This window comes from Corynebacterium sp. HMSC076G08, from assembly GCF_001811515.1.
GTDB lineage: Bacteria > Actinomycetota > Actinomycetes > Mycobacteriales > Mycobacteriaceae > Corynebacterium > Corynebacterium hiratae.
Genome location: NZ_KV805034.1, coordinates 1 through 57,671 on the forward strand (window position 1 = coordinate 1; position 57,671 = coordinate 57,671).

Consider the following 57,671-nt stretch of genomic DNA (forward strand, 5'->3'; position numbering starts at 1 on the left):
ATCAGGTGTCTACCAAACAGGGGTCAGGTCCTATGGGTGAAGGATGGGAGTTACAACGTTGTCCGAAATCAGTCGACCTTAGACCGCTGTCGCCGATAGATGGCCCCTCCGCCCGTCCGAGATGGCAGTTCGCGAGCCCCTTCTGCCGAGGCAGTATCATCCACCAGTGTTCCCCACTTGAGAACATCAACAACCCAGTCCACGTAACCATCCACGTCCGAGGTGTCATTAATTGTGTGCATGCAGTGGAATATATCCGTGACCCCATGTGGGGGGGGGAACAGAATTTGCGTCCATTGGAGTAGGCAGGCCATGCGGCTGTCACGGGAGGTGCGAACTTTTGAGCGATCGGCGGATGAAGTGGCCAGCATGGGCTGGAGTGATGCAAGGTTTTGCAAAACTGCTGGTCAGGGTATAATTATACCATTAGCATTTGCCCGCTCCCTGCGTTTGCGAACTTGTTGAAAGGCATGAGCGGAATGGTTAACGGGTACTGCTCGACATTAATGTCTGACGCGGTCAGTAATGTCGGTATCAACTAGAAGATAAGCCACGCTCTGTGGAGGAGACGAACAGTATATGATCTTAAGAGCCCAAAGTAAGAAGTCAGCGGCGAAGCTGCCGAAGGTGGTGGCTTGGTAGTGGCTCTTAAGAAATCTGATCTTTATAGCTCCCTCTGGAAGAGTGCCGATGAGCTGCGTGGCGGAATGGATGCCAGTCAGTACAAGGATTATGTCCTGACACTGCTGTTCGTGAAGTATGTCTCGGATAAGGCGAAGAGCGATCCTTACAGCCTCATTGAGGTTCCGGAAGGCGGATCATTTGATGACCTGGTTGCGCTAAAGGGTGCGACGGACATCGGCGAGAGGATGAACATCGCCATCCGTCGACTGGCTGAAGCCAATGATCTTCAGGGTGTTATCAACAACGCCGACTTCGATGACCCGAACAAGCTGGGCGAAGGTAAGGCGATGCAGGATCGCCTGACGAACCTTGTCAGTATTTTTCAGGACATCGATTTCACCGGTTCTCGCGCTGAGGGCGACGACCTGCTCGGTGATGCCTACGAATATCTGATGCGCCACTTCGCCACTGAGTCTGGCAAGAGCAAGGGTCAGTTCTACACTCCGGCGGAGGTTTCTCGCATCATGGCTCAGGTGCTGGAGATCCCGAAAGATGCCCCTCGCTCGACGACTGTCTATGACCCGACGTGTGGGTCTGGATCGCTTTTGATTAAGGTGGCTGACGCCGCGCCTAACGGCCTGTCGATTTACGGCCAGGAGAAAGACAACGCCACCTGGGCACTGTCCCGGATGAACATGATCTTGCACGGCAACGAGACGCATGACATCCGTCAGGGCGACACTCTCTCGGATCCGAAATTCCTCAAGGGCGAACAGCTACAGACCTTTGACTACTTCGTCGCCAACCCGCCGTTCTCAGTGAAGACCTGGAAGAACGGCTTCGACAAGGAATACGATCGGTTCGAGGGCTTCTCCGAACCACCAGAGAAGAACGGTGACTATGCCTTCTTGCTTCATATGGTGAAATCCCTGAAGCCTGATGGTCGAGGAGCGGTTATTCTTCCCCACGGCGTGCTTTTTCGTGGCAACACCGAGGCACAGATCCGTGAGGAGCTGATCAGGCGTGGTCTAATTAAGGCGATTATTGGGCTGCCGGCCAACCTGTTTTATGGAACCGGCATCCCGGCCTGCATCATTGTCATCGACAAGAAGAAATCCACCAACCGGACGGGCATCTTCATGATCGATGCCTCCAAGGGCTTCGAGAAAGACGGGCCGAAGAACCGCCTGCGTCCTCGGGATATGCGAAAGATCATCGACACCTATCTTGCCGGCAACGACGTCGAGCGCTTTGCCCGGATGGTGCCGCTGTCGGAAATCTCTGACGCTAAGAACAACTATAATCTCAACATCCCCCGCTACATTGAAACGTCTGAACCTGAAGACATTCAGGACCTGGAGGCTCACCTCAAGGGTGGGATCCCGAACCGAGATTTGGATGCACTGAGTGAATACTGGGATGCTTTCCCGAACCTTCGTGACGAGCTATTCCGACCTCTCCGCGAGGGATATTCAGAGCTGAGAGTACAGCCTGATCAGACCGCCAAGGTGATTGAGGAGTCAAAGGACGTTAAGGCTTTTACCTCGACTGTTTCCAAGGCTGTTGAGGATTGGTGGGGTTCTCACCGATCTCAACTGGAGGCGATTGGCTCGCAGACCAGGCCGCAGCAGCTGATTGAGGATCTTGGTGATGACTTGCTGGAGAAGTTCCGGGGTCGTCCGCTGATCAGCGAGTACAGCATGTACGAGCAGCTGATGAGCTACTGGAATGACACCATGCACGATGACGTCACTCTCATCGTCGGGTCCGGCTGGGTTGATGCTGTTCAACCGCGTGAAGCTCGGATCACTGGCTATGACAACAAGAAGAAGCCGAAGTACGAGGCTGCTGACCTGGTCTTCGGCACGGGTGCCAAAGCCCAGCGTTGGGTAACTGACCTGATTTCGCCGGCACTTATCATCGATCGATATTTCGCTGAAGAGAAGGCCGAGCTTGATCGTCTCACTGCAGAGCAAGAGCGCATCAGTCTGGAGTTACAGGAGTACATCGAAGAGCACGCGGTCGAGGAAGGTCTGCTTTGGGAGGCTGTCAACGACGATGGCGGAGTGAAGTTGGGCGACGTGAGGAAGCGCCTCAGGGAAGCTAAAGCTGAGGGTGCAGAGGGTGAGGAGGTCGCCGCGCTCAATCATGTCGTGAAACTGTTTGCTGCTCAGACAGTGGCAAAGAAGGCCGCGAAAAACGCCGCCTTTGAAGTCGATCAGCAGAGCTTTCAGGCCTACGAAGGTCTGCGGGACACGGACATACGGGTGCTAGTCATCGAGGATAAATGGGGTGATTCTATCCGGGAATCGTCAGATGTTGAAGTCGTAAAGATCATTCGGTCTCTCGCAGTAAGGCTCAGTACACTTGGTGAACGTTACTCCGAAACCCTTGAACAAATTGTTGGTAAGACTGAGGAAGCTAATCGACGAGTTTGCGTTCATTTGCGGGACATGGAGGTCTTGTAATGGTTTCTTGTCATGAAGTTCAGAGGATTTCGGATTTTGCAGAAGTTAAGACTGGGCCCTTTGGATCTGCTCTTCATCAGGCAGACTATAAAGCTACAGGGACTCCGATAGTTACAGTGGAACATCTCGGAGATAGAGGTATTATTCACGAGAATCTTCCTCTTGTGGGAACAGAGGACTTGAAGCGTCTTTCGACTTATAAGTGCCGTGAAGGAGACATCCTTTTCAGTAGGGTCGGGTCAATAGATAGAAACGCGATCGTCAAGAGAGAAGAAGATGGCTGGTTGTTTTCTGGGCGTCTTTTACGTGTGAGGGTGGACCAGACAAAAGTAAACTCTGGATATCTCAGTCAAGTTTTTCATACTGAAAATTTCAAAGATAAGGTGCGGTCCGTAGCAGTAGGCCAAACTATGCCTTCTCTAAATACACAGATTCTCGGCAGTTTGACTGTCGATTTGCCGTCGCTTGATGAACAGAAAATTGTCGCAGGTAGGTTGAGTTCGGCTGATCAACTCATTGAAACTCTTGAACGCCTCATCTCAAAGAAGCAGGCAATCAAGCAGGGCATGATGCAGGAGCTGCTGACTGGTCGCAAACGCTTGCCGGGCTTTACCAAACCTTGGAAGAATATATCAATTGCGAGACACTCCCATTTGAAGGCAAGAATCGGCTGGCAAGGGCTCACGACCGGTGAATATCTCCAGTCGGGCAGCTATAAACTAGTCGGTGGCACTGATTTTAAGAATGCTAAAATAGACTGGAATACAGCCTCTTTTGTGAGTAAGTGGCGATTCGATCAAGATCGCAATATTCAACTTCAACCTGACGATGTCCTTATAACTAAGGACGGAACTATTGGTAAAGTTGCAATTGTTGATAATCTTCCTTTTCCGGCCACATTGAATAGTGGCGTTTTTGTAGTGCGACCGATCCGGGGAACCTACGAATCGAGGTTCTTGTATTGGCTGTTGCGTTCTTCAGTGTTCGAGAACTTCATTTCATCCCTAAGTGCGGGGTCAACCATTAATCATCTTTACCAAAAGGATCTAATTACTCTTACTTTAGATTTTCCAGAGGACTTTTCTGAACAGCGAGAGATTGCGAATGTACTGGATGACGCTGATTCAGAGATCAGAGCCTTGGAGTCTCGTCTCGAATCAGCTCGCAATATAAAGCAGGGCATGATGCAGGAGCTACTCACTGGGAGAATCCGCCTTCCCGTAGGGGGCAAGCACGGTGAATATTGATTGGGCGTTAAAAGAGCTGCACACCTTCATCTATCTGACTGAGCGTGTTCCTCACCCAAGTCCTAGCGTCGTGGGTAGATTTCCGCGGGGTTCTGTAGCCGATATTGCTTCTCAGGCGCAAGTAGCCGAGAAGATTATGGATCGGGCTACTCCTGGCTGGCGCTCTGAGTTGACTGGAAGTAAACCGGGCACTTGGGATCGCCATTACGAGGCTGCAATCAGAGCTCGAGCACAGCTCCAACGGGCTGAAGAAGTCGCTCAGAATCTGGGAGAAAATGCTCCAGAGCTTTCTGCTGCGGAGCTGCACCCTTGGATCTGGGATGGAGCACAGTCGCTCTGGCAGTCAGGTCATTACCGTGAAGCCATCGGTGGTGCGATTCGCAAGCTCAATGCTGAGACGCAGAACAAGATCGGTCGTCGGGATGTTAGCGAAACAAATCTTTTCAAGCAGGCTTTCTCCGCCGATCGACCAAAGAAAGGAGCGTCTCGGCTACGACGAATGAAAGATGACGGCAGTGACACCTATAAGTCGGTTCAGCGTGGTGCTATGACATTTGCTGAAGGGGTCTTTGCTGGTATTCGAAACCCTCTTAGCCATGAAGCTGATCAAGAGCTTACGGAGCAAGAAGCTCTTGAGTATCTCGCCGCCCTCAGCGTTTTGGCACGCTGGGTGGACGAATCCACCGTGGAGGCATCATCATGAGTCTGGTCGGGCAACGTGAGCGTGTCACGCAGAATCGCGTCGTAGACATCCTGTCTAGTCAGCTCGGGTATGAGTATGCCGGGGATTGGAAGAACCGGGCCAACTCCAACGTTGAAAAAGAGCTGTTGCGCCAGAATCTGCTGGCACGTGGCTACGATGCGCACTTGGTTCGACGTGCCATCGAGCAGCTTCGTAAGGCTGCTTCGCTGCCGGCTGGCGGTTCGCTTTACGAGGCCAACCGCAATGTCTACAGCCTGCTTCGCTACGGCGTGAAGGTAAAACGCAACGCCTCGGAAAACTTCGAGACGATCTGGCTTATCGACTGGGACAATTCGGAAGCTAACCACTTCGTGGTGGCCGAAGAGGTGTCGATCAAGGGCAAGAACACCAAGCGTCCAGACGTCGTGCTCTACGTCAATGGCATCGCTCTCGGCGTCATCGAACTCAAGCGTTCCAAGGTCAGCGTTGGGGATGGTATCCGCCAGCACCTCGGCAACCAGAAGGCAGACTTCGTTCGACCCTTCTTCACCACTGTCCAGCTGCTTTTTGCCGGTAATGATGTTGAGGGCCTACGTTACGGAGTGATTGAGACTCCGGAGAAGTATTGGCTGGAGTGGAAAGAACCAAGCGAGGTTGAGAACCATCTCGACCGTGGGTTGCTCCAGATGGCCAGCAAACAGCGCTTCCTCGAGCTGATTCATGATTTCATCGTCTTCGACTCTGGTGTGAAGAAGACAGCCCGACATAACCAATACTTCGGTGTTAAGGCTGCTCAGGAGCGTATTGCTCGTCGCGAGGGTGGTATTATTTGGCACACTCAGGGGTCAGGCAAGAGCTTGACGATGGTGTGGCTGGCGAAGTGGATCCGAGAGAACCAGCGCGAAGCGCGTGTCTTGGTGATCACCGACCGGACTGAGCTTGATGAGCAGATTGAGAAGGTCTTTGCCGGTGTCGATGAGACCATCGAGCGATCGACGTCTGGAGCAGACATGATCGGCATGCTGGACCGGAACAAGCCGTGGCTGATGTGCTCACTGGTGCATAAGTTCCGGGGTGATGACGAGAAGGACCAGGGCGACACCGAAGACTTCGTGCGTCAGCTCAAGAAACCTCTCCTTCAAGGGTTCAACCCCAAGGGCAATATCTTCGTCTTTGTCGATGAAGCTCACCGCACCCAGAGCGGCAAACTCCATAAGGCGATGAAGGAGTTGCTGCCAAACGCGATGTTCATTGGCTTTACTGGCACTCCGCTTCTCAAGAAGGACAAGGCCAAGAGCATCGAGACCTTCGGCTCGTACATCCACACCTACAAGTTCGATGAGGCCGTTGATGACGGCGTGGTGCTGGATCTGCGTTATGAGGCGCGAGATATCGAGCAACGCCTCATGAGCTCAGAACGGGTGGATGAGTGGTTCACGATTCACACTCAGGGCATGACCGACCTGACAAAACACCAGCTGAAGAAGCGCTGGGCGACGCTCAAGGCAGTCGAGTCCGCAGAGCCGCGAGCTCGGCAGATCGCCGCAGACATCCTGATGGATATGGCCAGAATGCCCCGCCTGATGGATGGCCGAGGCAACGCCATGCTGGTGTGCTCAAGCGTCTACCAAGCCTGCAAATTCTACGACATCTTCAGCCATAGCGAACTGGCTGGCAAGGTTGCCATCATCACGAGCTATGAGCCGAACGCTTCCCAGATCTCGAAGGAAGACTCCGGGGCTGGCAAGAATGAGGAGATCGTCAAGTACGACATCTACCGTCGGATGCTTGCGGACTACTTTCAGACCAACGCTGATGATGCCGTCAAGCGGATTGACGAGTTCGAGAAGAGCGTCAAGGAGAAGTTCATCAAGCATCCTGGTCAGATGCGGCTGCTGATCGTGGTCGACAAGCTCCTGACTGGGTTTGATGCTCCGAGTGCAACTTATCTCTACATCGATAAGAACATGCAGGACCACGGCCTATTCCAGGCAATTTGTCGCGTGAACCGGCTTGACGGTGACGATAAGGAGTATGGCTACATCGTCGACTACCGCGACCTGTTCAAATCCCTGGAGGATGCGGTTTCTGACTACACCTCCGAAGCCTTTGCTGACTACGACGAAGAAGACGTGGAAGGTCTGCTCAAGGACCGTATTGAGCAAGAGCGCCAGGACCTGGACGAGGCTCTTGAGATGGTACGAGCCTTGTGTGAGCCGGTGGCTCCGCCGAAGGGCACGCTGCAGTACCAGCACTATTTCTGCGCGAGGGAAAGTGGCAACGCAGAGCAGCTCAAGGCCAACGAACCGAGGCGAGTGGATCTCTACAAGGGCGTGGCCAGTCTGGTCCGTGCCTATGCGAACCTGGCCAACCGGATGAGTGAGGCTGGATACTCGGAAAGTGAAGCTGCATCAATCAAGTCTCAAGTGAAACACTTCGTCGATGTCCGCGACGAAGTGAAGCTCGGTGCTGGCGAGAATGTTGACCTCAAGCAGTTCGAGGCCGGCATGCGCGCGCTTCTCGACACCTACATTCAGGCGGATGCATCCCGGAACCTGGCGACCTTTGACCAGGGGCTCGTCCATCTCATCGTCGAGCATGGGGTCGGAGTTATCGACAAGCTACCGGAGAATATCCGGAAGGATCCAGAGGCTGCTGCCGAGACCATCGTCAACAACGTTCGCAAGACCATCGTTGACGAACAGGCGATGAACCCGAAGTACTACGAGTCGATGTCAACGCTCCTGGATGCCTTGATCGAGCAGCGGCGTGAGGCTGTTATCGACTATGAGGAGTACCTGCTGAAGCTGGTTGAGCTTACCCAGCGGATTGCTCGGGGAGAGTCGGATCAGAAGTACCCAGAATGGGCTGGCACGTCTGCGCGCCGTGCCCTGATTGACTTCGCCTGGCCGGAGGATATCGAGGTCGACTTTGAGCGGGTGTATGGCATAATCCAGCGCAATAAGGAGCACGGCTGGGCTGGCGATAAGACGAAGCAGAAGTCGCTAATGCGTACCGTCGCTCTCAATTTCCCTGGACTTTTGCAACCTGATGAGATGAAGAAGCTGCTTGAGCTCTTGGTGATGCATGATGAATTCCGCTAGTGCTTACCTCACCGTCTCCGGTCTTGATGTAGAGCTGGTCTACAAGGACATCAAGAATATGCACCTGTCGGTGTATCCACCGATGGGTCGCGTGCGCGTGGCTGCGCCCGCCCGCCTGGACGAGGACACTATCCGTCGGGCTATTATCCAGCGACTGCCGTGGATCCGGCGTGAGCGGGAGCGACTGCAGAAGGCGAAGCGCCAGACGGAGCGGCAGATGGTTTCCGGAGAGAGCCATTACGCCTGGGGGAAGCGCTACCGCCTCGACGTCTCAAAACACAGTGGAAATCCCAAGGTGGTATTGGCCGGCGATACTCTGTGGCTCTACTCCCCGGAAGGGTCGACTCGTGATGATCGATTCGGCATTCTCGACCGCTGGTACCGACGGGAGCTCAAGGCCGCACTCCCGCCTCTGCTTGAGAAGTGGGAGGCTGCCATGGGGGTGAAAGCTAACCAGATTACGGTCAAGCGGATGAAGACCAAGTGGGGGTCGTGCAATCCTGATAGCCGTAACATCTGGTTCAACCCGGAGCTAGCAAAGAAGAATCCTCGGAGTCTGGAGTACCTGGTGGTTCATGAGCTGGCGCATCTGATCGAGAGAAGCCACAACTCTAGGTTTGTAGCGGTGATGGATCAGCACTTGCCAGACTGGACTGCTCGGCGAGATGATCTAAATGATGCCCCTCTGGCGGCAGAAGACTGGAGTGAGAGCTTTGACTATTGAAAGCGACGCCGCCGCGGCAATGTGGCTGGAGAGCGTACGGATCAAGGGATTCAGATCATGCGAGGACACGGAAGTAGCGCTTAGCCCTGATCTGACTCTTCTGGTCGGAGAGAACAATGCGGGCAAATCCAACATCATTGATGCCCTTCGCCTAGCAACGACTCCATTGAGTGGACGACGGACGAGGTATTTCGAGATTGATGACCCGTCGATCGGGGCCGACACTAACCCAGATATTGAGCTTGTTTTCGCGGACGGAGACAGCTTCCAGCAGGCATTATTCATCGGTGCGTTGGATCTCAACGCTAAGAAAATTCACCACCATGTCCGCTATTTTCCGCCAACTGATCAGTACCCGCGCGGTCGAACCGAGCGCTTGGCAGGGCCAGTTGCCTCTCCGGATCCAGAAGCTGAGGTGCGGTCGAAGATCAACCACGTTTACCTGGAGCCGCTACGCGATGCGAAGCGGGAGCTGGACTCCGCCAACGGTCGCCGTTTGGGGACGATCTTGCGCTACCTGCTCGACACGGAGGATAGGGAAGCTTTCCTGAACGAGGCTCATGCCGCTACTGAGAAGCTATCCGAAAGTAGTGCGGTCCAGGGAGTTAGCGACAAGATTCAGGGGCATCTATCCTCGCTAACCGATGCGGTGCGTGGACAACAGGTGGCGCTTGGTTTTGAACAGCCCTCGCTCGAGCATCTTGCGCGAGGTCTCCGCCTGAAGATGGCAGAGCATGGGATAGATGCAACTGACCTTGCATCATCCGGATTGGGGTACGCTAATCTCCTGTTTATGTCGACAGTCTTGCTTGAGCTACAGGAGGCTAACCAGTCCGAGCTCACTCTGCTATTGGTCGAAGAGCCAGAAGCGCACTTGCATCCGCAACTCCAAGGTGTCTTGCTCGACTTCCTCCTCGAGCAAGCTGAGAATTCTGTCTCCCAGCCAGAAGAGGGGCAGCCCGCTGGTCGGATCCAGGTTATCGCGACGACACATTCTCCGAACCTGGCCAGCTCGGTTGGACTAGAAAGAACCGTAGTCATCCGATCGACCAAGCGCGAGGGCCGTAGTAATACGGCAGCGCTAGCTCTTAAACAGGTCGAGTTCGACGATGAGAACGACCGAAGGAAAATCGACCAGTACTTGGATGTAACTCGATCTGATCTGCTGTTTACTCAGCGGGTCATCCTGGTCGAGGGAATCTCTGAGGCAGTTCTATTACCAGCACTTGCACGGCACTGTGTGTTCGACCGAAGCGATCCCGATCAGGCGAAACAACTCCGTCGTTTCAATGCCACACCTATCGTCAACCTCGGTTCTGTGGATTTCCGTCCGTACCTCACGCTGCTTCTGTATGACTTTGGTGGGGGTTTGCGGCTCGCTGACAAGGTGATCGCACTTACGGACGAAGACCCACCACTCGAAGATCTGGAAGCCAAGAGCATCAATAGATCTGAAGACCTCGAGGATATCGCTCTCAACTTACGAGCTGACAATGTGTTGAGTGTGGAGACATCAAAGTACACACTAGAGGCAAGCTTGCTGACCAGCTCGGATGCCAACAACAACATCCTTAAGGGGGCGTTCTTGAAGCAGCATCCCCGCTCTGTTAAGAAGTGGGAGGCTATCGAGAATGCACCTGCGCCGGCGCGGGAGATGTACCGGAGACTCCAGGTCAAAAAGGATGCGGAGAATCTGTGTATCAGCAAGGGTCAGTTTGCTCACGACGTCGCAATTGCTATATCCGAGCCAGATGTGACCTTTGCGTGCCCGGATCAACTTCGAGCAGCGATTGAGGCAGCAGCCGAGGACTAGAGGTGAGAAATGACTTTTGAATTCACACCGGCCCAGCGGGCGCTCATCGAGTCGGAGTCTGGCGGCTTCTTTGAGGCCTGCCCGGGCGCTGGGAAGACACAGACCATCGTCGAGCGGTTTGCAACACGTGCGGATACAGAGAACTCGCGGCGCGGCGTCGCCTTGATTACCTTTACCAACGCCGCTGCGGAAGAAGCCCAGAGGAGGTGCTCGCACAAACCAGAACTACTCCAAGCACCGAACTTCGTCGGAACGATTGACAGCTTTATCAATAGGTTTTTCGCGGCACCATTCTATAAGGCAAGGTTCTGCAAGACTCCTACATTCTGGGATTCCTGGAGCAGTCTTGATTCAGCAGTCGTGACGATAAAGGGACAGGCGCCAGCACCGCTGGATGACTTCATTTGTCATAATGACCGGGCGACCCTGCTGGACAAATACAGGTGGAAGTATAAACATTACCCCATCCGGGCATTGGAGTCTGCCGCGCATGCTAAATGGAAAGAACTGACCAAGGCGGGACATCTCGACGCTGACACTTCGAGACTTCTGGCGAGAATTGAGATTGAAGAGAACAGGTACGGAATCGTCGAGCTGTTGGCTACTCGATTCGAGGAGGTTATCGTCGATGAAGTCCAGGACTGTAATACTGTTGACCTTCTCGTCCTACGGACACTTCAGGAATCCGGCATCCGTTTGATCACGGTTGGGGACATTGACCAATCTATCTACGAGTTTCGAGGCACGTCGGTTGCTGAAGTACGCAATTTTGTCGATTCGAGAGACCGCCAGCCGCGAATTAACACGAACTTCCGCAGTTCGCCCGCTATCTGCAAGATCGTGGACAGTCTGCGCGAGGGCACGAGTACAGACACTGCTGGGGGTAGAGCATCCAGCTGTGAGATCCCAGTACATCTTGTCGGCTATAGAGAGACTTCGGATATTGGTCCCTCAGTCAAGGCAGTAATGGACCAGTACCAGGAACTATCTCAGCCGGTATTTCTAGCTCACAAAGGAGATAACGCAGCCCTTGCAGCAGGAGGCCGAGCAAAGAAAAAGACGTCTGCCAACAAGGTTGCAGTTCTTGCAGGGTCTTGTAACGAACTCCTTTACCCCTCCTCGACGACGGCGCAGCGGACCCGAGCACTTATTGATATCGGTCTGTCGCTGCAGAGGTTGCACCCAGATAAAGGCCTAGCTAAGGCTAGTGAAGAGAGGTATCTCGAGAGTCTTGGGCTGACTAAGAGTGCATACCGCGAGTTATGCCTGAGGTTTGCAGTGGCAGCAGGAGATCCAACGGGGCTGTCTCGCGGCGACTTCAGAGAGAAAGTTGTCCAAGTAGCGGACAAGTTTGGAGTCGCTCTCGACCGCGACCGCACCAAGACACCTTTAGCCAATGTCTGGATCTGGGACGGGGTACCGACAGCCGAGAACCAGTATGAGCATTCAACAATTCACGGTTTTAAAGGATTGGAGACAGACTCGGTCGTACTGATAATTCCAGGAGATAATTGGACCGGGGACACGATCCGTGACTGGAGTGAAGACCAAAGTTCAGAGGCAAGAAGAGTCCTCTATGTCGGCGCGTCCAGGGCCGAGCGGCTACTTATACTGGCTGTACACAGTAGATACATAGATGCCGTGAAGGCAATATTAGAAAGAGACGCAGTCCCCCTTGCGCTATCTAGATAGAGGACCGGTCGTCTACGAAAGAAGGTCTACTCTGCTGCCTGAGCTCCAGGAGTCACGCCATAGCAGCCTTTAATCCGACCCACTGCACGCCAGAAGCCGCCATGGGCTGGATTTTACTATAGATTGATTGAGAAACAATAGTATAAAAAGTAAACCTGACGAGTTAGGGGCTTTAAATGTCCAGAGCAGACCATGACCCCGCCGGAGCAGCGGCAGATTTGCAATCTATTGAAGAAGAGGTAGCTAAATATGAGCATGCGAGAGATGAAGCGGAGGCGCTTCACACAGAGTGGCAAGCACGATGAGCTTGCCACTCTTTTTCGTATGATCGGCGACCATGCACTTCTACATTGTTCATGGATACCAAGCCAGCCCTGACAGTCACTGGTTCCCGTGGCTAGAACGCCTGTTGACCTTCGATGGCCACACCGTTCACACCATCGCGCTGCCGGAACCGAACGCACCGAAGCTCGATGAGTGGGTAGAAGCGATACGCAACGATGTTCAGCGTCCAGGCGCTAATACCTGCATCATCACGCATAGCCTGGGCGGCACCGCGCTGCTGCACTATCTCACGTCATTGGAGGGCGTGTGGGAGCTTCATGGGCTTTTCATTGTCTCTGGGTTTGTGGAGAAGCTGCGTGTCATCCCAGAGCTTGATGAGTTCATTGGCCAGGCCCACGTCGACGTGCCTGCTATCAAACACCACATCGTTCACACAGAGGTCCTCGTGTCCACTAACGATGTCCTAGTTGACCCCGTCCTTACGCTGCAGCTTGCCGACGCCCTCTCGGCCATGCTCATCACCATCCACGACGCGGGACATTTCCTTGAAGATGACGGCTATACCGAGTTTCCACAGCTGGGGGATCGCATCACGCAGTGGTTGCACAGTCTATAGTCCCTCAGTCATCGCTTTGAGCGCCTCCACGTGCTGCACGTAAGCCCGTGTGCCCGCCTCGGTGAGCGCGACCCACACGGCATCCTTCGCGCGGGTAGAACCGTACTCTCGGGTGCGGCTAATGTGGCCGTGATCCTCGAGGTACTTTAGCTGTTTGGACAGCGTATCGGCGGGGAGCTCGGTGAACTCGGCGAGCTTGCTGTACCTCATTTGCCGGCCTGCGGTGGCGCCGGCGGAGTAGAGCGCAGCGCAGATTCTGAGGCGGTTAATCGGGTGGATAACTGGGTCCAGCTCAGGGGATTGGTTGGGTGCTTTACTAGGCATTAGCGCCCTTTATGGCCGCGTTGCGGTTCTCGTAGAGCATCCAAGCCGTTGCTGCCGAAACAATGACCCCGCTGGTGATCATCCATGGCCATGTATCAGGCGTCGGCGTGGTGGAGAAAATCATTGCGCCGGGGAGCAGTACGCGTGACCACGTGGCGCGATCGTTCCTCGGTCCCGTGTTGGGGTCGAGCCGCACGAAGGGGTTCGCGATTTTGTCCTTGAGGAGGAAGCCGAGAATGAACGTCGGTATGAGGAGTGCGAGTGTGTACGACCAGGACAGCTTGGTTAGCGCAAGACTGCTGCCGATACCGAGTGCTACAAGTGTTACCGCCCACCAGCTCTGCGTCCAGGCGGTGCGCTGTTGAACTTCGTCAATAACTTTGAGTTCGTCGTTCATAACCTGACTCCCTTGTTTGCATCTAGTGCAAGTCTAACGGTTGCAATAGCGGCAAGTAAAGGGGTGGGGTGCGCGCACGATCTGAGTGGTCTGGTTCTACCCCATACCGGCTTGCATCTTCGGCGAGGTAGCCGGGACGGCCGCAGGAGTACCAGGGGGTGAACCAGTGCTCAATTGGTCTAAGTCCTACCGGTATGCCTTTTCTGGTCATACACTGCAGGTACAACGCATTCCCGACAGAAAGGAGAGCGGATGGCGGAAGCTGAAAATCATCACTATCGCCGACGCGACTCTAGCAGATAGTACTAGGCGGCATCGCCATAATCCACAACTTCTTAAAGCCAACACTCGAGCGAAGTAGGAGCCTTGCACCACATGCTGTTAGCGCACGTGTCCTCCCGAACCTCTAGCGATGACTAACAAGTGCTCCGGCCCCAGCAGCCCACGGCACGCCAGCGGAATAACCACTGATTCGATCCGCGCCCAGGCCTTGAGAGCCAATGTTTCCATCGCAGCCGAAAGCGGCAACGAGGTTCGGGATTTTATCTGTGTAAAAGGTGCTTCTACGTGCCGATTTGTGTAACCTTTTGGGGATCCTATAGTGTTTAGCAAGTCCGCAACGGACAGCTAAGCGAGCCCCGTTCGTCTAGCGGCCTAGGACGCCGGCCTCTCACGCCGGTAACACGGGTTCAAATCCCGTACGGGGTACAACGAAAAGCGCTAAGCCATGCACGTGGCTTAGCGCTTTGCTTCTTTAGCGTGGGTGCTACACGATCATGATTTCCGCGTTGTTACCGCCGGTGCAGCGGATGATCTCGCGGTCGTCGGTCCTGCATGCGAGGTCGTAGGACTGGTGGGTAACCGGACTGGTGACCGAGATTTGTGGTGGGACGTAACCGCGTAGATCTTCCAAAGAGCTTATGGTGAGCCCCATGAGGTGGCCGGCAGTCGAGCGGGCAAAATCACAGCTGGTATTCGGCCCTGCGAGGATGTAGGTGATGTTGTAGCCATCACCTGTCTGGCATACCGTGGCAGGGGTGCCGAAGACATCGACCTTCGCGCCGTTAATCTGCTTCTCTGGCAGCTGCTCGTGGATGTGGTTGATCGAACCAATGCGCGCGGATTCAATTGTTTTCCGGCTTCCAGGTGGCATGACGTACTGTCCGGGCTCTACTCCCTGAAGGTGGGGAGGCGTCGTTTGTGGTGCCTGCCGTTGTGCAGCTTGCTGCTGTGCGCCTTGCTGCTGTGCGCCTGCTTGTCCTTCTGGAGCGGAGCCACCGGGAACGGTGGGCTCGGGGCCTGCAGGCACCTCGGCGTGGGAGTCGTCTTTAAGCGGCTGGAAAGCCGGATAGGTGTTTTTGAATGATGGCTCTGTTGCCTCAGAGGTGGCCGGGGCCGTGTCTGGGGCGGCGGTCTCGGTGGTGGTGGAGGAGCAACCAGCCGCGAGTAGACCCGCGGCGGCTACGGCGGTCAATGCCGTGAGGAATCGGCGTGCGGAGGAAGGGGTCTGCGGGGAAGTCATGACCCCACACTAACGCCCGCCTAGCCATATGGTGTGGGAAAACGGGGAAAGCTGCCCAACCCTCAGTGCAGAACACCGAGTAGGCGGGCAGCAAAAGTCTGTGCTAGCGAGTCTGTGCTAGCACGAGGAGCCTTAGTGGCAGTCCCAGTGACCGTCGTGGGCTGCGTGGCGGTGGCCATCGTGCAAGTAGTCCACGTGATCGCCGTGCGGGATGGCGACGTGACCGCAGCCCTCGCCGTGCTCGTGATCGTGGTCCTCGTGAATGTGGTGCTCGGACGTCTCGCACTCGTCCCAGTGGCCCTCGTGCTCACGGTGGATGTGACCGTCGTGCAGGTAGTCAGTGTGATCGTCGTGCGGGAAGGCAACGTGGCCGCAGCCCTCGCCGTGGGTGTGCGTGTGCTCGTCGTGGATGGTGTGGGTCATGATTCCTCCTCAAAGAATCGGGGATTTTCACTCCATTTTCAGTAGTTGATAGTTACAGTAAAGCGAATTTTCACTATGTTTTCAATAGTGGGGGTGGGTGGGGGTGCCCCACCCTGATGGCTGTGCACGAAGTGAAAGGTGATTCATATGTGAAAAGCGCTAGAGTAGGGAAATGATGAAAAAGTCTCTTCAGCACCGTTCTTCGCGCCTTCTGTCTGGCCTGGCTTCTGTCGTGGGCGCGTGCTCGCTGGCCATTGGGTTTGCTGCCCCCGCAATGGCTGGCGAGGGCGTGCCGGTTACCCAAGGCCAAAAGATTGTCGCCTCCGATGGTTCTCTGTGCAGCATCGGCTATGTTGAGGCCACTCGGGCATGGACCTCGGCGCACTGCGGTCTCAATGGCGAGCAGATGTATAACGACGCAGGTCAGCACGTAGGTACACTGCGCTGGTTCAAGCCCTCGGGTGCGGCGGGGCATGACCTGGCTTATATCCAGTTTGCCGGTGGGACCTACTCTGCGGGAAACCCGCTCACCGGAGATGGAATGGCACCCGTGCCTGGTGAGGGATCAACGGTGTGCTTCGACGGGCAGGCTACCGAGCGCCAGTGTGGCACCGCGGTGCGTGGCCCGGGGCTCTTCCCAGGAATGAACTACGTTGTGGACGTGGCGTTGGCGCCAGGGGACAGCGGTGGAGCAGTCTCCGTGCCGGGGCAGCCGGGTGTGGTGGGCATCTACCAGGGGATCACTCAGGCTAGCCGCGATGGGCAAACCATAACCTTCTCTAATTATGCTCGCATGCCGCGAGCAGACGAGCTGGCGCACTTGCCGCACCAAGGCTGGGTATCGCGTCGCCCCAACCGGGAGCCGGGAAACCCAGTGCGCCTGGTGCAGGAGAGGGGAGAGGCGCTGTCTTCGACGAGTAGCACGGGTCCGGAAGGGTTGCGCGGCCTAGCCATGTACTTCGGGCTGAGCATTTAAACAGCTGGCATCGAGACAGGTGGGAATTAGTGGGAGAGTTTTAGCGTCCCGCTTTCCCCGGAGCGTCGTGGGATAGCGCGGCGGTGAGGCGGGAGGAGGCGTCGACAAGCACGTCAGCGAACTTCTCCGCTGGGGAGGGGCGGAATCGTTCGGCGGAGCCGGAGACAGAGAGTACGGCGATAAAGTTGCCGGCGGCGTCGAAGACGGGGGCGGAAACGGAAGCGAGATTCGACTCGCGCTCCTCGATGGATTCGGAGTAGCCGTTGGTGCGCGCGAGCTCGACATCGTGCTCGCTAAAGAGGGCATTGGGAACGTGTACATCCGCAAAAGCTGCGAAGATGCGGGCGGCTGAGCCGGACGTAAGGGGTAGCTGGCGGCCGACGGGTACGACGTTGTGCAGGCCAATCTCCGGCTCGCGTGTAGCAATGCACGTGCGGGTTGTTCCAGATAGCTCATAGAGCTGTACGGACTCACCGGTGGCCTCAAGGAGCTCTTCCATGATGGGCCCGGCGGTTTCAATGATGCGATCGCGGTTGCCGGGAAGGGCGGGGCCCGCACCCCACTTTCCGTCGGGTGTGCGGGTGAGGATCCGGTGTGCCTCGAGTGCTGTGGCGAGACGATGTGCGGTTGCTCGTGGCAGGCCGGTGGTCTCACAAAGCTCGTTAAGCGTGGAGGGGCGGTTGGTCGCGGCCATCATGATGGCAACTGCGCGATCCAATACCTTTATTCCTGATACTGCGCTATACTCTCCCATATAATGAAATCTACGTCCCATTAATTGAGATTTCAAGTGGAGAGAAACATGACTGAGAAACTGACACTCGCAGAGAAGGTATGGCGCGACCATGTCGTGCGCAAGGGGGAGAACGGCGAGCCTGATCTCCTCTACATTGACTTCCAGCTCTTGCATGAAGTTACCAGCCCGCAGGCCTTCGACGGGCTGCGCCTGGCTGGACGGACAATGCGGCACCCTGAGTTGCACTTAGCCACGGAGGATCACAACGTTCCCACCGTGGGTATAAAGACCGGAAATCTCCTGGAGATTAAGGACGAAGTTTCCCGTACACAGGTGTCTACCCTTCGCAAGAACTGCGAGGAGTTCGGCGTACGCCTGCATTCGATGGGTGATGCCCAGCAGGGCATTGTCCACACCGTTGGTCCGCAGTTGGGTATCACCCAGCCCGGCATGACCATTGTGTGTGGTGACTCGCACACCTCGACGCACGGCGCCTTCGGCTCCATTGCCATGGGCATCGGTACCTCCGAGGTTGAGCACGTTATGGCCACCCAGACGCTTTCGCTCAAGCCTTTCAAGACGATGGCTATCGAGGTTAGCGGTGAGCTGGCGGAAGGTGTTTCCGCCAAGGACTTGATCTTGGCTATCATCGCCAAGATTGGCACTGGCGGCGGCCAGGGCCACATTATCGAGTACCGCGGCGAGGCCATTCGCAAGATGTCGATGGAAGCGCGCATGACGATCTGCAACATGTCCATCGAGGCTGGTGCCCGCGCTGGCATGGTTGCTCCGGACGAAACAACCTTTGAGTACGTCAAGGGCCGCGAGTTCGCCCCGCAGGGCGAGGACTGGGATGCCGCGGTTGAATACTGGAAGACGCTGCCGACCGACGAAGGCGCCGAGTTCGATACCGTCGTCGAGATCGATGGCTCCGCCCTCACCCCGTTTGTCACCTGGGGCACCAACCCGGGCCAGGGTCTGCCGTTGAGCGCTGCGGTGCCCGACCCGGAGGAGTGTGGTGACGATGGCGAGAAGGCCGCAGTCGAGAAGGCCCTGGCGTACATGGACCTCACACCGGGCACGCCGCTGCGCGATATCCAGATCGACACTGTCTTCCTGGGATCGTGCACGAACGCTCGCATCGAGGACCTGCGCGCCGCCGCCGAGGTAGTCAAGGGGCGTAGCATCGCTTCCGATACCCGCATGATGGTGGTCCCGTCATCGGCCGTGGTCAAGGCGCAGGCTGAGGAGGAAGGCTTGGACAAGATCTTCACCGATTTCGGCGCTGAATGGCGTACCGCGGGTTGCTCGATGTGCCTGGGTATGAACCCGGACCAGCTGAAGCCGGGGGAGAGGTCGGCGTCGACAAGCAACCGCAACTTTGAGGGCCGCCAAGGCCCCGGTGGCCGTACCCACTTGGTGTCCCCGGCCGTTGCCGCGGCGACAGCAGTCCTGGGCCACCTGGCCGCACCAGCAGATATCGACGATGCCGCCGTAGCCGGCGCCTAAGGAAAGGGAGAAGACAATGGAGAAGTTCGTAACTCATACTGGCGTCGGCGTTCCACTGAGAGTTTCCAATGTGGATACCGACCAGATCATTCCTGCGCGCTATCTGAAGTCCGTCAAGCGCACTGGCTTTGCCGAAGGCCTGTTTTCTAACTGGCGCAGCGACGAGAACTTCATTCTCAACCAGGAACCGTTCAAGGAAGGCTCTGTGCTTTTCGCGGGTCCGGACTTTGGTACCGGTTCCTCTCGTGAGCACGCGGTGTGGGCGCTTGCTGAGTATGGATTCAAGGCGGTGTTTTCCTCCCGTTTCGCCGATATCTTCCGCGGCAACTCTGGCAAGGCCGGGCTGCTGACGGGGCTCATGGAGCAAGAAGACATCGAGCTCATCTGGAAGCAGTTGGAGTCCGGTGAAACCGAAACCACCGTGGATTTGGAAGCGCGCACGGTTACCGTCGGCGGCAACAGCTACACCTTTGAGATCGATGACTACACCCGTTGGCGCCTCATGGAGGGCCTCGACGACATTGGGCTGACCCTGCGCAATGAAGACGATATCGAGGCCTTTGAGGACAAGCGCCCGGGATTCAAGCCCCGCGTCGTGGCGTCTTAGCGTGGGCAATGGGGGTGTGGGAGTGTTCCCCGCCTCCTGTGGCACCGGCCACATATCGGCGTTAACATCCTCGGCATGAGCAATCCTTATCAAAGCTTTAGCGGGGACAGCGGCAATCAGTTCGGCGGTGCAGGCGGGCATAGTGGCTATGACTATCACGACGCCGCAGGTTATGGCTATCAGCAACCAGGCAGCTACGGCTACCAGCAGCCGGGAAGCTTTGGGTACCACCAGCCCGGCGCCGCGCCTGGCAATCCACAAGGCGGGGCTCCCGCCCAGCCCATCGACGCCATGGATATTGTGGGCCAAACCTTCAAGGGCTACCTGAAGCAGCCTGTGCCAGGGATGCTGGCCATGCTGGTGCATCTCATTATCTCTTTTGCTCTTCTTCTTGTGCCGGGAACCGTTTTAGGCGGCATCTCCGCAGCGATGGAAGAAAGCGGCAGGGACATTGAACCCCTGGTTCCTACCGTGGGGATACCTCTTATCGTGGTCATGGCGCTAGCCGCCTACGCTTATCTCTGCTGGATGATGGCGAACCTCTTCAATGGTTCCCGGAAGATCGCTGATGGGGAGAAGGTCACCTTCCGCGACTACTTTAGGTTTGCGCAGCTGAGTGGTTGCGCCGGTGTCTATGCTTGCTTCTTTATTTTGGTAACGCTCGGATCTATTGCAGGCGGCTTCCCCGGTCTGATTCTCTTTGCGCTCCTGTGGCCAGCGCCCGTGATCAAGGCGGATAACCCCGATAAGCCTCTCATGGACTGCTTCCGAGAGGCCCTCGACCTAATCATGGAGAATCTAGGGCAGTCGCTGCTCTTTATTCTGGTCTGTTCCCTCGTCACGAGCTTTGTCGTATTTATCCCCATCGTCGGCTTCCTTGCCGCCTACCCGATCTGGGCTTTGGGGATGGTCCTGTTCACCCGCGCTATGCAGCGCTGCCCTGCTGTGCGGTGGGAATAGAACAGCAGGGCGGTGAAAGATACCTAGTGAAGTGGCGATGTAGTGCTTATCGCACCGGCAGCGGGCTAGCTAGATAGTCTGCGCCCGTAAGCTCACCGTCGTTGAAGGAAAGAACCCACACCGAAGCTTTCTTGAACTTGAGTTCTTCGATTGGTTCTTGAATGAACTTCGGTGCGTAGGATTCGATGATGCCGGGAATGGTCAGCCCTTGGCTCACGATGACCGGAACGCCGCCGCCGTCAACCACGCGCTGGAAGGCAGCACGTGCGTCCTCTGGTGATTCGACGAAAACATCATCGCCGAAAGCCTTGTTAACGGCGATGTCCATGCCGAGTTCATCGGCCAGCGGGGCAGCGGTGTGCTGGCAACGCTGCGGCGGGGCGCTGTAAATGGCGGTCGGATGGAAAAGCGTGAGCATCGGCACGAGCATCTCCGCCTGGCGGCGCCCCTTCTTATCCAGTGGGCGCAGGTCATCATCACCCTCCCAGGTGCGGCGCTGGTGCGCGCGGGCATGGCGCACGTAGAGAACGCGGGTCGTTGGTGCGAGGCGCAGGCGCTTCTTTGCCTTGGCCAAGACCTGTGCATCAACGTCATAAGAGAGCAGTGCGCAGGCATCATCGATCTTCATCCAGCGCAGCTCGTCGGTTTCCTGATTCGGGGTGTATTCGCCATCGAGCACCCGCGCCAGCCAGTAGTAGACCACCTTGGTGCGGCCTTGTACTGGGTAAGCTACCTTGCCGATGAGTTTGCCCAAGCGCACGGTATAACCGGTTTCCTCGAGGATCTCGCGCGCGGCGGTAACAGGAAGGGATTCGCCCGGATCCACCTTGCCCTTGGGCAGTGACCAATCGTCATAGTGCGGGCGATGAATGAGGGCGACTTCCGGATCGTGCGGGTCACCGCGCCAGAGAACCGCACCGGCGGCCAGGGTCGTGCGCTTAAACTCATCGGCCGGATCGACGGACACTTCTTGGTGTCGGCCAGAAATAAAGACCTCGGATTTGATGTCTTTGTCCGTCTCGTGCATGTTCTTTGCCTTGGGCATGCTGCTCCTTTTGCGCCAGTAGCTTCTAACCTTTTTCCATTTTCCTCCACTCACTGCCGCGATGCAGCCTTACGCGCCGAGCGTGCTTTAATGCCGAGCGTGCTTTAATGGGGAAAGCCGATATACCGGGAATCTACAGTGAGGTGGCACATAGTGAACGTAGCAGTATTGGGTGCGGGCTCGTGGGGAACTACGCTGGCAAAGGTTTTTGCCGATGCCGGCAATGACGTCCGCTTGTGGGCGCGCCGTGAAGAGCTAGCCCAGGCCATCAATGCACGCCACGAGAACCCGGATTATCTTCCAGATCTTCCGTTGCCCGCCTCCATCCGCGCTACCACCGATCCAGCTGATGCGCTGGAGGGTGCGGACATCGTCATTTTCGGCGTCCCCTCGCAGACCTTGCGGTCCAACCTGGAAAAATGGGCGCCGTTGCTGCCGGAGGATGCAACTTTAGTATCGATTTCCAAGGGCGTGGAGAAGTCGACGCTCAGCCTGATGAGCGAGGTGATTGCCGATGCCGCCGGTGTTTCCCCCGACCGCATTGCGGTGCTCTCCGGGCCCAACTTGGCCAAGGAGGTGGCCCAGGAGCAGCCGGCAGCTACGGTTATTGCGTGCCGCGACGCCGACCGTGCCAAGGCTGTCCAGCATGCCGCCGCAGCACCCTATTTCCGGCCCTATACCAACACCGATGTCATCGGCGCGGAAATTGGCGGTGCTTGCAAGAACGTGATTGCACTTGCCTGCGGCATGGCTGCGGGTAAGGGGCTGGGAAACAACACCATGGCCAGCATCATTACTCGAGGTCTCGCGGAGATTACTCGTCTCGGCGTGAAGCTGGGAGCGGACCCGTTCACCTTCTCTGGTCTGGCTGGTATGGGTGACCTCGTGGCAACCTGTAGCTCGACGTTGTCCCGCAACCGCACCTTTGGCTACCGCCTCGGCCAGGGCGGCACCCTGGAGGAAGCCACAGCCGCCACCAATGGCCAGGTAGCGGAAGGCGTTATTTCCTCCGATTCCATCTTTAGGCTGGCGCAGCGTGCGGGCGTAGAGATGCCGATTACCCAAGCGGTCTATGGTGTGTGCCACCGCGGGGTGACTGTCGACGACATGATCGTGGCTCTGATGGGTCGCACCAAGAAAGCTGAGTAAAGCCGAGTAAAGTTGCTCGGTATGACTGAAGCGAAACCTGTGCGCGTTGCCGTTGTGTACGGCGGGCGCAGCTCCGAGCATTCAGTGTCGTGCATCTCCGCCGGCGCAATCATGGAGCACCTTGACCCAGACAAGTACGAGGTTGTGCCGATCGGCATCACGCGAGAGGGCACCTGGACTCAGGGCAGTCGGGAGGGCCTCGGCATCGTCGATGGGCGCCTGCCCGAGGTAGAGCTGCACGATGAGCTGGCGCTTTCCCTCAACCCCGCCACGCGCGGACGCATCCACAACGTCACTCGCCACGAGCACTACACCGAAGTGGATGTCATTGTGCCAGTTCTCCATGGCCCCTACGGTGAAGATGGGACGGTCCAGGGGCTTTTCGAGCTCTCCGGCATCCCTTACGTGGGAGCGGGCGTGCTGGCCTCGGCCGTGGGAATGGACAAGGAATTCACCAAGAAGCTTCTAGTCGCGGAAGGTCTGCCTGTGGCACCCCAAGAGGTGCTCACTGGGGAAGCCACGCTGAGCGACGCCCAAAAGGAGCGCCTCGGCCTGCCCGTCTTTGTGAAACCGGCGCGTGGTGGCTCCTCCATCGGTGTGTCCAAGGTTTCTGCGTGGGAGGATCTCGCGGACGCGCTGGCTCTGGCCTACGAGTCCGATGACAAAGTCCTCGTCGAGCCGGAAATTCGCGGTGCAGAGGTGGAAGTGGGCGTCCTTGAGCACCCAGACGGTAGCCTCCGGGCCTCCGTTCCAGCCAAACTTTTGGGCACTACGGAGTCCGAAGAAGGCTTTTATGACTTCGATGCCAAGTACATCGACGAGGGCGTTTCGGCGGAAATCCCTGCGCCGTTGAGCGAAGAATTAACCGCTGAGCTTCGCCAGCGCGCTATCGAGGCTTTCCGTGCTCTGGGCGCTGCCGGCCTGTCCCGCGTGGATTTCTTCGTCAGCGAGGATTCCTACTGCATTAACGAGGTGAACACATTCCCCGGCTTCACACCCATCTCGATGTACCCCCAGGTATTCGCCGCCGTGGGTGTGGGCTATGCCGAGCTACTGGATACCCTCATCCAAACCGCGCTCGCGCGTTCCTAGTCTTTAGCCCGCCTAGTCCCTAAGCTGAGTGCGAAGGACCGGCGGTGGTCGCGCAAGCTGCGGTCCCTATTGGGAAGGGGTGGCGGCCACGAGGGCGTCGCTCAGCCGCACCAGCGCGGAATTGGCTGCCTCCTGCGGAGCAGACAGTGCGAGATCCTCCGCCCGGCCGAGCGCGAACCACGTGCCGGCCGTGGTGCCTTCAGCCAGGGTGGTGTCCTCGAACCAGGGCACGTCATTGACCTGCTGCAGCTGGACACCTGCGCGGTAGTTCTCCGGTGCAGCCACACCACAGCGCACGACGATCTCTTCCTGGCCCGGCGCACTGTAGACCCAGGTGTTCTTGTCACCGACATCCTCGCGGCGCGAGTAGCCCTCCGCGAGGGCCTCCGGCAGGGCCTTTTCCAGCCGGCTGCACATGGAAGCCGGGCCCGCCTTCAGCTGCGATAGAGGGGCGACATTGGGCTGTTGCTGTTTCTGTTCCAAGTGGCCAAGGGCATCACCAAGGCCCTCCGGGGCGTCGTCCTGCGCGTTGTCGGAGGTGGTGGTGACCGCGACGGCGGGAACACGCTTGGTGCTGTACCACGTCGTAAGATTAGAGCCTGGAGTGGCGTCGACGACCTGCAGCCAGGATTCGCCGTCGGCCTCGACGGTTTGGGAATACTCAGTAAATTGCTGCGGCAAGTCAACACCGCAGCGCAGCGTTATCTTGTCCTCCGAACTCTTCGCCCACGCGGCGGCGCCCGCGGGAGCCGGATCGACAAGATCGACGCGTGGGTACCCCAGTAGTTTGTCCGGCAGCGCATCGACTACGGCGGCACACTCGGGGGAATCCGCGGCCTCAGATGGGGTGGGAGGCAGCGCCACCGGTTGCTGGGCAGCGGTGGTGAAGACGTATTTTGCCCCAAAAATCACCGCGAAGACCATCGCGATGGCGATCCCGAGTGAGACGTAGATTGCGGTGCGGTTAAATTGGGTATCCATAGGGGCTTATCCTATCGCTGATAGTCCAGGAAGAACGAACGTGGACGGTGCGCACGCGTATAGTGCGTGGCCCGCGCAACACAAAGGAGTCCGTGACGGTGGGTTTATCGCATACCCTCGACCAAGCCGGTGAGCGGCAAGTCATCCATGAGATTGTCACCGCCGCCCCGAGCGCGCTCAACGGTGACGATGCCGCGGTGCTGTACCCGGCAGCGCCCAATTCCCGCACGGTGGCAGCGACAGACATGATGGTGGAAGGCAGGCATTTCCGCCGGGATTGGTCGACTGCCGCAGAAATTGGGCAGAAGGCCATCGTGCGCAATTTCGCCGATATCGAGGCGATGGGTGCCCGGCCCACCGCAGCACTGCTGGCTATTGCCGCGCCAGGGGAAACCCCGGTGGATTTTGTGCGGGGGATTGCGCAGGGCATCGCTGAGCGCTGCGCGGTCTATAACGCAGAGCTGGTCGGCGGCGACCTTACCCGCAGCGACAGCTTGGTCATCAATGTCACGGCGATGGGTTCCTTGGGAGGAAGTGGGGCGCCGCTGACCCTGGATGGAGCACGCGCGGGCCAAAAGCTGGTGGCGCACGGCAAGATTGGGTACTCCGGAGCGGGCCTTGCTCTGCTTCAGCGCTTTGGCCGCGCGCTGCCCCCGGAACTAGAGGAGCTGTGGCCGCTGATCGACGCCCACTGTGCACCCACCCTGAGCCCTGGGCGTGGCGTTATCGCTCGGGCAACGGGTTCGACCGCGATGACAGATAATTCGGATGGCTTAGTGCGTGATGTGGGGCATTTGGCACAACGCTCCGGGGTGCGCATCGACCTCGACCGCGCAGCCATTGCCCCGGATCCGCTCCTAGCTGCTGCCGGCGCGGTGCTTGATATCGATCCGTGGGAATGGGTCCTAACGGGAGGGGAGGATCACACGCTGTTGGCCACCACGTACAAGGCCGCTCCCTCTGGGTTCCGGGAAGTAGGCCGGGTGATGCGCGGCAGGGGTGTCACCATCAGTGGAGAAGAGCCTCGCTATCGCGAGGGCTGGGAGGGATTTGCGTGAGCCACATCGATACCTCTCGCATTCACTATTCGTGGATGCCCCACATCCGGCAAGCGCTGGAGGAGAATCTGCCGCGCCTTGAGCAGCAGATCGGCCAAGACTTCCTGCCCCCGGCCGAGGACGTATTCGCTGCCTTGTCGCTGCCCCTCGATGACGTACGTGTCCTCATCGTGGGCCAGGATCCCTATCCCACCCCGGGCCATGCCATGGGCTTGTCCTTTTCTACGCGCCCCGGGGTGCCGGCTCCCCGCTCGTTGCAGAATATTTACGCCGAGCTTCACGACGACCTCGGGATCACCGGCCGCGCGGATGGGGACCTGCGGGCGTGGTTTGACCAGGGCGTGCTGCTGCTTAACCGAGTGCTTACCGTGGCCCCGGGCCAGGCCGGTTCACACCGCAGGCTTGGGTGGGAAGCGATTACGGAGGCCGCCATCAGAGCACTGGCGGGGCGCGATATCGTGGCCATTCTATGGGGCCGCGATGCCCAAGCCTGCCAGGCCTTCCTGCCCGGTACAGAGTGCATTACCTCCCCGCATCCTTCACCCCTGTCAGCACGACGCGGCTTCTTCGGATCGCGTCCATTTTCCCGGGCGAATGCGGCCTTAGAGGCCCGTGGCGTCTCGGCAGTGGACTGGCGCTTGTAGACTAACCAACATGTCTTATCCCGCCGAGTTGGATGCCCGTGGCCTGCACGAGTGGGCCGCGCGAACCGTTAAGGAGCTACAGTGCCGCCGCGCCGAGATTAACGCCCTCAACGTCTTCCCAGTGCCCGATTCTGACACGGGTTCCAACATGGCGCACACCATGGAATCTGCCCTGGCGGAGGCCGATAAAGGCGAGATGGACGTGGCTGAAGCCCTGGCCATCGGTTCGGTACGCGGAGCGCGCGGCAACTCCGGGATGGTGCTGTCCCAGGTATTGCGCGGGGTGGCTGACGCCACGACGGATTCGCGGGTGGATGGTTCGGTCTTGGCGGATGCCCTCTCGCTGGCCGTCACGCTGGTCGACCGTGCTCTGGCCTCCCCAGTGGAAGGCACCATCATCACCGTGCTGCGTGCCTCGGCCGCCGCTGCTACTAAGGCCGCCGAGGAGTTCGGCGCGCAGCTGCACGGTATTGTGGTCGCGGCGGTCGACGCCGCCCGGCAAGCCTTAGCGGAGACTCCTTCCCAGCTGCCGGCGCTGCGCGAGGCCGGTGTTGTAGACGCCGGCGGAGCTGGCTTCGTCATCTTGTTGGAATGCTTGCTGGCCCAGCTCACCGGTGAAGACACTGCGCCTCAATCTGTGGCTATAGAGACTGAAAGGGCAGAGCCCAGGCAGAGCGAATCGCTGCCGTCTCACGGAGAGAACGGTGCCGCGCCACAGCCTGGGGCCGGCGCGGAGATTGAAGTCATCTTCTTCTTCGAGGGAGACCTTGCACAGATCGAGCAGGCCCTCAACCCGCTGGGCAATAGCCTCGTCATCGCGCGAGCCACGGAGGATTCTGCGAGCGTGCACATCCATAGCTCCCAAGCCGGTGCGGTCATCGAACAAGCCTATGGCCTCGGAAAAGTCAGTAATCTGCGCCTCGAGGTGCTTCCCTCCGCCGGAGATACAGCGGCCGGCGAAATGCAGGCCGCCGACCGTGCCGGGCGGCGAATCTTCGCCGCAGTGCCCGAAGGAGCCGCCCGCGAGCTTTTTGAAAAGGCCGGGGCGGATACCGTCAAGCCCGGCGACGGCCCTCGCGCCGCGAAGGCGGGTGATCTCTTCTTGCCCAACGGCTACGGCGGTGCGCCCGGCACAGCCACGCTTATCCCGACTGATTCCCTCGTCTCCGGGCTCGCCGCGCTGTCGGTCTACTCCCCGGGTTCCGCCCGCACCGCCGAGGCAGTGGCCGCCATGGCGGATGCCGCACGCTCGATGCGGGTGGTGCATCCGGATACAGAATGCCTCGACGGGATTGTGGCGTCGTGCCGCAGCCAATTGGCTTACGGCGGGGAGCAGATCACCGTGCTCACCGGACTAGAGATCGATGAGGACGAGCTGGCGCAGCTCTTGGGCGTCGACGTGGTGGTGCTGCGGGTTCCCGGGCTGCGTACCGAGATCGGGGTGGAGTAAGCCATGCTGGGGTGGCAGGATGACCGTGCGCTGACGGAGATTCTGGCAAAGAAGGATGCCTCAGCAATCAAGCGCGCCTTCGGGTACACCACGTGCGGGGAGCTGCTCAGCCACTATCCACGCGACTACATCCGCCACAACAAGGACGTCGGCCTCGGCGGTGCCGAGGACGGTGACCACGTCACCATCACCGGTGTCATTGAGGATGTCCGCGTCAAGCACACCTCCAAAGCCATGGTCTTTATCCTCTACATGGATAGTGGAGTCCAAGCCTCATTCTTTAACGCGCATTACGTGCAGCGCGTGCTGGGGCGCGGCATGCGCGTCATGCTGTCTGGCAAGCTGAAGTACTTTCGGGGATACCCCAGCCTGCAGCACCCTGACTTCCTCATCCTCGACCCCGGCCGTTATCAGGAATCCTTGCTGGATAGCACGACTGGGCAGGGGACAGGCTCGCTGAAGAAGCTCTCCCAATTCGGGTCGCTGGAGACCTTCCTGCAGCGCGAGTGGATTCCCGTGTACCCAGCCAGCGGGAAGGTGACGTCGTGGTACATCATGGGTGCTATCCACAAGGTGCTGGAAAATACGCCTTCGATTCCGGAGCCACTGGACTACCGCATGATGGTGACGCTGGACCAAGCCGTCCGCGAGATCCACGAACCGGGTGAGCACGGGCCCGAACGCGCCATCCAACGTTTGAAATACAATGAGGCGCTGTCGATTGGGCTGGTTATGGCCCTGCGCCAGCGCGATGTCAAGGCGCGTACGGCAACCCCGATGCCAGCGATTTTGGAGGGCTACCGCGACGAACTGCTCAGCGAGCTGCCCTTTGAACTGACTGCGGGCCAGCGCCGCGTCATCGCGGAGATCGACGCGGACCTGTGTGGCACCGCGCCCATGATGCGTCTTCTGCAGGGCGAGGTGGGCTCGGGCAAGACCCTGGTGGCCACGTGCGCCATGCTGCAGGCGGTCGACGCTGGCAAGCAGGCCGCGCTGCTCGCGCCGACGGAGGTGCTGGCGGCGCAGCATGGGGCGTCGATTAGCGCCAGCGTTCCCGAAGGAGTCACCGTCACCGTGTTGACCGGCTCGATGAAGACAGCGGAGAAGCGGCAGGCGTTGCTGGAGATTGTCTCCGGCGAGGCCGATATCGTCATCGGAACGCATGCCATCATCCAAGACACGGTGGAGTTCTTTGACTTGGGCCTCGTCATCGTGGATGAGCAGCACCGTTTCGGCGTGGAGCAGCGCGATAGCCTGCGCACCAAAACCCGGGAGGGCACGAGCCCCCACCTTCTGGTCATGACGGCGACACCGATCCCGCGCACGATTGCCATGACCGTCTTCGGTGACTTGGCCGTGTCCACTCTCAAGGAGCTGCCTGGCGGGCGAAAGCCTATCTTGTCCGCGGTGGTGCCCGAATGGAAACCGGAATGGGTACGCCGCGCCATCGAGAGAATCCGCGAAGAGGTAGAAAAGGGCCACCAGGCCTATATCGTCTGCCCGCGGATTGAAGGCGAGGGCGGCGTGGAAACGATGTCCGTACAGCTGCGCAACCTGCCGCTGCGGGGTCTGCGGGTGGAGATGCTGCATGGCAAAATGCCCGATAAGGACGAGGTCATGGAGCGCTTCGCCCGCGGGGAAATCGACGTCCTCGTGGCTACCACCGTCATCGAAGTCGGCGTCGACGTACCCAACGCCACCGTGATGCTCATCCGCGAATCGGAGAATTTTGGCGTCTCGCAGTTGCACCAGTTGCGTGGGCGCGTGGGGCGCGGTGGTAACGACTCCGTGTGCTTGCTGCATACCACCGCCGAGCCCGACAGTAAGTCCTACCGGCGCATCCAGGCCATAGCTGATACGCCGTCCGGTTTTGATTTGGCGGAGCTGGATCTTCGGCAGCGCCACGAAGGGGACATCCTAGGAACGCTGCAATCTGGCACCAAGCGCACTCTGAAACTGCTCGATCTCAGCCATGATCGGGACATTGTTGAGCGCACGCATGCTGATGCTGCCGCATTGGTGGAGCGCAATCCCGAGCTAGCGGAGGAGTTGACACACAATTTGAGTGCGGATGAGCAGGAGTTTTTGGAGAAGAACTAGGCCAGTCACCGCGCGCAGCTGAGGGGAGATAGGGTAGAGGCCATGACCAGAATCATCGCTGGGGAGGCCCGGGGGCGCACCATCAAGGTGCCGGAAGCCGGGACTAGACCTACCTCTGACCGTGCCCGCGAGGGCCTTTTCTCATCGTTGAACGTGCGTTGGGGTTTCATCGACTCCCGGGTGCTGGACCTTTTTGCTGGGTCCGGTGCCTTAGGTCTGGAGGCAGCCAGCCGCGGCGCTGAGGAAGTGGTCTTGGTGGAAAACAATCCTGCGGCGGTGAAGATCATCCGCCACAACATTGGGGTGGTGAAGCACCCGCGCGTCGAGGTACGCGAGATGAAGGCCTCGTCCTATCTAGCGACCGCCCCGCGCGGGTATTTCGATATGGTGCTCGCGGATCCTCCCTATGAGTTCGATGATGTGGATGGGCTGTTGGCCGCGATCGAACCGGTGTTGGATGATGCCGCAATCGTCGTCATCGAACGCCATGTGGATTCCCCGCAGACGCAGTGGCCGGAAGGCTTTGAGCCCACCGGCCAGAAGCTCAAGAAGCGGACCTTTGGCATTGCGCGTTTTGATATGGCGATTTATCACCGCGCTGAGGACAGTGACTACAGCGACAACGCGGGTAGCGAAGATACCGCCATGACCGAAATCAAGGAGGATTAGCCATGCCCACCCACGCCGTCTGCCCGGGATCTTTCGACCCCATCACGCTGGGCCATGTTGACGTGTTCAACCGCGCCAGCGAATTGTTTGACAAGGTCACCGTGCTGGTGACGGGAAACCCCGATAAGCCGTCCGGACTGTTTAGCGTGGAGGAGCGCGTGGATCTCATCCGCCGTACCGTCGCGCCAGAGATCCAGGTGGACTGGTGGGGCGGCCTGCTCGTGGATTACACCAGTGCCCATGGCATAGACACCATTGTCAAAGGCCTGCGCTCCTCCTTGGACTACGAGTATGAGCTGCCGATGGCACAGATGAACCGGCGCCTTTCCGGGATCGATACTGTCTTCTTGCTCACTGATGAAAAGTACGGCTATATCTCCTCCTCCCTGTGCAAGCAGGTGGCACAGTACGGCGGCGATGTCACGGGTATGTTCCCAGAGCACGTTGCGGCCGCCGTAATGGAACGCTACCGAGGCTAAGGAGACATGTCTGTACTGGCAATACCTTTCGTCGTCCTCGTTACCGTCATAGTCGGCTCCTGCCTGCAGCGAGTCTCCGGCATGGGGTTGGGCCTCATTGGCGGGCCCATCTTGACGCTCTTCCTCGGCCCCGTGGAAGGCATCATGGTCATCAACGTTTTGGCCTGCATTAACGCCATCCTCACGACCTATTCGATGCGCGAGAATGTGGCTTGGAATAAGTGGCTGCGCATCGGCCCCTTCATGGTCCTCGGCTCAATCCCGGCGGCGCTGCTGATCGCGCGCATCGATACCTCGGCGTTGTTGGTGCTCGTGGGCGCCGCCTTGTTGATCGCGCTGGGCGTAGTGGTGTTTGGCCGCAAGTTCGTCCCCGAGATGCGGGGGACGGGGCCCGCGATCTCCGCGGGTATCTTGGGCGGTTTTACCAATACCCTGGCCGGCGTTGCCGGCCCCGTCATCACCGTGTACGCCCAGGCTGCGCGGTGGCCTAAGTCAATCCTCGCCGCGACCCTGCAACCCTGCTTTGTCATCGGCGGATTGTCCTCTGTTCTGACGAAGTACTTCCTGGGCTCCGGAGGTTTCGAGGGCCTGCATTGGCTGGTGTGGCCTTGCGGAATAGTCGGCATGTGCGTTGGTATCCTCCTGGGCAAGAAGATCGCCGGGCACGTCTCGCGGGAGAAGGCCCACACGCTGTCGCTGGCGCTGGCTAGCCTGGGAGCGCTGAGTGCTCTGCTGCGCGGTCTTTCCACGCTGGGCGCTTAAAACACTGCCTGGGTAAGGTGGACCCATGGCGAAGTTCAAGATTGAAGACGCGCTCTCCCTGCGCGCAGGCAAGAATTTTCAGATCGACTCGGTCGATGCCTCCGCAACCCCCGGCTTCGACGGTGACAAGGACGAGCTCGATGCCCGTTTCACCAAGTACGATGACGAGCTCTATGAACTGCAGGAGCGGCTCTTTGCCAACGGTCGCAGCTATGGTGAGGACGCCCCAGCGGTGCTCATTGTGTTGCAGGGAATGGATACCTCGGGCAAGGGCGGTGCTATTCGCCACGTGCTCAGCACCTTCGACCCGCAGGGAACCACCACGGTTGGTTTCGGAAAGCCCACCGAGGAAGAGCTGGAACATGACTTCTTGTGGCGCATCCGCAAGCACGACCCGCAGCCGGGACAGATTGTGGCCTTTGACCGCTCCCACTACGAAGACGTCCTCATTCAGCGCGTGCACGAGTGGGTCGACGAAGAAGAAGTGGACCGCCGCATCGAGGCTATCCGGGATTATGAGCTCGACCTGACAGCGAAGGGTGTCAAGGTCATCAAGATCTTCCTACACCTGTCCAAGGAAGCCCAGAAGGAGAATCTGCTGGAGCGCACGGAGCGGGAAGACAAGTTCTGGAAATACGATCCCGCCGATGTGGAGGAGCGCGCCTATTGGGATAAGTACATGGCGGCCTACCAGGACGCCATCCAGCGCACGGATGAAAACTATGCGCCCTGGTATGTCATTCCTACCGATAACAAGAAATACGCCCGCATGGCGCTGAAGTTCCTCATCGTGGATCTCCTACGCCATCTTGACCTCGAATGGCCGGCGCCCGACTTCGACCCGGAGGTGGAGCGCCAGCGCATCGAGGACGCCGACTAAGAACTAGTCGCTCTGTGCCTCATCGACGTCGCTGGCGAGCTCACGGGCGGCGGCGTTGAAACTATCGAGGACGGACAACAGCGCTTCCTGGGCATTGATAATTCCCAGGTTGAGGGCGTGGAAGAGCTGGTCCTCGTTCAGACCCGCCGTGGTGACGAAGCAGGCATCACCACGCAGCTCCACCTCATCCTCAACGAGGCCAACGATCGCGCGCCCATCGAAGGCACTGGAATTGAACTCGTTGCACAAGACGTGGAAGATCGGGAGCATGTCCGCGTCGAGCTGCGTCGGCAGCACGCATTCCATGCGCACGAGGCCATCGTCGACGGTGATAACCCAATCAAGGTCATTGAGGCGGGCAACCGCCGCAGTGGGGTCCTCCGGGTGCGCGGTGGCCGCCATATCTAGTTCCGTACCGTTGAGCACGCTCAGCACGCTGTCCCGGCTGACGGCGGGCAGCGGAGACCCAGACAGGATGTCGAAAGGATCGGTGCCTTCGCTAGCGTTGTGGTTCATGCTTGCTCCTCCTCGTTCCAGGTGACCGCCTGGGGAAAACGCTGCGCCACGACGTCGAAAATCTCCGCGAAGCTGGCGAGCGAGCTCAGCAGGAAATGCCCCAGCTGGGCCAAGGACAAACCTTCGCCCACGGCCATGGCGCGGTTGGCGCCTAGGTGGATCTCCGCGTTGCCCTTCGCGTCCTCTTCGACGAGGAAGTTCAAGGTGGGCGCCACGCTGGCCCAGTTCAGCTCCGCCACGGCAGCAGCAACGTCGTGTTCGAGGTGCGCGGGAAGCGTGCCTTCCCAGGAGGCGAAGGCGCTCAATACGTCGCCTTCCGCGTCGAGGTCACAGTGCACCGCGATATGCGGCACACCGGTCTGCAGGACGCGGCGCGCGGGGGCGTTGTCGTCGCCGGCACCAGGAGCGTCGCCTTCCTCGGGGGCAGCTTCGATGAGCGCGTAGTCGGCATCGATAAGCTCGCACAACTGCGCCAGCCGGTCAATGGTGACCGGCTCAACCACGTGGAGATCGGTCACTGCTGCTCACCCTGCGCGCCCTCAGCTCCCTCGCCCGCCTGTGCAGCAGATTCGGAACCGAGCTTGGCCATTTCCTCGGCGGCGGCGACCATGGCGTTCTGGGCGTTGATGACACCATCCACGGAGGCGCGCAGCGCGGCCGCGAGTTGTTCGTCGGTCATGCCGGCCGCGCACGGAATATCGGCCTCGGTGCGCACGAGCAACATGCCGTCGAAGTCAGCAATGACGGCGCGGGCCCCCATAGCCACGGAATTGATCTGGTTAGCCGCGAGGAAAAGGCCGGCGTCGGCCTTGGCGTAGTTGACGTCCGTTGGCACATCGCAGCGCACGATGGCAACGCTTTCCAGCACAGCGAACATGCACGGCAGGCCGTTGAGGTTGGCGGTGGCGGCGTCGTCGCGGCCGGTGACCGGCTCGAGTTCGATGTCGAAGGTCTTCATTGCCTCAATGATGCGGTCGAGGGTGACCTCCGGCAGTGCGTGCGGATCCTCGGCGGGGGTAGTCGCAGGATTAGTCATGGTTGTGCTCCTTCCAGGTGACGAGCTGCGGGTACTGCTGTTCAATCCACTCGAAGGACTGCAACACGGCATCCAGGGTGGACATGACGAACGCGCCTAACTGGTTGCGGGAAGCGCCGTGGGTCAGGTCGAGATCGCGCGCACCGGAGACTGCCAAGGCGTTGTCCGGAGCCTCAAAGAAGCGGAACGTCGGCGTGAAGTGATCCTGGTTCCAGGCGTTGATGTGCATGAGGAGCGCCGGGCCCTCGGAGGCGGGCACAGAACCGCGCCACACGGAATCAACGATGAGGGAGGAGCCAACCAGCTGGAAGGCAATGGCGGCGTTCGAGAAGCCGGTGCGCAAAAGGTTGACCGTCTGGCCGTCCTGCGTCTTTTGCTCTTCGATGCGGTATTCCAAGCCTTCTGACTTAAAGATCTCCGCAATGCGCTCGAGTGTGACCTCCTCAATCGGAGTATCGGGCTGCAGCTGGCGCTGCTGCGCTTCGTCGTGATTAGTGGTGTCAGTCAATTCTTCTACTCACTTCGCTACATTCTTCTTAATCTTTTCCGGCCCCGACACTACCGGAGCCGTCTTCCTGGGGTGCGCAGGTGGGGTCCTCGAAGAGTTTTTCCCCGCCCAGCTCGTGGGCAAGCGCTGGAGCGATCTCGGGATATCGGAAAGTATGGCCGAGCGCTTCCGCGCGCGTGGGCAGAACCTTTTGGTTAGCCAGTGCAAGCTCACGCGCACCTTCCTTGCCTAGCAGCAGCGCCGGACCGACGCTGGGAATCGGAATGATGGTGGGGCGGTGGAGCAAGGAACCAAGGGCATCAACATAATCGCGGTTGAGCACCGGAGTGGGGGAGACCGCGTTGATGACGCCGTGCCAGGCCGGGTCGAGCGCGGCGCGGACAAACATGTCAGAAAGATCATCTTGTGCAATCCAGCTATTCCACATGGTGCCTTTGCCGAAAGCGCCGCCAAGACCAGTGGAAAACAGCCCGCGTAGCAGCGGCAGGATCCCTGCATTGGCTGATTGCACAATACCGGTACGCAGGTTAACCACGCGCTTTCCAGCCTCCCGCGCCGGCTCACACGCCGCCTCCCAGTCGGCGACGACGTCAGCGAGAAAACCCTCGCCGCGCTCCGATTCCTCGGTCAGTTCCGTCTCACCCCTGTCCGGGCCGTAGATTCCAATGGCGGAGGCGCACACCATGGCGGTCAGGGACGGGGTCTCAGCAGCCAGCTGGGCCAGTAGGCGAGTAGACTCGACGCGGGAATCGCGAATGGCCTCTTTATGCGCGGAATTAAAACGCCCAAAGATAGGTTCGCCGGCCAAGTGGATGAGAACGTCAACGCCCTCCAGCAGGTCCTTCGCTGGCAACTGTGGGCGCCAGAGGCGCTCGCCAGGCCCGGGGTTGGAGCGCACCAAAGGGATGACGGTGTGGCCCAGGGTGCCCAATTGCGCAGCCACAGCCGCGCCCACCGTCCCGTGCGTTCCGGTTATCGCTATCGTGCGGGGCTCGGCGTTGAGTGCGCCGAGCCTGTGGGCAAAGCGAAAGTCTTCGATGAGCTGCTGCTGGCGGTAAGCGAAGATCGATTCCAGGGCTCCGGCGGGGATGCGGGTCTCCACCTTGTCCGTGATGAGCGTGCCCTCCGGGTGATCCTCAAAGAAGTGCTCGTGGCGCCAATTCGCCAAGGAGCGGAAGGGGGCGTTGATACAGACATCCGCGAAGGACCGCCGCGGTTGGTAGCGGCTGAGGTCGTGGCGGGCAACCCATTTCAGGCCGCCGGGAAAGCCCAATATTGAGGTTCCATCGGCCAAGGACTCGGCTTGCTGAAGCGGGGTCATAAAACCGAAAGGTGGGGTGAGGCGAGCAAACGCCCCCTGGCGGGTATGCCACTGCCATACGTCTTCGCGCGGGGCGGGGACAACGTGCTGGGTAGTGAAACTCACTGTCTATAGACCTGCCTCAGGAGATTCGGGGGTGCGAGGGCGTACCAAGCACGCGTGAAGAGTGCTATGGTTAGTGCTGGCTTTCAAGCATAGACAAGTCCACTGAACCATTGTCCGACATCCTTTAAAGACCGCACCGTGAGGCGGGGAAGGAGGTCACGATGAGTGAATCCGGCACCCACGCGGAGTCCAACGAGCTGCTGAGCTCCTCAGACGTCGCGCGTACTGTCGCACGCATCGCGCACCAGATCATTGAAAAGACGGCGCTAGATTCGAGTGATTCTTCTCGAGTCCTGCTCTTAGGCATTCCCTCTGGTGGCGTGCCTTTGGCGCAGCGCCTTGCCGAAAAGATTGAGGAATTCTCCGGGGTGGAGATTCCCTGGGGCTCCCTCGACATCACTTTGTACCGAGACGATTTATATGCCCGCCCGCACCGTGCCTTGCAGCCCACGACGGTGCCTGACGGCGGGATCGATGGCGCCACCGTCATTCTTGTCGACGACGTCCTTTACTCCGGCCGCACCATCCGTGCCGCCCTCGATGCCCTCGCGGACATCGGCCGCCCCGACATCATCCAGCTCGCCGTCCTCGTGGACCGCGGACACCGCCAGGTACCCATCCGCGCCGACTACGTGGGCAAAAACATCCCCACCGCGCGGGATGAGGATGTCACCGTGTACAACGCCGACATTGATGGGCGCGATGCCGTCGTTCTCACCCGCTTCACTGCACAGCCCGGCAAGGAGGCATAAATGAAGCACCTCATTAACATCGCCGACCACAGCGCCGAGGAGATTCTCGGTCTGATGGATGAGGCCGACCGCTTCCGGGAGGCCCTGGAAGGCCGCGAGGTCAAGAAGTTGCCCACGCTGCGCGGGCGCACCGTTTTCACCTTGTTCTACGAGAATTCCACGCGCACTCGTTCCTCTTTCGAGACGGCGGGCAAGTGGATGTCGGCGGATGTCATTAACCTCTCCGCTTCGACGTCCTCGGTCAAGAAGGGCGAGTCCCTCAAGGACACCGGGTTGACCTTGGCGTCCATCGGGGCGGACGCCATCATCATGCGCCATCCTTCCTCCGGTGCGGCACAGCAGCTAGCTAGCTGGGTAGCGCCCGGCGGCCAGGGCCCGAGCGTGATTAACGCCGGCGATGGCTCCCACCAGCACCCCACGCAGGCGCTTCTCGACGCCGTCACGATGCGCCAGCGCCTGCACCTGGGCGCGGATCGCTCGGCAGCCGGCACCGGTTTTGAAGGTCTAAACGTGGCTATCGTCGGTGACTGCCTGCATTCTCGCGTGGTGCGCTCCAACGTGGACCTGCTCTCCACGCTGGGTGCTGAAGTCACGCTCGTCGCCCCGCCGACGCTGCTGCCTTTCGGCGTCGACACCTGGCCGGTGCGCGTCTCCCACGATTTCGATGCAGAGGTTGCCAAGGCAGACGTCGTCATGATGCTGCGCGTGCAAGCAGAGCGCATGAACGGCGGTTTCTTCCCCTCGCACCGCGAGTACGCCACTCTCTACGGGCTGTCCAAGGACCGCGCAGCGGCCATGAAGAAGGACGCCATCATCATGCACCCAGGCCCCATGGTCCGCGGCATGGAGATCAACTACGCCGTGGCTGACTATGACAACACCGCGGTACTCCAGCAGGTTAACAACGGTGTCCACGTGCGCATGGCGGCTTTGTTTACGCTGCTCACTAACGGCGAGAACGCCGGTATCTAAATCGATATGTCCCACTTAGCAACGAGGAGAGCTGAAGAATCCATGACTACTTATCCAGACACCGGCGTGCTCTCTGCTCCCGCGGCCGGCACTCTGCTCATCACCAACGTTCGCCCCTATGGCGAGGGTGAGCCCACCAGCATCCTGATCAAGGATGGCGTCATCGAAGCCATCGGTGCTGCCGCTGACGCCGGTGACGCCAGGGACGCCGGGGGCGTGACCCCGGCGGTCAAGGCGGACCGCACTATTGATGGTGGCGGCAACGTGCTGCTGCCAGGGCTGGTGGACATGCACGTTCACCTGCGTGAGCCGGGCCGCGAGGACACCGAGACCATCGAAACCGGCTCGCGCGCTGCCGCCAAGGGCGGCTTTACCGCAGTGTTCACCATGGCTAACACGTCACCGGTGACGGATCAGCCGATCATCGCCGAGTCCGTCTGGGCCAAGGGCCAGGCACGCGGCCTGTGCGATGTCCACCCGGTTGGCTCCATCACGAAGGGCCTCGAGGGCAAGACTCTGACCGAGTTTGGCATGATGGCCCGCTCGGATGCCAAGGTGCGCATGTTCTCTGACGACGGCAAGTGCGTCCAGGACCCGCAGCTCATGCGCCGTGCCTTGGAGTACGCGAAGGGCCTTGACGTTCTGCTGGCTCAGCACGCAGAAGATCACCGCATGACCGAAGGCGCTAGCGCCCACGAGGGTGAGGTCGCCGCCCGCCTCGGCCTGCGCGGCTGGCCGCGCGTCGCCGAGGAATCCATCGTCGCCCGCGATGCACTGCTCGCGCGTGACTACGGCAACCGCATGCACATCTGCCACGCTTCGACGAAGGGCACCGTGGAGCTTCTTAAGTGGGCCAAGGAACAAGGCATCCCGCTGACCGCCGAGGTGACCCCGCACCACCTGCTGTTGACCGATGACAAGCTGGTGACCTACGACGGCGTCTACCGCGTCAACCCGCCGTTGCGCGAGGAATCTGACACCCTGGCCCTGCGCCAGGCATTGCTCGACGGGCTTATCGACGTCGTGGCGACCGACCACGCCCCGCACGGCAGCGAAGACAAGTGCGTCGAGTTCGAGCACGCCAAGCCGGGCATGCTGGGGCTGGAGTCCTCCCTGGCGGTCATCGCCAAGCTTTTCGTCGCCACCGGTCTGGCCGACTGGCGCTTCGTTGCCCGCGTCATGTCGGAACGCCCGGCAGAGATCACCCGCCTGCCTGGCCATGGCCGCCCGATTGCCGTGGGAGAGCCAGCGAACCTCACCATCGTTGATCCGGAGCACCAGTGGGTATCCGATTCCACGCGCCTGGCATCGAAGTCGGAGAACAACCCATACGAGGGGGAGGAATTCGGCGCACGCGTGGCCTACACCATCCTGCGCGGTGCGGTGACCTACGACCTAGCGGCTGAAAGCGGCAGCGAGGCGGCCGAGTAATCGGGATAATCGACAATCAGAGTTGCTCACCACTTAAGTAGTCAACGCACACCAACGCACGTCCCCAACACAATCACCCTTCACCGAGAAAATTCACTGAAAGGTTCAACACACAGTGACTTCCACTACCACCACCCCCGCCATCCTGGTCCTCGCTGATGGCCGCACCTTCCGTGGCTTTGGCTTTGGCGCCACGGGTACGACCCTGGGCGAGGCCGTCTTTACCACCGCCATGACGGGCTACCAGGAGACCATGACGGATCCGTCGTACCACCGCCAGATCGTCGTGGCCTCCGCGCCGCAGATTGGTAATACAGGCTGGAATGATGAGGACAATGAGTCCCACGGCGACAAGATCTGGGTTGCCGGTCTGGTCATCCGCGACCTTGCCCGCCGCGTCTCCAACTGGCGCGCCGAGCGCTCACTGCCGGAGGAGATGGAAAAGCAGGGCATCATCGGTGTCAGCGGCATCGATACCCGCACCCTGGTGCGCCACCTGCGCAACCACGGCTCCATCAAGGCCGGTATCTTCTCCGGTGCCGATGCTGAGCGGGACGTCGAGGAGCTCATCGCTGAGGTGAAGAACCAGCCCTCCATGGCCGGACTCGACCTGTCGGCAGAGGTCTCGACTGATGAGGTTTATACCTTCCCGGCCGTAGGGGAGAAGCGCTTCACCGTCGTGGCCTACGACATGGGAGTCAAGACCGCCACACCGAAGAACTTCGCCGAGCGCGGCATCGAGACCATCGTGGTTCCCGCCAACACCCCGTTCGAGGAGATTAAGCAGTACAAGCCGGATGGTGTGTTTGTCTCCAACGGCCCGGGCGACCCGGCTACTGCGGACACCATGGTTGGCATTGTCCGAGACATCCTCGCCGCCAAGTACCCGTTCTTCGGTATCTGCTTCGGCAATCAAATCCTCGGCCGTGCGCTGGGCATGGATACCTACAAGCTGAAGTTCGGCCACCGCGGCATCAACGTGCCGGTGCGCAACCAACTGACCGGAAAGATCGACATCACCTCTCAGAACCACGGCTTCGCCCTGGCCAGCCCCTCGGGCAAGGAAGACCCGGCCGGTGAGGAATTCGAGACCGACTTCGGCCCGGCAGTGGTGTCTCACACCTGCCTCAACGACAACACCATTGAAGGTGTTGCGCTCAAGGATGGCATGGCGTACTCCGTGCAGTACCACCCTGAGTCCGCGGCTGGCCCGCACGATGCTAACCCGCTCTTTGATCAGTTCATCGAGCTCATGACTGAAAAGTCCCCGAACAAGTAGAACGCAACCAGGAAAAGGAAGAAGAAACACATGCCAAAGCGCAACGACATCAATCACGTCCTGGTTATCGGCTCCGGTCCGATTGTTATTGGCCAGGCCTGCGAGTTCGACTACTCCGGTACCCAGGCCTGCCGCGTGCTCAAGGAGGAAGGCCTGCGCGTTACGCTGGTCAACTCCAACCCGGCAACGATCATGACGGACCCGGAGTTCGCCGACCACACCTATGTGGAGCCCATCGAGCCCGAGTTCATTGAGAAGATCTTCCAGAAGGAAAAGGAAGAGGGCAACCCCATCGACGCCGTGCTGGCAACCCTGGGCGGCCAGACCGCTCTGAACGCCGCGGTGCAGCTGGACCGCCTGGGTATCCTGAAGAAGTACGATATCGAGCTCATCGGTGCCGATATCGATGCGATTGAGCGCGGCGAGGACCGCCAGAAGTTCAAGGATATTGTCGCCTCCATCGGCGGCGAATCCGCGCGCTCCCGCGTCTGCCACACGATGGAGGAGGTCCACGAGACTGTCGCCGAGCTCGGCCTGCCGGTTGTCGTTCGCCCGTCGTTTACCATGGGCGGCCTCGGTTCGGGCCTGGCCTTCAACGAGGAGGACCTTGAGCGCATTGCCGGCGGCGGCTTGGCTGCATCCCCAGAGGCGAACGTCCTCATCGAGGAGTCCATCCTGGGCTGGAAGGAGTTCGAGCTCGAGCTCATGCGTGACGGCGACGATAACGTGGTGGTCATCGCGTCCATCGAGAACGTCGATGCCCTCGGCGTCCACACCGGTGACTCCGTCACCGTGGCGCCGGCCCTGACTCTGACGGATCGCGAGTACCAGAAGATGCGCGACCAGGGTATCGCCATCATTCGCGAGGTGGGCGTCGACACCGGCGGGTGCAACATCCAGTTCGCAGTGAACCCGGATGACGGCCGCATCATCACCATTGAGATGAACCCGCGCGTGTCCCGCTCCTCGGCGCTGGCCTCCAAGGCCACCGGTTTCCCGATTGCCAAGCTGGCCGCCAAGCTGGCCATTGGCTACACTTTGGATGAGGTACGCAACGACATCACCGGTGTGACCCCGGCTGCATTCGAGCCGACTCTGGACTATGTCATCGTCAAGGCTCCGCGCTTTGCCTTTGAGAAGTTCCCGGGCGCCGATGACACCCTGACCACCACCATGAAGTCTGTGGGCGAGGCCATGGGTATCGGCCGCAACTACATTTCCGGCCTGAATAAGGTCATGCGTTCCCTGGAGTCCAAGCCCGCAGGTTTCTGGACCCAGCCAGATGAGTACTTGGCCGGGGAGCGCGCTACGGATCTCGAGGCCGTTCTCAAGGACCTGGAGCGCCCGACAGAGGGCCGCATGTACGACGTCGAGCTGGCCCTGCGCCTCGGTGCCACGGTGGAACAGTTGCACGAGCATTCGCACATCGACCCGTGGTTCCTCGCCGAGCTTGAAGCGCTTGTTGAGTTCCGCGAGGAGCTCGTGGGCGCTCCGGTGCTCGACGCCGAGCTGCTGCGCCGCGCTAAGGTCTTTGGCCTGTCCGACGCCCAGATCGCGGCTCTTCGCCCAGAGTTCGCCGGTGAGGATGGCGTGCGCTCCCTGCGCTGGTCTTTGGGCATTCGCCCGGTGTACAAGACCGTTGATACTTGTGCGGGTGAGTTTGAAGCCCAGACCCCGTACCACTACAGCGCTTATGAAATGGACCCGAACGCTGAGTCTGAGGTGCGCGAGAGCAGCGAGAAGACCAAGGGCAAGGTCATCATCTTGGGCTCCGGCCCGAACCGTATTGGCCAGGGCATCGAGTTTGATTACTCCTGCGTGCACGCCGCCTTGGAGCTCTCCCGTGAGGGCTACGAGACGGTCATGGTTAACTGCAACCCGGAGACGGTGTCGACCGACTATGACACCGCCGACCGCCTCTACTTCGAGCCGCTGACTTTCGAGGACGTCATGGAGGTCTACCACGCGGAGGCCGCGTGCGGTGAGGTTGCCGGAGTCATCGTCCAGCTGGGTGGTCAAACCCCGTTGGGCCTGGCTGAGCGCCTGACTGCTGCCGGCGTTCCGGTCGTGGGTACTTCTGCCGCTGCCATCGACTTGGCGGAGGACCGCGGTGAGTTCGGCAAGGTGCTTGCTGAAGCCGAGCTTCCCGCACCGGCCTTCGGCACCGCGACCTCCTTCGAGGAGGCACGCCAGGTTGCCGCGAAGATCGGCTACCCGGTACTGGTCCGCCCGTCCTACGTGCTGGGAGGCCGCGGCATGGAGATCGTCTACGACGAAGATTCGCTGCGCGATTACATTGAGCGCGCTACCGAGATCACCTCGGATCACCCGGTCTTGGTTGACCGCTTCCTGGATAACGCCATCGAGATTGACGTCGACGCGCTGTGCGACGGCGAGGAAGTCTACCTCGGCGGCGTGATGGAGCACATCGAGGAGGCCGGTATTCACTCCGGTGACTCCTCCTGTGCGTTGCCGCCGATGACGTTGGGCCCAGAGGATATTGAGAAGGTGCGGGAGTCAACGCGTCGTCTAGCGCATGGCATTGGTGTTAAGGGCCTGATGAACGTTCAGTACGCCCTGAAGGATGACACTCTCTACGTCATCGAGGCCAACCCGCGTGCCTCCCGCACCGTGCCTTTCGTCTCCAAGGCCACCGGCGTTCCGCTGGCCAAGGCCGCCGCGCGCGTCATGCTGGGTGCATCCATCGCCGAGCTGCGCGAGGAGGGCATCATCCCGTCTACTTACGACGGTGGTTCCCTGCCGCTGGAGCACCCGATTGCGGTCAAGGAGGCCGTGCTGCCGTTCAACCGCTTCCGTCGCCCCGATGGCCAGCTACTGGATACCTTGTTGTCTCCGGAGATGAAGTCCACCGGTGAGGTGATGGGCTTGGCTGATAACTTCGGTGCCGCCTATGCCAAGGGTGAGATGGCCGCCTTCGGCGAGCTGCCCACCGAAGGCACCGTGTTTGTCTCCGTAGCCAACCGCGATAAGCGCACGCTTATCTTCCCGATTCAGCGCCTGGCCTACATGGGCTACACCATTGTAGCTACCGCTGGAACCGCGCAGATGCTGCGCCGCAATGGCGTCGAGTGCGAGGTCGCCCGGAAGGTTTCGGAGGCCACGGAGGGCGAGGAGTCCATCGTGGATCAGATTCTCGCTGGAAAGGTAGATCTCATCCTTAACACCCCGGCAGGCTCCGCCGGTGCCCGCCACGACGGCTATGACATCCGCGCTGCTGCCGTATCCGTGGGTATTCCGTTGGTGACCACCGTCCAGGGCGTGACCGCCGCCGTGCAGGGCATTGAGGCTCTGCGTCGCGGGGATCTCAAGGTGCGCGCGCTGCAGGAGCTTGAGCATGACCCAGCAAACTAGGAAGACGCCGTCTTTCGGTGAGCGCCTCGTAGCAGCCGGTGCGGAGCGCGGGCGCCTGTGCGTAGGCATCGACCCGCACCCGCATCTGCTGGAGGACTGGGGCCTGTCGGTTGATGTGGATGGTCTGCGCACGTTTACCCTGCGCTGTGTAGAGGCCTTCGCTGAGACTGCCGCAGTGGTGAAGCCACAGGTGGCCTTCTTTGAGCGTTTCGGTTCGCGCGGCTTCGCAGTTCTTGAGGAGGCCCTCGCGGGGCTCCGCGAGCAGGGCTGTCTGAGCTTAGCGGACGCGAAGCGCGGAGACATCGGTTCCACCATGGCGGGCTACGCGCAAGCCTGGCTGGGGGAGGACTCGCCGCTGCGTTCCGATGCTGTGACGGTCTCGCCCTACCTTGGTGTGGGCGCTTTGAGCCCAGTCTTCGACCTAGCGGAGCATACTGGACGCGGGGTCTTTGTCCTTGCGGCGACCTCCAACCCGGAGGCCGTGGCGTTGCAGTCGTTGAGCGTCGACGGCCGCAGCGTGGCACAGCGCGTCGTCGATGAGCTTGCACAGCGCAATGCGTCCGCGGCTGGGCCAAACACCACCGTGGGTGCCCTTGGTGTTGTCGTTGGCGCGACATTGGAGGCTCCGCCTGCACTAGACCAATTAAACGGTCCGGTGCTGCTGCCGGGTGTGGGCGCCCAGGGCGCCACGCCCGCCGATGTAAGGGAACTCACCGCAGCGGCGCCCGAGCTCGGCTTTGCCAACGTTTCCCGGGCCATTCTTTCGCAGGGGCCGAATGTCTCTGACCTGCGGAAAGCCGTAGTGGATGCGGCGGCGGAGTTCCGGGACTAATAATCAGACCAGGTAGCGGCGTGCTGGATTAACGGGCGCGCCGTTTACCTGGTATTTTGTTTAAGGCATGTGCGTTGACGTGCGGGAACCTTTAAAAGAAGGGGGCCGCGTTACGTCATCGCGTACAGACCAGTGCTAGGATTGCCAGAAGTCGGTTCGTGGAGGTAGCAAAAGCTATCCCGCGCTGGGGAAACCTTCCCACCGTGAGCCGAGATTCTGGTGCTAGCCATCAGATGACAATGTTCGAACTAATGAAATCGGAGGAAACCCGTGGCCCTTCCCAAGTTGACAGATGAGCAGCGCAAAGAAGCTCTCGCAAAGGCCGCTGAGGCCCGCAAGGCTCGCGCTGAGCTCAAGGCTGCGCTGAAGCGCGGCGAGACCAACCTGCAGGAAGTTCTAGAGAAGGCCGAGACCGATGAGATCATCGGCAAGACCAAGGTCTCCGCTCTCCTCGAGGCCCTGCCGAAGGTTGGCAAGGTCAAGGCTAAGGAAATCATGGAGGACCTGGAGATTGCTCAGACCCGCCGTCTGCGTGGCCTGGGTGACCGTCAGCGTCGCGCCCTTCTCGAGCGTTTCGGCTACGGCGAGTAATTAGCGCAATGGCTGACGAAACTGCACGCGGGCGCCTGGTCGTTCTGGCCGGGCCGTCTGCTGTGGGTAAGTCCACTGTGGTTTCGCGCCTGCGCGACGATGTCGACAACCTCTACTTCAGCGTCTCCATGACGACGCGCCAACCCCGTCCCGGAGAGACTGATGGGGTGGACTACTTCTTCGTCTCCCCAGAGACCTTCCAACAGCATATCGACGCCGGTGACATGCTCGAATGGGCAGAGATCCACGGCGGTTTGCAGCGTTCCGGGACGCCCGCTCAGCCGGTCCAAGAAGCGATGACGGCTGGACGCCCGGTGTTGGTAGAGGTTGATCTTGCAGGCGCCCGCAACGTGAAGGCGGCGATGCCGGAGGCGGAAACCGTGTTTCTCGCCCCACCATCTTGGGAAGTTTTGGTCGAGCGCCTGACAGGGCGTGGGACCGAACCGCAGGATGTCATCGATCGCAGGTTGCAGACCGCTGAGTCGGAGCTTGCCGCGCAAAAGGAGTTCGACCACATCGTTGTCAATGAAGATCTCGATGAGGCCGTTGCTGCTATTAGTGCTATCCTGCGTGGATAGACCACGATTTTGACCATCTACCAACAGTAAAGGTGCATGTGACCAACGTGACCACACCTGCTAATTCTGAGGCCGTTAAGCCGGAACCAGTATTCGATCCGCCGACGGGCATTACCGATCCGCCGATCGATGAGCTGCTGGGCAAGGTCTCGTCCAAGTACGCTCTGGTGATCTTTGCCGCTAAGCGCGCACGCCAGATCAACAGCTACTACCAAGAACAGGATGAAGGCGTCTTCGAGTTTGTCGGACCGCTGGTGACCCCGGAACCGGGGGAGAAGCCGCTGTCCATCGCTTTGCGCGAAATCGAAGCCGGCCTGCTGGACCACGAGGAAGGCAACTAAGCTTTTCCGTGCCGGTAGCTGCCTACAGCACATTCTGAACTGAACCCACCCACGTGTCTGCCAAGATACTGGGTGGGTTCAGTGCGTCTTGGGTAACATCGTCCGAGTGAAGGACGTACAGCATTTCCAAGAAGCTCAAGAAAGTAGCGCCGTGAATCATCCAGAGTCCGCAGGGGCGGGGTCGGCTCAACGGCGGCGCATCCTCATCGGAGTGGCGGGAGGAATTGCCGCCTACAAGGCGTGCCATCTTATCCGCGATTTCACTGAGCATGGCGATGATGTTCGCGTGATTCCTACCGAGGCTGCGCTGAACTTCGTTGGGGCAGCGACCTTTGAGGCCTTGTCGGGGCATCCGGTGTCGACCACGGTCTTTGATGCGGTGGATGAAGTCCAGCACGTCTCCCTAGGCCAGCAAGCGGATGCCATCGTTATTGCCCCGGCAACCGCGGACCTGATCGCGCGTTTGGCTGGTGGTCGCGCCGACGATCTTCTCAGCGCATCCGTCCTTGTTGCGACGTGTCCGGTGATTATCGCCCCAGCGATGCACACGGAGATGTGGCTTAACCCGGCAACCCAAGACAACGTGGCTACGCTGCGCCGTCGCGGAGTTACTGTCATGGAGCCCGCCCACGGCCGCTTGACCGGTACCGATACGGGCGCAGGCCGGTTGCCGGATCCGGAGCAGATTGCGGAATTTGCTCGCACCATCATTGCCGGCCACCGCGTGGACCATGATTGGCAGGGCCGGAAGGTCGTGATCTCCGCTGGCGGCACGCAAGAGAACCTTGACCCAGTGCGCTACCTTGGCAACCGCTCGTCCGGACGACAAGGCTTTGCGTTGGCTGAGATTGCCGCACAGCGGGGTGCCGATGTCACCATCGTTGCCGGTAATACGGAGGCGCTTCCGGTTCCCTCCGGTGCCACGGTCGTGCGGGTGACCTCAACCCGCGATATGCAGGAGGCAATGAATACAGAGTCCGCCGACGCGGACATCGTCATCATGGCCGCGGCCGTTGCGGACTATCGCCCAGCCTCCGTGGCTGATTCAAAGATGAAGAAGGGTACCGCGGACGCTGATTTGGCGCATCTGGAACTGGTGGAAAATCCGGATATCCTCAAGGGCCTCGTCGAGCGTCGCGACAGTGGCTCCCTCAACCCCGATGCCATCATCGTCGGCTTCGCCGCAGAAACCGGTGATGAGACGACGACTGTCCTGGAGTACGCCCAGCGGAAGTTCGCAAAGAAGGGCTGCGATGTACTCATGGCCAATGAGGTCGGGGAGGGAAAGGTCTTTGGCCAGCCCACGAGCGCTGGGTGGATCCTGCGGCGTGATGCCGAGCCAGTGGTGGTTGAGCCTGGCTCGAAACAGGTCGTGGCCGCGCAGATACTTGAAGCTGTGAATGAAATCCTGAAAAAGTAGTGGTCGTTCTTGCAGCTGTAGACCGCTTGGTCTACGATGGGGCGGTGTTATCAGCCGAGGCGTGGGCAAGGCGCTGTCCCACCCACGACGCGCAGAACTAGCTTAAGGAAAACTTGTGACTGACAAAGCTGCACAGGCGGTACGCCTCTTTACCAGCGAATCCGTAACTGAAGGCCACCCGGATAAAATTTGTGACGCGATCTCGGACGCCATTCTTGACGCCCTCCTCGAAGAAGACCCCAACGCCCACGTCGCCGTAGAAACCCTCGTGACTACGGGGCAGGTGCACGTCGTCGGCGAGGTGCGCACCACTGGTTATGTAGAGATCCCCCAGATCGTTCGCAAGACCCTCGTGGAGATTGGCTTTACCTCCTCCGATGTTGGTTTCGACGGCCATACCTGTGGCGTCAACGTCGCCATCGGTGAGCAGTCCCAGGAGATCGGGGCTGGCGTGGATGCCTCCACCGAGGTTCGTTCCGGCACCTTCGAAGACGATGACCAGTACGGTGCGGGTGACCAGGGCCTCATGTTTGGCTATGCCACCAATGAGACCCCGGAGTTTATGCCTTTGCCGATTTCCACGGCGCACCATCTATCGCGCCGTCTCACCCAGGTGCGCAAGGAGGGCATCGTGCCTTCCCTACGCCCCGATGGCAAGACCCAGGTCACCTACGCCTACGACGAGAATGATGTACCCACGCGGCTGGAGACGATCGTCATCTCTACCCAGCACGATCCGGACGTCACCCAGGAGTGGTTGGCCGAGCAGCTGCGCACGCACGTCGTCGAATGGGTCGTCAACGACGCCGACTTGGGCAAGTACTACACCGAGGACACCGAGCTGCTCATCAATCCTTCTGGCTCCTTCATCCTCGGCGGACCCATGGGTGATGCCGGGTTGACCGGCCGCAAGATCATCGTGGATACCTATGGTGGCATGGCCCGCCACGGCGGCGGTGCCTTCTCCGGTAAGGATCCGAGCAAGGTGGACCGCTCCGCTGCCTACGCCATGCGCTGGGTGGCCAAGAACATTGTGGCCGCCGAGCTTGCCGACCGCGCCGAGGTACAGGTGGCGTATGCCATCGGCCGCGCCAAGCCAGTTGGCCTCTACGTCGAGACCTTCGGTACTGCGCACGGCGGGCTGAGCGACGCCGACATCCAGGCCGCAGTGGACAAGGTCTTCGATCTGCGCCCGGCCGCCATCATTCGCGAGCTCGACCTCCAGCGCCCGATCTATCGCCAAACCGCGGCCTACGGTCACTTCGGTCGCACCGATGTTGACCTTCCGTGGGAGGACACCTCGCGGGCCGTCGACCTGCGCCGTGCCGCCGGCCTGTAGAATCGGGCGCTATGCCCAAGAAGACACCCGCCGCCCAGCAACCGGTCGCGCGGGTGTTGCCCTTGCTAGGGGTAGCGCACCTCGACCGCGGCTTCGATTACCTCATTGAGGAGGCGGATTCCGACGCCGCGCAACCGGGCGTCCGGGTGCGTATTCGCTTCAACGGCAGGTTGGTTGACGCCATCTTGCTCTCGCGCAGCAGCGACTCTGATTTTTCCGGTTCGCTCCGCTATATCGAACGCGTCATTTCCCCCTATGCGGTGTACACACCGACCATGGCGGCGCTCATCGAATCCCTTGCAGCCCGCTACGGCGGCGTGCGCTCCGATATCATCCGCACCGCCATCCCGGCGCGCCATGCCAAGGCCGAAGAAGCGGATATCACCACTCCCTGGGAAGAGCTCGGCACGGCAGAGCACCCGGATCTCTCTGCGTGGTCGAGCTACCAGCATGGCGAGTCTTTCGTGGATTCGGTGCTGACGGGGAACATTGCGCGGGCAGCGTGGCAGATCGCACCGGGGTCAGATTGGGCTGGCGCGCTTGCGGCCTTGGGCGCTAGCGTGGCGCTGCAAGGCGGCGGGGTGCTCATGGTTGTGCCGGATCAGCGTGACCTTGACCTGTTGGAAGCGGCGTTTCGTCGCCACCTCTCCGCCAAGCAGATCACGGTGCTCGCGCACAGTACTGGCCCGCAGGCTCGCTACCGCCGCTATCTGTCCGCACTGACGGGGCAGGCACGCATCGTTATCGGCACGCGCTCCGCGGCCTTCGCCCCAGTAAAGAACCTGAAGCTGGCCGTTGTCCTCAATGACGGTGACGATAGCCTGGTGGATAACCTCAAGCCCTACGTCCACACGCGAGAGGTATTGAGCACGCGCTCCGCGCAGGAAGAATGCAGCCTTATCCTTGCTGGCCACGCGCGCACGGCCGAAGCGCAGCTGCTCGTTGAGTCGGGATGGGCACACGATCTTCTCCCAACTCCGGAAGCCCTGGAAGCGGCGCGCCCCGATATTGTTGCGGTGGGTGCGTTCGGTATCAATCTGGCGCGGCACATGCAGGGCGGGACGACGTCGGTCAGCGGCCCAGCTTTTCAAGCCACTCGGGCGGCGCTCGACCGCGGTGAACCCGTCCTTGTCCAAGTCCCGCGCAAGGGCTACGCCCCAATTCTGGCTTGTGGGCAGTGTTCGTCCCCGGCACGGTGTCGACACTGCAACGGGCCACTAGGTTTGCCCTCTGTCCGTGGCGCGGCGGATGGGGCGCAGGATTCCGCCGCGCTTCCCACGTGTCGCTGGTGCGGGCGTGTCGACGCCCATTACCGCTGTTCCGAGTGTGGTTCCCCACGGCTGCGGGCCATTGTGCTGGGCTCCGAGCGCACCGCCGAGGAGATGGGGCGCGCCTTTCCCAACACGCGCGTTATCCAATCAGGTGGCTCCACAGTCGTCGACGAGGTCCCTGCCGGCCCCGCGCTGGTGATTGCCACGCCTGGCGCGGAGCCACGCGTTGCCGAGGGAGGGCACTATGGTGCTGCGCTCCTGGTGGAAACCGGGGCGTTGCTGGGCCGTCAGGATCTCCGAGCAACGGAGGATACCTTGACCACATGGGCCGCCGCAGCCACCCTCGTGGCCCCGGCTGCTCAGGGCGGAGCGGTGATCGTGGCAGCAGATGAGCAGCTCCCGCTCGTGGGCTTCTTTAGCCGGTGGGACATGGTGGGAGCTGCGGCGGCCGAGTTGCAGGCACGCCGCGAGGTACGCTTCCCGCCCGCGGTGCACATGGCGGCCGTCGACGGTGCCGATGCCTCGCTCGACGCTTTCCTGGAGCTGGCAGAACTACCGGAGCACGCGGAGCTTCTTGGCCCGGTCCCGCTACCGCCCGGGGTGAGCTTGCCGGGCGAATATGACCACGAACGTGGCGGCGAGCCCCAGCGCCTGCTGATCCGCACGCCATTGGGGCCGCGCTCGGAGCTTGGGCAGGCGCTGCGAACGGCCAATTCGCTGCGCAGCGCACGCAAGGACGTGTTGCCTCTGCGCATCGCCGTGGACCCGATCAACATCGGATAGACAGAGCAGCCGACCCCACCCCTGGAGGGCACGCACTGCTTACTGTGAACTATTCTCGGTGCAGGAGCACTACGGATGGCAATTCCTGCTTACCGTGAAAGACCGCAAACCACGAGGAGTTCATATTATGACCGTGCGCGAGGTTCGCCTCTATGGCGATCCCGTCCTGAGCACCCGGGCTGAGGAGGTCACCGAATTCGGGCCATCGCTCGAGCGTCTAGCTCAGGACATGCTGGAGACCATGGAAGACGCCGGGGGAGTGGGCCTAGCGGCTAACCAGATCGGCGTGACCAAGCGCATCTTCGTTTTTGACTGCTCTCACTATCAGCACGGCCTGCGCGGTGCCATCATCAACCCCGAGTGGGAAGCAGTGGGAGAAGACACTCAGCTGGGACCAGAGGGCTGCCTGTCCATCCCCGGTATTTCCCAGCCCACCGAAAGGTTCAATACCGTACGCCTTACAGGCTTCGATCCCCAAGGCCGCCCGGTGTCTATGCTCGCGTCCGGACTGATGGCACGCTGCATCCAACACGAAACGGATCACCTCGACGGTATCTTGTTCCTCAAGCGTCTGAGCGATGAGTTGCGAAAGGAATCCATGAAGATCATCCGCCAGTCGGAGTGGTTCAACGCATAGGCGTCAGACTTTAATAAACAATCAACCTCACGAGAGAAAGGCATGCACCCACTGTGCGCATCGTTTTCGCCGGAACCCCCGAGCCCGCCGTCGTGGCTTTGGAGAAGCTCATTGCCTCACACCACGAGATAGCCGCTGTCATCACCCGTCCTGATGCACGCCGCGGCCGCGGGCGCACCCTGCACCCCAGCCCGGTGAAGGCGCTGGCCCAGGAACATGGAATCGAGGTTCTCACGCCATCCACGCTCAAGCCAGGCACCGAGGACGGCGATGCTCTGCGCGCGCGGTTGGCGGAGATTGCTCCGGAGGTTATTCCGGTGGTGGCCTACGGAAACCTGATTACCGAGGATCTGCTGGGCCTCCCAACGCACGGCTGGGTCAACCTGCACTTCTCCCTGCTTCCAGCGTGGCGCGGCGCCGCACCGGTCCAGGCCGCCATTGCGGCCGGTGATGAGCGCACTGGCGCCACGACCTTCCGCATCGATCAGGGCCTGGATACCGGGGACATCCTGGCCACCATCGAGGAAACAATCCTGCCCACCGATACCGCTGATGACCTGCTCACGCGACTGGCGTATGCAGGTGGTGATCTCCTTGTTCAGACCATGAATGGCCTGGAGGATGGCAGCATTACGCCGCAGCCGCAGGAAGGAGAGGCCACCTATGCGCACAAGATCGCAACCGACGACGCCCGCATTGACTGGACCCTGGCTGCTGACGTCATCGATCGCCACATCCGCGCCCATACCCCGGGGCCGGGCGCCTGGACCTTAATGGGGGAATCCCGGCTGAAGGTAGGGCCTGTAAGCAGCGTGGCACCCGCCGAACTCGAGGCGCTGCCAGAGGCTGGCACAGTGCGCGCACTCCAGCCAGGAGAAGTGCACGTGGCCAAGAATTCGGTCATGGTCGGCACCGGTAGCTCCCCGGTACGTTTGGGCAAGATTCAACCGTCCGGTAAGAAGATGATGAACGCCGCTGATTGGGGCCGAGGTCTTGCTAGCCAAGGCTCTCGCGGCACGGATGGCACAGACGAGGTGAAGTTCTCATGACCGGAGGGTTTAGGTCCCGCAGCAAGTCTGGTGACCCGGCGCAGCGCGCAGGGAAGGGCACACAGAAGGGAAAGCAGCAAAGGGGCAGCCAACAACGTGGAAACTCGCGCAGTGGACGCGACCACAAGGGACGCCGAGGCGGACAGCGCCAGACTGCTCACCACGATCGCCAGAACCCGTCGCTGATTTCCGCGGCACGGCGCAGCGGGGTCGACGTGCCGCGCGCGGTCGCCTTCGAGGTACTGCAGCGGGTTGCGGCGGATGACGCTTTTGCCAACCTCACACTGCCGAAGGCCGTGAGCGCGAACAAGCTCAGCGGCCGCGACGCCGCCTTTGCCACGGAACTGACCTATGGCACGCTGCGCACCGAGGGCGTTCTCGATGCGGTCATCGCTGAATGCTCGTCGCGCGGGCTCGACGCCATTGCGCCCGAGGTGCTCACGGCCCTGCGACTGGGAACCTACCAGGTGCTCTACACCCGGGTGGAGGCGCACGCGGCGGTCGATACCACCGTTCGCCTCGTGGAGGCGGCCGGCCACGAGAAAGCCAAGGGCTTTGCCAACGGCATCATGCGGACTATCACCCGCACACCTGCGCAAGAGTGGCTGGACAAGCTAGCTCCGAGCGGAGAGGTCGCGGCTTTGGCCTTCCGCCACGCTCACCCCGAGTGGATCGCCCGCTCCTTCGGCCGCGGGTTGGGGCTCCTCGACACCGCTGACGATAACGCGCTCAGCGCCGAGCAAACAGCGGAGCTGGAGCGCGCACTCGAGGCGGACTCTGAGCGGCCCCTCGTGCACCTCGTAGCGCGACCGGGCGAGATATCCGCCGAAGAACTCGCGCTCATTACCGGCTGCGAAGAGGGACGCTATTCCCCCTATGCGGTCTACCTTGAGCAGGGTGACCCGGGCTCCCTCGAGCCTGTCCGCCAAAAATTGGCAGCGGTGCAAGACGAAGGCTCCCAGCTCATCGCACGCGCGGTGACGGAAGCTGAACTTATTGGCGAGGACAGCGGACGCTGGTTGGACCTGTGCGCCGGCCCCGGTGGCAAGGCCGCCCTGATGGGGGCTATCGCTCGCGTTGAGGGGGCGGAGGTCGATGCCGTAGAAGTCTCCCCGCACCGCGCTACCTTGGTGGAAAAAACAGTGGGTGACCTACCCGTGCGCGTGCACCGTGCGGACGGTCGTGCGCCGGGGCTCGACGCAGGCTTCGACCGGGTGCTTGTCGACGCCCCCTGTTCCGGCCTCGGTGCACTCCGTCGCCGCCCCGAAGCCCGCTGGCGCAAAGCCGAGTCCGATATCGCGGAGCTCAACACACTGCAGACCGAGCTCCTCGAGTCCGCGTTGGCCCTCGTACGCCCAGGTGGCGTCGTGGTGTACTCCACCTGTTCGCCCGACCTGCGCGAGACCCGGGGCATCGTGGACGCTGCCGTGGAGCGCCATGGCGCTGGGGCAGAGATCCGCGTCGAGGAGCTGGATACGCGCGACGTGCTTCCGGACATGGGGGATCTCGGCAGCGAGCTCTCTGCCCAGATGTGGCCGCACCGTCACGGCACCGACGCGATGTTTTTCGCCGTCCTCCGCCGAGTGGCGGACTAGCGGCGCGTAAAGGACTAGGCTGAGTGTCATGTCTGCACACTCGTCTGGTCCCATTATCTCCCCATCCATTCTGGCCGCCGACTTCACCCGCTTGGGCGAAGAGGTCAAAGCAGTGGCCAACGCGGATTGGATCCACGTTGACATCATGGATGGTCACTTCGTGCCGAACCTGTCCTTCGGCCCGGATATTACCGCGACGGTGGACGGGATTACCTCGCAGACCCTCGACGTTCACCTCATGATCGAGGAGCCGGAGAAATGGGTGGAAACCTACGCCAAGGCGGGCGCTGATTGCATCATCTTCCACGTCGAGGCCGTGGCCGACAAGGACGCGGCCATCGCCTTGGCCCGCAGGATTCGGGACCTAGGGCTGCGCGCGGGCTTCTCGATCAAGCCGGGCACCCCGATTGAGCCCTGGCTGGATGCCCTGGAGCACTTCGACGAAGTCCTCGTCATGTCTGTCGAACCCGGCTTTGGTGGTCAGAGCTTCATGCCGGATCAGCTGGATAAGGTGCGCACCTTGCGCGCAGCCATCGATGAGCGCGGCCTCGATGTGCTCATCGAAATCGATGGCGGTATCTCTGCCGAGACGATCCGCTCCGCCGCCGAGGCGGGCTGTGATGCCTTTGTCGCGGGTTCGGCCATTTACAAGCAAGCAGATAAGGCGGCCGCCGTCGAGGAGCTACGCCGACTGGCCACGCTGTGATCCCACGCCACGATTCTGCTGTCCTATCGCAAGCATTGCGCGTAGCCATGGAGGCCGGCGAGCGGGTTCGCGGTACGACGAGTCCGAACCCGCCGGTCGGCGCGGTGATTCTCGATGCTGCCGGCCAGGTCGCCGGCGTCGGCGCCACCCAGCCCCCGGGCGGGCCGCATGCTGAAGTCATGGCGCTGCGCGATGCAGGGGACAAGGCCCGCGGTGGAACCGCCGTGGTGACCTTGGAGCCCTGCAATCACACGGGTCGTACGGGCCCGTGCGCGCAGGCGCTTATCGATGCCTCCGTGGCCGCCGTGTACTACCTCCACCCGGACCCCACCCCACAAGCCGGGGGCGGATCAGCAACACTGCGCCGCGCCGGAGTCACGGTGGGACAGCTCGCGCCGGCGGAGGGCGTGGACGATGCGCTCGAACCGTGGTTGAGCGCGGTGAGTCTCGGCCGCCCGCACGTCACGCTCAAATTTGCACAGAGCCTGGATGGTTTCACCGCTGCCGCGGATGGCAGTAGCCAGTGGATTACCGGAGAGCGGGCCCGCGAGCACGTGCATCGTGATAGAGCTCAGCGCGATGCCATCCTTATCGGAACGGCCACGGCGTTAGCGGATAATCCATCGCTGACCGCGCGCTACCCCGATGGTTCATTGCGTGAGCGGCAACCGCGGCGCGTTGTCATCGGTTCCCGCGATGTTAGCCGGGGCGGGGCTAGTAACCTGGTCGAGCTAGGCTTCGAGCACTATTCCACGCCGCAGGAGGCACTAGATCAGCTGTACGCCAGCGGCGCGCGAGACATCCTTGTCGAAGGCGGCGCAGGGCTAGCCACCAGCTTCATGGAGTTGGGCTACATCGAGCGTATTCAGGCCTACCTGGGCAACGTCATTCTCGGCGAGGGCAGAGGAGTTCTCACCCGTGCACTGTCCCAGAATCTGGCCCAGGCTGAGAGGTGGCAGCGCGTGGCGGTTACCGAGCTAGGCGAGGACCTGCTCGTGGAATATAGAAAGCTCAAAGGTTAAAAGATAGGGAAGGGGAGTGCTGGCTATGTTTACTGGACTCGTTGAAGAAATTGGCCACGTCGATAGCGTGGAGCCGCAGGGTGATGCCGTGCGCCTCGGCATCGCCGCAACCATCGTGCTGGGGGACGCCCAACTGGGAGATTCCATCGCGGTCAACGGCGTGTGCCTGACCGTTGCTGAGTTGGGAGAAGGAACCTTCACCGCAGATGTCATGAAGGAGTCTTTGAACCGGAGTTCCCTCGGCGAACTCGAAGTGGGCGCGCCGGTCAACCTCGAGCGTGCGGTGCTCCCGACGACGCGCTTGGGTGGCCACATTGTGCAAGGGCACGTCGATGGCACCGGGACCTTGCTGAGCCGCACGCCGTCGGAGCACTGGGAGGTGCTGCGCTTTAGCCTGCCGGCCGAGCTGGAGCGCTACGTGGTGGAGAAGGGTTCCATCGCGGTGCAGGGAACCTCCCTGACGGTATCGGCCTTGTCAGACGGGCAGGGAGAGCCCGACGCGGAGAGCTATTTCGAAGTCTCTCTCATTCCCACCACGCTGCGCGATACCGTGTTTGGTTTGATGGCGCCAGGCGCTCGCGTCAACCTCGAGGTAGACGTGGTTGCAAAGTATGTGGAGAAAATGGTTCACCCCAACGCCTCCGCCAGTGGCACGGAGGGATAGAGTAAGTCCTTATGAGCGCTGCAGATTCAGCTTTTAGTTTAGATAGCGTCGACCAAGCCATCGCGGACATCGCGGCCGGCAAGGCGGTCGTCGTCGTGGACAATGAGGACCGCGAGAACGAAGGTGACCTCATTTTCGCCGCTGAGCTCGCTACCCCGGAGCTCGTGGCTTTTATGGTGCGCTACAGCTCCGGCTACATTTGCGCACCGCTGCTCCCAGAAGACTGCGAGCGTTTGAACTTACCCCCGATGTTCGCGGTGAACCAGGACGTACGGCAGACCGCCTACACCGTCACGGTGGACCTGGCTAATGGTTCCACTGGTATCTCTGCCACCTCACGTTGCGAAACTATCCGCAGGTTGGCCGATCCCTCCTCTAAGCCCTCGGAATTTACCCGCCCCGGACACGTGGTCCCGCTCGCCGCGCGCCCGAATGGCGTGCTCGAACGTGACGGGCACACGGAAGCCGCCATCGATCTGGCTCGCTTGGCAGGCCTTCGCCCAGCTGGCGTGCTCTGTGAGATCGTCTCTGAA

General features: G+C 60.4%; 53 protein-coding genes and 1 tRNA gene (1 of these 54 running past the window's edge). 42 read left to right on the forward strand and 12 right to left on the reverse strand.

Going from position 1 to position 57,671, the window contains the following annotated elements; translation table 11 throughout:
- Positions 1-641 precede the first annotated feature (641 nt).
- The 8 genes from HMPREF2806_RS04890 to HMPREF2806_RS04925 all read left to right on the forward strand — a co-directional run bounded on the left by HMPREF2806_RS04890 (position 642) and on the right by HMPREF2806_RS04925 (position 13,255).
- A complete protein-coding gene (locus tag HMPREF2806_RS04890) occupies positions 642-3,092 on the forward strand; it encodes a type I restriction-modification system subunit M (RefSeq protein ID WP_070516537.1) in 2,451 nt (816 codons plus the stop codon).
- Positions 3,092-4,339: a restriction endonuclease subunit S gene (locus HMPREF2806_RS04895; protein ID WP_083306512.1), complete on the forward strand. Its 1,248-nt coding sequence runs from the start codon at positions 3,092-3,094 to the stop codon at positions 4,337-4,339. The genes HMPREF2806_RS04890 and HMPREF2806_RS04895 overlap by 1 nt, the downstream gene beginning before the upstream one ends.
- Positions 4,329-5,042, forward strand: coding sequence for a TIGR02391 family protein (locus HMPREF2806_RS04900; RefSeq protein WP_070516539.1), 714 nt, complete (start codon positions 4,329-4,331; stop codon positions 5,040-5,042). The genes HMPREF2806_RS04895 and HMPREF2806_RS04900 overlap by 11 nt, the downstream gene beginning before the upstream one ends.
- Positions 5,039-8,125 (forward strand): type I restriction endonuclease subunit R, encoded by a 3,087-nt coding sequence (locus tag HMPREF2806_RS04905; protein ID WP_070516542.1) that lies wholly within the window; start codon positions 5,039-5,041, stop codon positions 8,123-8,125. Before HMPREF2806_RS04900 ends, HMPREF2806_RS04905 begins: the two co-directional genes overlap by 4 nt.
- Positions 8,109-8,849: a M48 family metallopeptidase gene (locus HMPREF2806_RS04910; RefSeq protein ID WP_083306513.1), complete on the forward strand. Its 741-nt coding sequence runs from the start codon at positions 8,109-8,111 to the stop codon at positions 8,847-8,849. Before HMPREF2806_RS04905 ends, HMPREF2806_RS04910 begins: the two co-directional genes overlap by 17 nt.
- Entirely contained in the window at positions 8,839-10,662 is a 1,824-nt protein-coding gene (locus HMPREF2806_RS04915) for an ATP-dependent nuclease (protein WP_118779498.1), read from the forward strand. The genes HMPREF2806_RS04910 and HMPREF2806_RS04915 overlap by 11 nt, the downstream gene beginning before the upstream one ends.
- A 9-nt stretch (positions 10,663-10,671) precedes the next feature.
- Positions 10,672-12,354: a UvrD-helicase domain-containing protein gene (locus HMPREF2806_RS04920; RefSeq protein ID WP_070516544.1), complete on the forward strand. Its 1,683-nt coding sequence runs from the start codon at positions 10,672-10,674 to the stop codon at positions 12,352-12,354.
- 337 nt (positions 12,355-12,691) lie between these two features.
- On the forward strand, positions 12,692-13,255 hold the full coding sequence (locus HMPREF2806_RS04925; protein ID WP_070516546.1) for an RBBP9/YdeN family alpha/beta hydrolase: 564 nt from the start codon (positions 12,692-12,694) through the stop codon (positions 13,253-13,255).
- Here HMPREF2806_RS04925 and HMPREF2806_RS04930 read toward each other — a convergent pair.
- Together HMPREF2806_RS04930 and HMPREF2806_RS04935 are read right to left on the reverse strand one after the other, a co-directional pair.
- Positions 13,250-13,579, reverse strand: a complete 330-nt coding sequence (locus tag HMPREF2806_RS04930) for a transcriptional regulator (protein WP_070516547.1) — start codon at positions 13,577-13,579, stop codon at positions 13,250-13,252. The two genes, HMPREF2806_RS04925 and HMPREF2806_RS04930, sit on opposite strands and share 6 nt — an antisense overlap.
- Positions 13,572-13,976, reverse strand: a complete 405-nt coding sequence (locus HMPREF2806_RS04935; RefSeq protein WP_070516549.1) for a hypothetical protein — start codon at positions 13,974-13,976, stop codon at positions 13,572-13,574. Before HMPREF2806_RS04935 ends, HMPREF2806_RS04930 begins: the two co-directional genes overlap by 8 nt.
- Positions 13,977-14,611: 635 nt before the next feature.
- Here HMPREF2806_RS04935 and HMPREF2806_RS04940 point away from each other — a divergent pair.
- Positions 14,612-14,684, forward strand: a tRNA-Glu gene (locus HMPREF2806_RS04940).
- Between the two features lie 58 nt (positions 14,685-14,742).
- Here the strand turns inward: HMPREF2806_RS04940 and HMPREF2806_RS04945 are convergent.
- Positions 14,743-15,498, reverse strand: coding sequence for a hypothetical protein (locus tag HMPREF2806_RS04945; protein WP_070516552.1), 756 nt, complete (start codon positions 15,496-15,498; stop codon positions 14,743-14,745).
- Positions 15,499-15,630: 132 nt separating this feature from the next.
- Positions 15,631-15,921 (reverse strand): hypothetical protein, encoded by a 291-nt coding sequence (locus HMPREF2806_RS13760; RefSeq protein ID WP_070681158.1) that lies wholly within the window; start codon positions 15,919-15,921, stop codon positions 15,631-15,633.
- A gap of 172 nt (positions 15,922-16,093) precedes the next feature.
- On the opposite strand from HMPREF2806_RS13760, the gene HMPREF2806_RS04955 reads away from it, so the two are divergent.
- Positions 16,094-16,897: a chymotrypsin family serine protease gene (locus HMPREF2806_RS04955; RefSeq protein WP_070516553.1), complete on the forward strand. Its 804-nt coding sequence runs from the start codon at positions 16,094-16,096 to the stop codon at positions 16,895-16,897.
- Positions 16,898-16,937: 40 nt separating this feature from the next.
- On the opposite strand, the gene HMPREF2806_RS04960 is transcribed toward HMPREF2806_RS04955, so the two are convergent.
- A complete protein-coding gene (locus HMPREF2806_RS04960; protein ID WP_049154911.1) occupies positions 16,938-17,651 on the reverse strand; it encodes an IclR family transcriptional regulator in 714 nt (237 codons plus the stop codon).
- Between the two features lie 48 nt (positions 17,652-17,699).
- On the opposite strand from HMPREF2806_RS04960, the gene leuC reads away from it, so the two are divergent.
- The 3 genes from leuC to HMPREF2806_RS04975 all read left to right on the forward strand — a co-directional run bounded on the left by leuC (position 17,700) and on the right by HMPREF2806_RS04975 (position 20,709).
- Positions 17,700-19,142, forward strand: a complete 1,443-nt coding sequence (gene leuC, locus HMPREF2806_RS04965) for a 3-isopropylmalate dehydratase large subunit (RefSeq protein WP_070516554.1) — start codon at positions 17,700-17,702, stop codon at positions 19,140-19,142.
- A 16-nt stretch (positions 19,143-19,158) separates the two neighbouring features.
- Positions 19,159-19,749, forward strand: coding sequence for a 3-isopropylmalate dehydratase small subunit (leuD, locus tag HMPREF2806_RS04970; RefSeq protein ID WP_070511687.1), 591 nt, complete (start codon positions 19,159-19,161; stop codon positions 19,747-19,749).
- Between the two features lie 75 nt (positions 19,750-19,824).
- Entirely contained in the window at positions 19,825-20,709 is an 885-nt protein-coding gene (locus HMPREF2806_RS04975; RefSeq protein ID WP_070516555.1) for a sulfur globule family protein, read from the forward strand.
- 46 nt (positions 20,710-20,755) lie between these two features.
- On the opposite strand, the gene HMPREF2806_RS04980 is transcribed toward HMPREF2806_RS04975, so the two are convergent.
- Positions 20,756-21,754 carry an NUDIX hydrolase gene (locus HMPREF2806_RS04980; protein WP_070516557.1) on the reverse strand — a complete coding sequence of 333 codons (999 nt, stop codon included), beginning with the start codon at positions 21,752-21,754 and terminating at the stop codon, positions 20,756-20,758.
- Between the two features lie 150 nt (positions 21,755-21,904).
- Here HMPREF2806_RS04980 and HMPREF2806_RS04985 point away from each other — a divergent pair, with 150 nt between their 5' ends.
- Positions 21,905-22,903 (forward strand): NAD(P)H-dependent glycerol-3-phosphate dehydrogenase, encoded by a 999-nt coding sequence (locus HMPREF2806_RS04985; RefSeq protein WP_070516628.1) that lies wholly within the window; start codon positions 21,905-21,907, stop codon positions 22,901-22,903.
- 21 nt (positions 22,904-22,924) lie between these two features.
- The gene (locus tag HMPREF2806_RS04990) at positions 22,925-23,995 is read left to right on the forward strand and encodes a D-alanine--D-alanine ligase family protein (protein WP_070516558.1); all 1,071 of its coding nucleotides are present in this window, start codon (positions 22,925-22,927) and stop codon (positions 23,993-23,995) included.
- A 66-nt stretch (positions 23,996-24,061) separates the two neighbouring features.
- Here HMPREF2806_RS04990 and HMPREF2806_RS04995 read toward each other — a convergent pair whose 3' ends face one another.
- Entirely contained in the window at positions 24,062-24,976 is a 915-nt protein-coding gene (locus HMPREF2806_RS04995) for a DUF3515 domain-containing protein (protein ID WP_070516560.1), read from the reverse strand.
- Positions 24,977-25,068: 92 nt separating this feature from the next.
- Here HMPREF2806_RS04995 and HMPREF2806_RS05000 point away from each other — a divergent pair, with 92 nt between their 5' ends.
- From HMPREF2806_RS05000 to HMPREF2806_RS05035, 8 genes are read left to right on the forward strand one after another with little or no spacing between them, the layout of a single operon-like run.
- On the forward strand, positions 25,069-26,034 hold the full coding sequence (locus tag HMPREF2806_RS05000) for a thiamine-phosphate kinase (RefSeq protein WP_118779500.1): 966 nt from the start codon (positions 25,069-25,071) through the stop codon (positions 26,032-26,034).
- Positions 26,035-26,069: 35 nt separating this feature from the next.
- The gene (locus tag HMPREF2806_RS05005) at positions 26,070-26,678 is read left to right on the forward strand and encodes a uracil-DNA glycosylase (protein ID WP_198531317.1); all 609 of its coding nucleotides are present in this window, start codon (positions 26,070-26,072) and stop codon (positions 26,676-26,678) included.
- 10 nt (positions 26,679-26,688) lie between these two features.
- Complete coding sequence (locus HMPREF2806_RS05010; protein ID WP_070516563.1) at positions 26,689-28,128, forward strand: DAK2 domain-containing protein; 1,440 nt, start codon at positions 26,689-26,691, stop codon at positions 28,126-28,128.
- 3 nt (positions 28,129-28,131) lie between these two features.
- Positions 28,132-30,228 (forward strand): ATP-dependent DNA helicase RecG, encoded by a 2,097-nt coding sequence (locus HMPREF2806_RS05015; RefSeq protein ID WP_049156549.1) that lies wholly within the window; start codon positions 28,132-28,134, stop codon positions 30,226-30,228.
- Between the two features lie 42 nt (positions 30,229-30,270).
- Positions 30,271-30,897, forward strand: a complete 627-nt coding sequence (rsmD, locus tag HMPREF2806_RS05020) for a 16S rRNA (guanine(966)-N(2))-methyltransferase RsmD (protein ID WP_046649076.1) — start codon at positions 30,271-30,273, stop codon at positions 30,895-30,897.
- A gap of 2 nt (positions 30,898-30,899) precedes the next feature.
- Positions 30,900-31,376, forward strand: coding sequence for a pantetheine-phosphate adenylyltransferase (gene coaD / locus HMPREF2806_RS05025; RefSeq protein WP_046649077.1), 477 nt, complete (start codon positions 30,900-30,902; stop codon positions 31,374-31,376).
- A 6-nt stretch (positions 31,377-31,382) separates the two neighbouring features.
- Complete coding sequence (locus HMPREF2806_RS05030) at positions 31,383-32,138, forward strand: sulfite exporter TauE/SafE family protein (RefSeq protein ID WP_046649078.1); 756 nt, start codon at positions 31,383-31,385, stop codon at positions 32,136-32,138.
- Positions 32,139-32,163: 25 nt separating this feature from the next.
- Positions 32,164-33,018, forward strand: a complete 855-nt coding sequence (locus HMPREF2806_RS05035) for a PPK2 family polyphosphate kinase (RefSeq protein ID WP_049156556.1) — start codon at positions 32,164-32,166, stop codon at positions 33,016-33,018.
- Between the two features lie 3 nt (positions 33,019-33,021).
- Here HMPREF2806_RS05035 and HMPREF2806_RS05040 read toward each other — a convergent pair whose 3' ends face one another.
- From HMPREF2806_RS05040 to HMPREF2806_RS05060, 5 genes are read right to left on the reverse strand one after another with little or no spacing between them, the layout of a single operon-like run.
- Complete coding sequence (locus HMPREF2806_RS05040) at positions 33,022-33,534, reverse strand: hypothetical protein (protein WP_070516565.1); 513 nt, start codon at positions 33,532-33,534, stop codon at positions 33,022-33,024.
- The gene (locus HMPREF2806_RS05045; protein ID WP_070516567.1) at positions 33,531-34,052 is read right to left on the reverse strand and encodes a hypothetical protein; all 522 of its coding nucleotides are present in this window, start codon (positions 34,050-34,052) and stop codon (positions 33,531-33,533) included. The genes HMPREF2806_RS05040 and HMPREF2806_RS05045 overlap by 4 nt, the downstream gene beginning before the upstream one ends.
- A complete protein-coding gene (locus tag HMPREF2806_RS05050) occupies positions 34,049-34,570 on the reverse strand; it encodes a YbjN domain-containing protein (protein WP_070516569.1) in 522 nt (173 codons plus the stop codon). Before HMPREF2806_RS05050 ends, HMPREF2806_RS05045 begins: the two co-directional genes overlap by 4 nt.
- Positions 34,563-35,078 carry a YbjN domain-containing protein gene (locus HMPREF2806_RS05055; RefSeq protein ID WP_046649083.1) on the reverse strand — a complete coding sequence of 172 codons (516 nt, stop codon included), beginning with the start codon at positions 35,076-35,078 and terminating at the stop codon, positions 34,563-34,565. The genes HMPREF2806_RS05050 and HMPREF2806_RS05055 overlap by 8 nt, the downstream gene beginning before the upstream one ends.
- 28 nt (positions 35,079-35,106) lie before the next feature.
- The gene (locus tag HMPREF2806_RS05060; protein WP_070516571.1) at positions 35,107-36,504 is read right to left on the reverse strand and encodes a TIGR01777 family oxidoreductase; all 1,398 of its coding nucleotides are present in this window, start codon (positions 36,502-36,504) and stop codon (positions 35,107-35,109) included.
- Positions 36,505-36,665: 161 nt separating this feature from the next.
- Between HMPREF2806_RS05060 and pyrR the strand changes: the two genes are divergently transcribed.
- The 19 genes from pyrR to HMPREF2806_RS05155 form a co-directional block, all read left to right on the forward strand.
- Positions 36,666-37,256, forward strand: a complete 591-nt coding sequence (pyrR, locus tag HMPREF2806_RS05065) for a bifunctional pyr operon transcriptional regulator/uracil phosphoribosyltransferase PyrR (RefSeq protein ID WP_046649084.1) — start codon at positions 36,666-36,668, stop codon at positions 37,254-37,256.
- Positions 37,257-38,228 (forward strand): aspartate carbamoyltransferase catalytic subunit, encoded by a 972-nt coding sequence (locus HMPREF2806_RS05070; RefSeq protein ID WP_046649085.1) that lies wholly within the window; start codon positions 37,257-37,259, stop codon positions 38,226-38,228. It abuts the gene before it with no gap.
- A gap of 42 nt (positions 38,229-38,270) precedes the next feature.
- Positions 38,271-39,659: a dihydroorotase gene (locus HMPREF2806_RS05075; protein WP_070516573.1), complete on the forward strand. Its 1,389-nt coding sequence runs from the start codon at positions 38,271-38,273 to the stop codon at positions 39,657-39,659.
- Positions 39,660-39,774: 115 nt separating this feature from the next.
- Complete coding sequence (gene carA / locus HMPREF2806_RS05080) at positions 39,775-40,938, forward strand: glutamine-hydrolyzing carbamoyl-phosphate synthase small subunit (protein ID WP_070516574.1); 1,164 nt, start codon at positions 39,775-39,777, stop codon at positions 40,936-40,938.
- Between the two features lie 30 nt (positions 40,939-40,968).
- Positions 40,969-44,310, forward strand: coding sequence for a carbamoyl-phosphate synthase large subunit (gene carB / locus HMPREF2806_RS05085; RefSeq protein ID WP_070516577.1), 3,342 nt, complete (start codon positions 40,969-40,971; stop codon positions 44,308-44,310).
- A complete protein-coding gene (gene pyrF, locus HMPREF2806_RS05090; protein WP_070516579.1) occupies positions 44,294-45,142 on the forward strand; it encodes an orotidine-5'-phosphate decarboxylase in 849 nt (282 codons plus the stop codon). The genes carB and pyrF overlap by 17 nt, the downstream gene beginning before the upstream one ends.
- Positions 45,143-45,412: 270 nt before the next feature.
- The gene (gene mihF, locus HMPREF2806_RS05095; protein WP_010186801.1) at positions 45,413-45,733 is read left to right on the forward strand and encodes an integration host factor, actinobacterial type; all 321 of its coding nucleotides are present in this window, start codon (positions 45,413-45,415) and stop codon (positions 45,731-45,733) included.
- Positions 45,734-45,741: 8 nt separating this feature from the next.
- The gene (gmk, locus tag HMPREF2806_RS05100; protein WP_070516581.1) at positions 45,742-46,311 is read left to right on the forward strand and encodes a guanylate kinase; all 570 of its coding nucleotides are present in this window, start codon (positions 45,742-45,744) and stop codon (positions 46,309-46,311) included.
- Positions 46,312-46,349: 38 nt separating this feature from the next.
- Positions 46,350-46,652, forward strand: coding sequence for a DNA-directed RNA polymerase subunit omega (rpoZ, locus tag HMPREF2806_RS05105; protein ID WP_046649090.1), 303 nt, complete (start codon positions 46,350-46,352; stop codon positions 46,650-46,652).
- Between the two features lie 151 nt (positions 46,653-46,803).
- The gene (gene coaBC / locus HMPREF2806_RS05110; protein WP_070516583.1) at positions 46,804-48,072 is read left to right on the forward strand and encodes a bifunctional phosphopantothenoylcysteine decarboxylase/phosphopantothenate--cysteine ligase CoaBC; all 1,269 of its coding nucleotides are present in this window, start codon (positions 46,804-46,806) and stop codon (positions 48,070-48,072) included.
- A gap of 115 nt (positions 48,073-48,187) precedes the next feature.
- The gene (gene metK, locus HMPREF2806_RS05115; RefSeq protein WP_070516585.1) at positions 48,188-49,411 is read left to right on the forward strand and encodes a methionine adenosyltransferase; all 1,224 of its coding nucleotides are present in this window, start codon (positions 48,188-48,190) and stop codon (positions 49,409-49,411) included.
- Positions 49,412-49,422: 11 nt separating this feature from the next.
- A complete protein-coding gene (locus HMPREF2806_RS05120; RefSeq protein WP_049157475.1) occupies positions 49,423-51,465 on the forward strand; it encodes a primosomal protein N' in 2,043 nt (680 codons plus the stop codon).
- Between the two features lie 127 nt (positions 51,466-51,592).
- Positions 51,593-52,102: a peptide deformylase gene (gene def, locus HMPREF2806_RS05125; protein WP_070516586.1), complete on the forward strand. Its 510-nt coding sequence runs from the start codon at positions 51,593-51,595 to the stop codon at positions 52,100-52,102.
- Positions 52,103-52,155: 53 nt separating this feature from the next.
- Complete coding sequence (gene fmt, locus HMPREF2806_RS05130; RefSeq protein ID WP_070516588.1) at positions 52,156-53,151, forward strand: methionyl-tRNA formyltransferase; 996 nt, start codon at positions 52,156-52,158, stop codon at positions 53,149-53,151.
- On the forward strand, positions 53,148-54,746 hold the full coding sequence (locus HMPREF2806_RS05135) for an RsmB/NOP family class I SAM-dependent RNA methyltransferase (RefSeq protein ID WP_070516590.1): 1,599 nt from the start codon (positions 53,148-53,150) through the stop codon (positions 54,744-54,746). The genes fmt and HMPREF2806_RS05135 overlap by 4 nt, the downstream gene beginning before the upstream one ends.
- A gap of 28 nt (positions 54,747-54,774) precedes the next feature.
- On the forward strand, positions 54,775-55,452 hold the full coding sequence (gene rpe, locus HMPREF2806_RS05140) for a ribulose-phosphate 3-epimerase (protein ID WP_070516592.1): 678 nt from the start codon (positions 54,775-54,777) through the stop codon (positions 55,450-55,452).
- On the forward strand, positions 55,449-56,474 hold the full coding sequence (gene ribD, locus HMPREF2806_RS05145; RefSeq protein WP_083306514.1) for a bifunctional diaminohydroxyphosphoribosylaminopyrimidine deaminase/5-amino-6-(5-phosphoribosylamino)uracil reductase RibD: 1,026 nt from the start codon (positions 55,449-55,451) through the stop codon (positions 56,472-56,474). Before rpe ends, ribD begins: the two co-directional genes overlap by 4 nt.
- 25 nt (positions 56,475-56,499) lie before the next feature.
- The gene (locus tag HMPREF2806_RS05150; protein WP_049157465.1) at positions 56,500-57,138 is read left to right on the forward strand and encodes a riboflavin synthase; all 639 of its coding nucleotides are present in this window, start codon (positions 56,500-56,502) and stop codon (positions 57,136-57,138) included.
- A gap of 11 nt (positions 57,139-57,149) precedes the next feature.
- Positions 57,150-57,671 carry the 5' end (the start) of a bifunctional 3,4-dihydroxy-2-butanone-4-phosphate synthase/GTP cyclohydrolase II gene (locus HMPREF2806_RS05155; RefSeq protein ID WP_046649096.1) on the forward strand. Its footprint extends 741 nt past the window's final position, so 522 of the gene's 1,263 nt are visible here — the first part of the coding sequence; its start codon is at positions 57,150-57,152; its stop codon lies beyond the right edge, outside the window.

Coding starts and splice junctions, on each gene's coding strand:
- carB (WP_070516577.1), top strand. CDS start 40,969: ATGCCAAAGCGCAACGACATCAATCACGTCCTGGTTATCGGCTCCGGT.
- HMPREF2806_RS04980 (WP_070516557.1), bottom strand. CDS start 21,754: ATGCCCAAGGCAAAGAACATGCACGAGACGGACAAAGACATCAAATCC.
- HMPREF2806_RS05150 (WP_049157465.1), top strand. CDS start 56,500: ATGTTTACTGGACTCGTTGAAGAAATTGGCCACGTCGATAGCGTGGAG.
- HMPREF2806_RS04945 (WP_070516552.1), bottom strand. CDS start 15,498: ATGACTTCCCCGCAGACCCCTTCCTCCGCACGCCGATTCCTCACGGCA.
- rsmD (WP_046649076.1), top strand. CDS start 30,271: ATGACCAGAATCATCGCTGGGGAGGCCCGGGGGCGCACCATCAAGGTG.
- def (WP_070516586.1), top strand. CDS start 51,593: ATGACCGTGCGCGAGGTTCGCCTCTATGGCGATCCCGTCCTGAGCACC.
- leuC (WP_070516554.1), top strand. CDS start 17,700: ATGACTGAGAAACTGACACTCGCAGAGAAGGTATGGCGCGACCATGTC.
- HMPREF2806_RS05135 (WP_070516590.1), top strand. CDS start 53,148: ATGACCGGAGGGTTTAGGTCCCGCAGCAAGTCTGGTGACCCGGCGCAG.
- HMPREF2806_RS05120 (WP_049157475.1), top strand. CDS start 49,423: ATGCCCAAGAAGACACCCGCCGCCCAGCAACCGGTCGCGCGGGTGTTG.
- HMPREF2806_RS04955 (WP_070516553.1), top strand. CDS start 16,094: ATGATGAAAAAGTCTCTTCAGCACCGTTCTTCGCGCCTTCTGTCTGGC.
- HMPREF2806_RS04895 (WP_083306512.1), top strand. CDS start 3,092: ATGGTTTCTTGTCATGAAGTTCAGAGGATTTCGGATTTTGCAGAAGTT.
- HMPREF2806_RS05050 (WP_070516569.1), bottom strand. CDS start 34,570: ATGACTAATCCTGCGACTACCCCCGCCGAGGATCCGCACGCACTGCCG.
- rpe (WP_070516592.1), top strand. CDS start 54,775: ATGTCTGCACACTCGTCTGGTCCCATTATCTCCCCATCCATTCTGGCC.
- HMPREF2806_RS04925 (WP_070516546.1), top strand. CDS start 12,692: ATGCACTTCTACATTGTTCATGGATACCAAGCCAGCCCTGACAGTCAC.
- pyrF (WP_070516579.1), top strand. CDS start 44,294: ATGACCCAGCAAACTAGGAAGACGCCGTCTTTCGGTGAGCGCCTCGTA.
- HMPREF2806_RS05015 (WP_049156549.1), top strand. CDS start 28,132: ATGCTGGGGTGGCAGGATGACCGTGCGCTGACGGAGATTCTGGCAAAG.
- HMPREF2806_RS04995 (WP_070516560.1), bottom strand. CDS start 24,976: ATGGATACCCAATTTAACCGCACCGCAATCTACGTCTCACTCGGGATC.
- HMPREF2806_RS05030 (WP_046649078.1), top strand. CDS start 31,383: ATGTCTGTACTGGCAATACCTTTCGTCGTCCTCGTTACCGTCATAGTC.
- HMPREF2806_RS05070 (WP_046649085.1), top strand. CDS start 37,257: ATGAAGCACCTCATTAACATCGCCGACCACAGCGCCGAGGAGATTCTC.
- pyrR (WP_046649084.1), top strand. CDS start 36,666: ATGAGTGAATCCGGCACCCACGCGGAGTCCAACGAGCTGCTGAGCTCC.
- HMPREF2806_RS04910 (WP_083306513.1), top strand. CDS start 8,109: ATGATGAATTCCGCTAGTGCTTACCTCACCGTCTCCGGTCTTGATGTA.
- HMPREF2806_RS04990 (WP_070516558.1), top strand. CDS start 22,925: ATGACTGAAGCGAAACCTGTGCGCGTTGCCGTTGTGTACGGCGGGCGC.
- HMPREF2806_RS04930 (WP_070516547.1), bottom strand. CDS start 13,579: ATGCCTAGTAAAGCACCCAACCAATCCCCTGAGCTGGACCCAGTTATC.
- HMPREF2806_RS13760 (WP_070681158.1), bottom strand. CDS start 15,921: ATGACCCACACCATCCACGACGAGCACACGCACACCCACGGCGAGGGC.
- HMPREF2806_RS04960 (WP_049154911.1), bottom strand. CDS start 17,651: ATGGGAGAGTATAGCGCAGTATCAGGAATAAAGGTATTGGATCGCGCA.
- gmk (WP_070516581.1), top strand. CDS start 45,742: ATGGCTGACGAAACTGCACGCGGGCGCCTGGTCGTTCTGGCCGGGCCG.
- HMPREF2806_RS05010 (WP_070516563.1), top strand. CDS start 26,689: ATGTCTTATCCCGCCGAGTTGGATGCCCGTGGCCTGCACGAGTGGGCC.
- HMPREF2806_RS05035 (WP_049156556.1), top strand. CDS start 32,164: ATGGCGAAGTTCAAGATTGAAGACGCGCTCTCCCTGCGCGCAGGCAAG.
- HMPREF2806_RS05040 (WP_070516565.1), bottom strand. CDS start 33,534: ATGAACCACAACGCTAGCGAAGGCACCGATCCTTTCGACATCCTGTCT.
- HMPREF2806_RS04935 (WP_070516549.1), bottom strand. CDS start 13,976: ATGAACGACGAACTCAAAGTTATTGACGAAGTTCAACAGCGCACCGCC.
- coaD (WP_046649077.1), top strand. CDS start 30,900: ATGCCCACCCACGCCGTCTGCCCGGGATCTTTCGACCCCATCACGCTG.
- HMPREF2806_RS04920 (WP_070516544.1), top strand. CDS start 10,672: ATGACTTTTGAATTCACACCGGCCCAGCGGGCGCTCATCGAGTCGGAG.
- HMPREF2806_RS04975 (WP_070516555.1), top strand. CDS start 19,825: ATGAGCAATCCTTATCAAAGCTTTAGCGGGGACAGCGGCAATCAGTTC.
- leuD (WP_070511687.1), top strand. CDS start 19,159: ATGGAGAAGTTCGTAACTCATACTGGCGTCGGCGTTCCACTGAGAGTT.
- HMPREF2806_RS05005 (WP_198531317.1), top strand. CDS start 26,070: ATGCCCCACATCCGGCAAGCGCTGGAGGAGAATCTGCCGCGCCTTGAG.
- HMPREF2806_RS04905 (WP_070516542.1), top strand. CDS start 5,039: ATGAGTCTGGTCGGGCAACGTGAGCGTGTCACGCAGAATCGCGTCGTA.
- HMPREF2806_RS05075 (WP_070516573.1), top strand. CDS start 38,271: ATGACTACTTATCCAGACACCGGCGTGCTCTCTGCTCCCGCGGCCGGC.